Source organism: Providencia sp. PROV122 (assembly GCF_028482365.1).
Lineage (GTDB): Bacteria > Pseudomonadota > Gammaproteobacteria > Enterobacterales > Enterobacteriaceae > Providencia > Providencia stuartii.
On record NZ_JAMPQI010000013.1, the window covers coordinates 1 to 57,671 of the forward strand.

41 protein-coding genes and 2 pseudogenes (1 of these 43 running past the window's edge) are annotated in these 57,671 nt (G+C 42.2%); 19 read left to right on the forward strand and 24 right to left on the reverse strand.

All coding sequences use genetic code 11. From position 1 onward, the window contains the following. Positions 1-78: 78 nt before the first annotated feature. The 11 genes from PSE69_RS10865 to seqA all read right to left on the reverse strand — a co-directional run bounded on the left by PSE69_RS10865 (position 79) and on the right by seqA (position 14,497). Positions 79-294, reverse strand: a complete 216-nt coding sequence (locus tag PSE69_RS10865; RefSeq protein ID WP_004918147.1) for a cold-shock protein — start codon at positions 292-294, stop codon at positions 79-81. 390 nt (positions 295-684) lie between these two features. After that, the gene (gene lpxK / locus PSE69_RS10870; protein WP_272675226.1) at positions 685-1,683 is read right to left on the reverse strand and encodes a tetraacyldisaccharide 4'-kinase; all 999 of its coding nucleotides are present in this window, start codon (positions 1,681-1,683) and stop codon (positions 685-687) included. Continuing rightward, positions 1,680-3,425, reverse strand: coding sequence for a lipid A ABC transporter ATP-binding protein/permease MsbA (msbA, locus tag PSE69_RS10875; protein WP_004918144.1), 1,746 nt, complete (start codon positions 3,423-3,425; stop codon positions 1,680-1,682). Before msbA ends, lpxK begins: the two co-directional genes overlap by 4 nt. A gap of 35 nt (positions 3,426-3,460) precedes the next feature. After that, positions 3,461-5,794, reverse strand: coding sequence for a DNA internalization-related competence protein ComEC/Rec2 (locus tag PSE69_RS10880; RefSeq protein ID WP_272675227.1), 2,334 nt, complete (start codon positions 5,792-5,794; stop codon positions 3,461-3,463). Between the two features lie 612 nt (positions 5,795-6,406). Next, positions 6,407-6,694 carry an integration host factor subunit beta gene (gene ihfB / locus PSE69_RS10885; protein WP_004918141.1) on the reverse strand — a complete coding sequence of 96 codons (288 nt, stop codon included), beginning with the start codon at positions 6,692-6,694 and terminating at the stop codon, positions 6,407-6,409. A gap of 55 nt (positions 6,695-6,749) precedes the next feature. Next, complete coding sequence (gene rpsA / locus PSE69_RS10890; protein WP_272675228.1) at positions 6,750-8,423, reverse strand: 30S ribosomal protein S1; 1,674 nt, start codon at positions 8,421-8,423, stop codon at positions 6,750-6,752. A gap of 176 nt (positions 8,424-8,599) precedes the next feature. Further along, positions 8,600-9,283 carry a (d)CMP kinase gene (gene cmk, locus PSE69_RS10895; RefSeq protein WP_004918139.1) on the reverse strand — a complete coding sequence of 228 codons (684 nt, stop codon included), beginning with the start codon at positions 9,281-9,283 and terminating at the stop codon, positions 8,600-8,602. 202 nt (positions 9,284-9,485) lie between these two features. Further along, positions 9,486-10,760 (reverse strand): 3-phosphoshikimate 1-carboxyvinyltransferase, encoded by a 1,275-nt coding sequence (aroA, locus tag PSE69_RS10900; protein WP_272675229.1) that lies wholly within the window; start codon positions 10,758-10,760, stop codon positions 9,486-9,488. Between the two features lie 104 nt (positions 10,761-10,864). Beyond that, complete coding sequence (serC, locus tag PSE69_RS10905; RefSeq protein WP_004918137.1) at positions 10,865-11,953, reverse strand: 3-phosphoserine/phosphohydroxythreonine transaminase; 1,089 nt, start codon at positions 11,951-11,953, stop codon at positions 10,865-10,867. A gap of 299 nt (positions 11,954-12,252) precedes the next feature. After that, positions 12,253-13,887 carry a phosphoglucomutase (alpha-D-glucose-1,6-bisphosphate-dependent) gene (gene pgm / locus PSE69_RS10910; protein WP_004918135.1) on the reverse strand — a complete coding sequence of 545 codons (1,635 nt, stop codon included), beginning with the start codon at positions 13,885-13,887 and terminating at the stop codon, positions 12,253-12,255. A gap of 61 nt (positions 13,888-13,948) precedes the next feature. After that, a complete protein-coding gene (seqA, locus tag PSE69_RS10915; RefSeq protein WP_004918133.1) occupies positions 13,949-14,497 on the reverse strand; it encodes a replication initiation negative regulator SeqA in 549 nt (182 codons plus the stop codon). A gap of 310 nt (positions 14,498-14,807) precedes the next feature. Between seqA and ybfF the strand changes: the two genes are divergently transcribed. The 7 genes from ybfF (at position 14,808) to fur (ending at position 23,126) form a co-directional block, all read left to right on the forward strand. Then, positions 14,808-15,590 (forward strand): esterase, encoded by a 783-nt coding sequence (ybfF, locus tag PSE69_RS10920; RefSeq protein ID WP_072502949.1) that lies wholly within the window; start codon positions 14,808-14,810, stop codon positions 15,588-15,590. Between the two features lie 231 nt (positions 15,591-15,821). Further along, positions 15,822-17,909, forward strand: coding sequence for a peptidase domain-containing ABC transporter (locus PSE69_RS10925; RefSeq protein WP_040132961.1), 2,088 nt, complete (start codon positions 15,822-15,824; stop codon positions 17,907-17,909). Positions 17,910-17,926: 17 nt separating this feature from the next. After that, the gene (locus PSE69_RS10930) at positions 17,927-19,255 is read left to right on the forward strand and encodes an HlyD family type I secretion periplasmic adaptor subunit (protein WP_040132960.1); all 1,329 of its coding nucleotides are present in this window, start codon (positions 17,927-17,929) and stop codon (positions 19,253-19,255) included. Positions 19,256-19,258: 3 nt separating this feature from the next. Beyond that, complete coding sequence (locus PSE69_RS10935) at positions 19,259-21,367, forward strand: type I secretion system permease/ATPase (protein WP_272675230.1); 2,109 nt, start codon at positions 19,259-19,261, stop codon at positions 21,365-21,367. A 168-nt stretch (positions 21,368-21,535) separates the two neighbouring features. Beyond that, positions 21,536-21,829, forward strand: coding sequence for a LexA regulated protein (gene ybfE / locus PSE69_RS10940; protein WP_004918124.1), 294 nt, complete (start codon positions 21,536-21,538; stop codon positions 21,827-21,829). Positions 21,830-21,975: 146 nt separating this feature from the next. Beyond that, entirely contained in the window at positions 21,976-22,503 is a 528-nt protein-coding gene (fldA, locus tag PSE69_RS10945) for a flavodoxin FldA (protein ID WP_014657842.1), read from the forward strand. Positions 22,504-22,676: 173 nt separating this feature from the next. Beyond that, entirely contained in the window at positions 22,677-23,126 is a 450-nt protein-coding gene (gene fur / locus PSE69_RS10950) for a ferric iron uptake transcriptional regulator (RefSeq protein ID WP_004918120.1), read from the forward strand. Positions 23,127-23,429: 303 nt separating this feature from the next. On the opposite strand, the gene PSE69_RS10955 is transcribed toward fur, so the two are convergent. Together PSE69_RS10955 and chiP are read right to left on the reverse strand one after the other, a co-directional pair. Then, a complete protein-coding gene (locus PSE69_RS10955) occupies positions 23,430-26,108 on the reverse strand; it encodes a beta-N-acetylhexosaminidase (protein ID WP_196715524.1) in 2,679 nt (892 codons plus the stop codon). A gap of 68 nt (positions 26,109-26,176) precedes the next feature. After that, positions 26,177-27,574 (reverse strand): chitoporin ChiP, encoded by a 1,398-nt coding sequence (chiP, locus tag PSE69_RS10960; RefSeq protein ID WP_004918116.1) that lies wholly within the window; start codon positions 27,572-27,574, stop codon positions 26,177-26,179. 473 nt (positions 27,575-28,047) lie between these two features. Between chiP and PSE69_RS10965 the strand changes: the two genes are divergently transcribed. After that, positions 28,048-29,484 (forward strand): MFS transporter, encoded by a 1,437-nt coding sequence (locus PSE69_RS10965; protein ID WP_004918113.1) that lies wholly within the window; start codon positions 28,048-28,050, stop codon positions 29,482-29,484. A 36-nt stretch (positions 29,485-29,520) separates the two neighbouring features. Here PSE69_RS10965 and ansB read toward each other — a convergent pair whose 3' ends face one another. Continuing rightward, the gene (gene ansB, locus PSE69_RS10970) at positions 29,521-30,564 is read right to left on the reverse strand and encodes an L-asparaginase 2 (protein WP_014657840.1); all 1,044 of its coding nucleotides are present in this window, start codon (positions 30,562-30,564) and stop codon (positions 29,521-29,523) included. Positions 30,565-30,742: 178 nt separating this feature from the next. Here ansB and ycaO point away from each other — a divergent pair, with 178 nt between their 5' ends. The 4 genes from ycaO (at position 30,743) to pflA (ending at position 36,988) form a co-directional block, all read left to right on the forward strand. Next, positions 30,743-32,497, forward strand: coding sequence for a 30S ribosomal protein S12 methylthiotransferase accessory factor YcaO (gene ycaO, locus PSE69_RS10975; RefSeq protein ID WP_004918110.1), 1,755 nt, complete (start codon positions 30,743-30,745; stop codon positions 32,495-32,497). Positions 32,498-32,840: 343 nt separating this feature from the next. After that, on the forward strand, positions 32,841-33,698 hold the full coding sequence (gene focA / locus PSE69_RS10980) for a formate transporter FocA (RefSeq protein ID WP_004918108.1): 858 nt from the start codon (positions 32,841-32,843) through the stop codon (positions 33,696-33,698). A gap of 69 nt (positions 33,699-33,767) precedes the next feature. Continuing rightward, entirely contained in the window at positions 33,768-36,050 is a 2,283-nt protein-coding gene (gene pflB / locus PSE69_RS10985; protein WP_004918106.1) for a formate C-acetyltransferase, read from the forward strand. Between the two features lie 143 nt (positions 36,051-36,193). Further along, positions 36,194-36,988 carry a pyruvate formate lyase 1-activating protein gene (gene pflA, locus PSE69_RS10990; RefSeq protein WP_014657838.1) on the forward strand — a complete coding sequence of 265 codons (795 nt, stop codon included), beginning with the start codon at positions 36,194-36,196 and terminating at the stop codon, positions 36,986-36,988. A gap of 40 nt (positions 36,989-37,028) precedes the next feature. Here the strand turns inward: pflA and PSE69_RS10995 are convergent, their stop codons facing one another. Together PSE69_RS10995 and PSE69_RS11000 are read right to left on the reverse strand one after the other, a co-directional pair. Beyond that, positions 37,029-37,655 (reverse strand): LysE family translocator, encoded by a 627-nt coding sequence (locus tag PSE69_RS10995; protein ID WP_272675231.1) that lies wholly within the window; start codon positions 37,653-37,655, stop codon positions 37,029-37,031. A gap of 36 nt (positions 37,656-37,691) precedes the next feature. Then, positions 37,692-38,114 (reverse strand): DUF2000 domain-containing protein, encoded by a 423-nt coding sequence (locus PSE69_RS11000; protein ID WP_004918101.1) that lies wholly within the window; start codon positions 38,112-38,114, stop codon positions 37,692-37,694. 167 nt (positions 38,115-38,281) lie between these two features. Here PSE69_RS11000 and PSE69_RS11005 point away from each other — a divergent pair, with 167 nt between their 5' ends. Further along, positions 38,282-38,761, forward strand: coding sequence for an Lrp/AsnC family transcriptional regulator (locus PSE69_RS11005; RefSeq protein ID WP_004918098.1), 480 nt, complete (start codon positions 38,282-38,284; stop codon positions 38,759-38,761). Between the two features lie 79 nt (positions 38,762-38,840). Here the strand turns inward: PSE69_RS11005 and serS are convergent, their stop codons facing one another. The 6 genes and pseudogenes from serS to lrp all read right to left on the reverse strand — a co-directional run bounded on the left by serS (position 38,841) and on the right by lrp (position 46,835). Then, a complete protein-coding gene (serS, locus tag PSE69_RS11010) occupies positions 38,841-40,130 on the reverse strand; it encodes a serine--tRNA ligase (protein WP_004918096.1) in 1,290 nt (429 codons plus the stop codon). 150 nt (positions 40,131-40,280) lie between these two features. Beyond that, positions 40,281-41,624 (reverse strand): replication-associated recombination protein A, encoded by a 1,344-nt coding sequence (locus PSE69_RS11015; RefSeq protein ID WP_004918094.1) that lies wholly within the window; start codon positions 41,622-41,624, stop codon positions 40,281-40,283. A gap of 9 nt (positions 41,625-41,633) precedes the next feature. Then, positions 41,634-42,254 carry an outer membrane lipoprotein chaperone LolA gene (gene lolA, locus PSE69_RS11020; RefSeq protein ID WP_014657836.1) on the reverse strand — a complete coding sequence of 207 codons (621 nt, stop codon included), beginning with the start codon at positions 42,252-42,254 and terminating at the stop codon, positions 41,634-41,636. A gap of 77 nt (positions 42,255-42,331) precedes the next feature. After that, positions 42,332-45,031, reverse strand: a pseudogene (locus PSE69_RS11025) (DNA translocase FtsK); the annotation flags it as partial. Positions 45,032-45,373: 342 nt separating this feature from the next. After that, positions 45,374-45,886, reverse strand: a pseudogene (locus PSE69_RS19880) (DNA translocase FtsK 4TM domain-containing protein); the annotation flags it as partial. Positions 45,887-46,340: 454 nt separating this feature from the next. Beyond that, positions 46,341-46,835, reverse strand: coding sequence for a leucine-responsive transcriptional regulator Lrp (lrp, locus tag PSE69_RS11030; RefSeq protein ID WP_004918089.1), 495 nt, complete (start codon positions 46,833-46,835; stop codon positions 46,341-46,343). 543 nt (positions 46,836-47,378) lie between these two features. On the opposite strand from lrp, the gene trxB reads away from it, so the two are divergent. From trxB to infA, 6 genes are all read left to right on the forward strand, one after another. After that, complete coding sequence (gene trxB, locus PSE69_RS11035) at positions 47,379-48,341, forward strand: thioredoxin-disulfide reductase (RefSeq protein ID WP_004918087.1); 963 nt, start codon at positions 47,379-47,381, stop codon at positions 48,339-48,341. A gap of 177 nt (positions 48,342-48,518) precedes the next feature. Further along, positions 48,519-50,192 (forward strand): DUF7057 domain-containing protein, encoded by a 1,674-nt coding sequence (locus PSE69_RS11040; protein WP_004918084.1) that lies wholly within the window; start codon positions 48,519-48,521, stop codon positions 50,190-50,192. Between the two features lie 354 nt (positions 50,193-50,546). After that, complete coding sequence (cydD, locus tag PSE69_RS11045; protein ID WP_014657832.1) at positions 50,547-52,313, forward strand: heme ABC transporter permease/ATP-binding protein CydD; 1,767 nt, start codon at positions 50,547-50,549, stop codon at positions 52,311-52,313. A 2-nt stretch (positions 52,314-52,315) separates the two neighbouring features. Then, on the forward strand, positions 52,316-54,058 hold the full coding sequence (cydC, locus tag PSE69_RS11050) for a heme ABC transporter ATP-binding protein/permease CydC (protein WP_060560690.1): 1,743 nt from the start codon (positions 52,316-52,318) through the stop codon (positions 54,056-54,058). A gap of 8 nt (positions 54,059-54,066) precedes the next feature. Beyond that, complete coding sequence (aat, locus tag PSE69_RS11055) at positions 54,067-54,768, forward strand: leucyl/phenylalanyl-tRNA--protein transferase (protein ID WP_004918075.1); 702 nt, start codon at positions 54,067-54,069, stop codon at positions 54,766-54,768. Between the two features lie 140 nt (positions 54,769-54,908). Further along, the gene (gene infA / locus PSE69_RS11060) at positions 54,909-55,127 is read left to right on the forward strand and encodes a translation initiation factor IF-1 (protein WP_004244560.1); all 219 of its coding nucleotides are present in this window, start codon (positions 54,909-54,911) and stop codon (positions 55,125-55,127) included. A 66-nt stretch (positions 55,128-55,193) separates the two neighbouring features. Here the strand turns inward: infA and clpA are convergent, their stop codons facing one another. Together clpA and clpS are read right to left on the reverse strand one after the other, a co-directional pair. Continuing rightward, positions 55,194-57,479: an ATP-dependent Clp protease ATP-binding subunit ClpA gene (gene clpA, locus PSE69_RS11065; RefSeq protein WP_004918072.1), complete on the reverse strand. Its 2,286-nt coding sequence runs from the start codon at positions 57,477-57,479 to the stop codon at positions 55,194-55,196. A gap of 30 nt (positions 57,480-57,509) precedes the next feature. Then, positions 57,510-57,671, reverse strand: partial view of an ATP-dependent Clp protease adapter ClpS gene (gene clpS / locus PSE69_RS11070; RefSeq protein WP_004918070.1) — the 3' portion only. Its footprint extends 159 nt past the window's final position; the window shows 162 of its 321 coding nt (coding positions 160-321); its start codon lies beyond the right edge, outside the window; it ends in the stop codon at positions 57,510-57,512.

Consider the following 57,671-nt stretch of genomic DNA (forward strand, 5'->3'; position numbering starts at 1 on the left):
TAATCTTTTTGAATACGCTCTCCTGCGAGAAATTGAGAGGATAGAGGTGCAGGAGAAACGGTACTGTTAATGATTTAATTAATAAGCAATAACGTCAGCAGCCGTTATGCCATCTGAATTGCGAGTAACAGAAAACTCGACATTTTGACCTTCAAATAATGATTTGATTTTTTTATTTGCAATTGATTTACGTGTAACAAAGATATCATCACCGCCATTTATTGGTGAAATGAATCCATAACCCTTATTTGCATCAAACCATTTAACTCGACCCATATGTAATTGAAAATTCATATTAAAACTCCTTTTGTTCTGAGAACAATAATTCTATTTATTGTTGTACTATTACTCTTTACACGTTATACCCCATGATAAATTGCCGATTTATTAAAACGCTTTAAGAGCAAGTAAACGATTACTACCGGATGTACTGTTGTTATTAATCTGTACACACTATTAAATTAACGGTCTTTCGCATACCAATCATCCACTGTAACTTAACAGCCTATTTTGACATTGAGATGACAAAACTGATGAATAAACGTGGAAACTGCGAGGAAATAGAGACGAACTCAGTTGACCGTGAATAAATCAAATATAGATACTCATTATTAATGAATTACATTTATATACATAATAAAGAGATCTACATCACGTTGGAGATATTATTATCACAGTAAATGTTTAAAGACAAGTTTTTTTATAGCGTTCTACCGTGTTTTTGATCTCACTGAGGATTTTTGCTTCCCCTGACGCATCGAAAGAAGCGTCCACAGGCAGATACCACCAATTGACTTGGGCGAAAGATTGGCATTTTACTGCGTCTTTTTCGGTCATTAGCAGGGGTTCATTATTAGGTGTTAATGCTAACAGAGAGTGTTGTTGATACGGCTGATGATCTGCAAAAGCATGCGTTTGCACCAATTCTACCCCTTTTTTTTCTAAGGAGGCGAAAAAGCGAGGAGGATGACCTATGCCAGCCATAGCAACCACCGTTTTAAGTTCACTCACTGCACACTTTTCACCACTGAGTAAATTAACGGCAATATCCCCTTCTAATGCCATAGCGACTTCATTCGCGCTTGCTTGCCCACCATTAACGATGACGGCATTCACACTCGTTAAACGCCCCGCTCTTTCACGCATTGGCCCAGCGGGTAACCACCAGCCATTGCCAAAACGGCGTTGACCATCAATCACAACGATTTCGTAGTCTCTCGCTAACGCATAATGTTGCAAACCATCATCGGTGATGATCACGTCCAACTCATGGTTTTCCAGTAATGCTTTCACCGCCTCACTGCGTTTGGGGGCCACCGCGACAGGCGCTTTGGTTCGGTAGTGAATTAAAATAGGTTCATCACCGGCTTCAGCCGTTGTCGTCGTTGATGAAATCACTAGTGGATAGTGATCTGCTTTTCCACCATATCCCCGAGAAACCACACCAACGCGGTAACCTTCCCGAGTTAATGCTTCTACTAGCCAAATAACGACAGGCGTTTTACCATTCCCCCCTGCCGTTAAATTGCCAACAACGATTACTGGAACCGGTGCCTTCCAAGAACGGAATAACCCAGCTTGATAACTTATACGCCTAACTAGCGCGATCGCCCCATACAGCAGCGAGAACGGCAGTAGTAAGATATAAAGCCATGACTGACCAGCCCAGATTTTTTCTATCATTGGCTAAACTGTATTTTATGTAGTTGAGCATAGGCCCCCTCTAGCGCTAATAACGCTTTATGGTTGCCACGTTCGATAATGCGACCATCTTGAACAACTAAAATTTCATCCGCATTTTCAATAGTTGATAAACGGTGAGCAATCACAAGAGACGTTCTATTTTTTTGCAGTTCGTCCAGTGCTGCTTGAATAGCTCTTTCTGATTCAGTATCCAATGCAGACGTTGCTTCATCTAGGATCAAGATAGGGGCGTCACGCAACAGTGCGCGAGCAATGGCAATACGTTGGCGTTGCCCCCCCGAGAGCATCACACCATTTTCCCCAATCACCGTATCTAAACCTTTATCCAGTTTCGCGATAAAGTCCATCGCATAAGCCATTTCTGCGGCTTTCTCAATTTGCTCGCGGCTAAAACGCCCATCTGTTGCATAAGCAATATTGTTTGCAATGGTATCATTAAACAAATACACATGCTGTGAAACCAGAGCCACTTGGTTACGCAATGACTCAAGGGTATATTCCCTAATATCGTGCCCATCAATACGGATAGAGCCTTTATCGATGTCATAGAAACGTGTAATCAAATTGGCAATGGTTGATTTCCCTGAGCCTGAACGCCCAACCAAGGCCACCGATTTGCCTGCTGGTAAAGTAAATGAAATATCATCTAATGCAGGATGTTCTTTAGTTGCATAAGTAAACGTGACATTTTCAAATTCAATATCACCTTTCACATTAGATAATACTTTGGTTCCCTCGTCTTTTTCTTGTTCAGTATCGAGAATAGAGAATAGTGTTTGGCATGCTGCCATCCCACGTTGGAACTGAGAGTTAACGTTAGTGAGCGATTTCAATGGGCGCATTAAAGCAAACATAGAAGAGAAAACAACGGCGATTGTCCCCGGTGATAACTGTTCACGAATTTCAGGGAAACTTGCCGCATACAGAACGAACGCTAATGCAAAAGAAGCAATCAATTGAATAATCGGGTCTGAAATTGCCGAAGCAGTGACCATTTTCATTGATTGGCTACGCATATTATTGCTGACTTTATTAAAGCGCTCAGTTTCAACTTTTTGTCCGCCAAAAATTAAAACTTCTTTGTGCCCTTTTAACATTTGTTCAGCACTAGCCGTAACATGCCCCATCCCCGTTTGCATATTTTTACTGATCTTGCGAAAACGCTTAGAGACGATGCGGATTGTAATAGAGACGATTGGCGCGATAACAATCAAAATGAGGGAGAGTTGCCAGCTATAGTAGAACATCATCGCAAACAAACCGATGATATAGGCACCTTCACGAATAATGGTAATTAATGCACCTGACGATGATGCCGCCACTTGCTCTGAGTCATAAGTGATACGTGATAAGAGGGTTCCTGTAGATTGCTGATCAAAAAAGCTGACAGGCATTCCCATCATATGGCCAAATAGCTTACGGCGCATACTCATTACAACTTGCCCAGAAACCCACGAAACACAGTAGGTTGAAACAAAGCTAGATGCACCACGAACAATAATTAGACCTAACATAGCGAGAGGAAGCCATTTTAAAACGTCATTATCCGCTTTCTCAAACCCTTCATCGAGTAAAGGCTTTAATAAAGAAATCATAAACGCATCCCCTGCTGCGTTGATGACTAGAGCGATAGCTGCAACAAATAAGCCTGCTTTAAACGGCGAAATAGTAGGCCATAACCGGCGAAACGTTTGTCGTGTCGAAAGGTCTTTATCAATCATGTTTTTATTACCAAACTTAATGTAAGCGCACTATTCTACTCGGGAAATGGCGGATCACCAAACCAGAGATGATACCATCTAGGATACATTTCGATTCGATAGCGCAAAATATTTAACTTTTCTTTTTTAAACCAGATAGTTACCTGACCTGACTCCGCTGTATTAATCCATTTAATATTATTATTTTTGTACCGTAAGTACACTTTATCTGACGGTATTTTCCAAGGACTGTATCTTGCTGAAGAGACTAATACCGTTGTTGGTGAAGTTGTTCTAATGAATAGTGACGTTGATGACGTATTGCTGCCATGATGTGGCGCAAAAACAATGTCCGCATTTAATCGATGTTTATATAGTGCGGTAATTGCTTGCTCACCCTGCTTTTCGATATCACCTGTTAGTAAGATTTTATGGTAGCCATCGGTTAACATGATCACACAAGAATCATCATTATGAGACTTTTCAGCAAGCTTTTCAGGCCAAAGCACTTCAAAGTGCAGCTCTCCCCATTGCCAACGTTGACCTTTAGAGCAAGGAAGATGTTGCCCCCCTCCAAAACTGCTTCGCACATTTAACCAAGGGTATTGTTTTTTTAGAAATGGCACTCCGCCTATATGGTCAAGGTGCTTATGGCTTAGAATAAGGCCTATCGGGATAATCCCTTTTCGTTTTAAGTATGGAATGATCTGTTTTTGGGCGTTACTTCCTCCTTGCCAACGATTACCTGTATCATATAAATAGGAGACGCCTTTTTGCTGTATTACAACGGCTAAACCATGACCAACATCCAGAGTGGTTAAGCTCCATCCTTGCTCTACTGATTTATCAACCGCACTATCAGTGCCGATGCACAATGCACTAAAACAGCCTAATAACCCAATATAGGTTCGATGCCAGCCAAATGAAATAAATACCCCAATCAACCAGCAAAATATAGAAACCCACAATGAAACGGACTGTAGCTCCATCCAAAAATCACTGAGATACACTAATGGCTTTATTCCTATTGAAATAATGCTATCAATTAACTGCAAAATAAAATGATGGATTGCAGCACTTGGAAACAGATATAGCAGAAATGAGAGTAAGATAAGCGGTACAACCAACCAAGAAACAATAGGAACCAACCAGAGGTTTGCCCAAAAGCTCATAAAATTGATCCCTTGAAATAATCCCATTTGTATTGGTGCTAATAAGATCAATAAACCCGTTTGTAAATGCACAAAAGGAATTAACCAACCAAGGACTTTTGTATGCTGTGTAGAAGATGATACAGAAAATAACTTGAACCAATACAGTATCGCCAATACCGCAAAACTGGATAACCAAAAGCTGTCAGATAGCATAGCTAAAGGGTCTGCAAGCACAATCAAACCAATGCTCCATACCGCCCATTGCCATGAAAAATAGAGGCTCTTTTGCTGTTTGATATAGATCCACAACCCCAATGCAATTAAAGCACGTGTTGCTGGAATAGCGAAACCAGAGACCCATCCATACAGAAAAGCAAAAATGCCTCCAAATATAATAGGTATTTTGGGGCTAATAACGTAGCTGGGAAGCAAATACAGTAAGCACCGAGCAAGCCAATAGCCTAGTAAATAAGATAGCCCGATGTGCAAACCGGATATGGCGATAAGGTGGCTCACACCTGTACTTTGTAATAGTGCGGATAACTCAGGCGTTAATAATGTGCGCTCACCAAACATTAAAGCATAAGTAATCGCAGCATTTTTTAATGAAAGAATTTCTTCCTTATAAAAATCTATTACCCTCTGCCGCACAGAGCAGCGAGAGTCGATCATTGTTGTTTGGGTGTTTTTTAATTTACCAATAATACGTTGTGATAGGCTATAACGTTGTTGGTCAAAGCCCCCTTCATTTAAGGATGCATGTAACGGTTTTAATAGGCTATTAAGTTGCCAAGTTTGCCCCGCACAAATAGTAACACCTGACCGATGTTTCACTTGCCATACCGCATATAATGGCGGAAACACGGTGACTCCAGCAACTTTATTAATTCTGACTTTAATGTTTTCTTTTTCTTTATTAAATAGTGGTACACTGATAATAGTAACGTCTAATAATTGGTACTTTTTTGACAGTAGGTTTATTTTCTCAATAACATCATTAGCGTGCCAACATGCCCACAAAAATGCGATAGCTATTAATAGAAAAAACTTCAGATAACGATGTGCTTTTATAAATAACAAAAATAGAAACAAGATACCTGAAATAATGAATGAATTATTTATTGTGGGGATATGATGAATAAATAAAATCGGTAATGTGCCAATAAATATCGCGATCGCCGCTAAAGTATAGGAAAGTGATCCTCCCCGAAATAGTGTCAGTATACTGCCATACATTTTCTCACCTCTTAGCGCGCCACATGAATGAGCACCATAACGAGGCTTACCCTTTTTTGGAAAACATGAATATCAGCGATACGAGCTGCTTCCTAATACTTGATGATATCACTCAATCATATTTTTTTATTTAGGAGGGGCTTCACAAAACTATTTTGTTTTTATTGTTAATTTAAATAATTATTGAGAGAGAGTATCGCCGCTTGGATTAAATTAAAAGTGAGTGATATCGTTGTCTATATAGCTTCGTCTATCTCGATTTTAGCTAAGCTAAATATCAACAGCCTATATAATCTAATTACCTAAGTGAGTCATTCATGTTCAGGTAACTTGTGTCTGCATTCCAAGCCATTGCTATACCATAACCAGTTTTATTACGCTCCTAATCTATGGTGCTCTATTTTTTAGCCATTAGCAGATTGCTCCAGCCCTACGACAATACTTAAACGATTTCCTGCGAGTCAGATAAGCAATTAAGCAGCTCACGGTCCCCTTTACTGAGCGTGTCGTTTTAGCCAGAAACGCTATCAATACGTTAAAGACCCCCAATAAAAAAACGGTGCTGTGAAACACAAGCACCGTTTTGAACTAATAATTAAGATTTACAATCAATTATTGACCATAAATATTTACACGGTCACGTAATTCCTTACCTGGTTTAAAGTGAGGAACGTATTTACCTTCCAACTCCACTTTGTCTCCAGTTTTTGGGTTACGCCCAACACGCGGAGCACGGTAGTGAAGAGAAAAACTGCCGAATCCGCGGACTTCTATACGTTCACCACCAGCCAGAGTATCTGCCATATGTTCGAGAATTTCTTTAACAGCATCCTCGACCGTTTTTGCTGACAGATGAGATTGCTGGCTAGCCAGTCTTTCGATTAACTCAGACTTGGTCATAGTACCTCCCTAAACTACCGTTACGAAGGGGTAACGCCTGTTACCCCTACCTTAATTATTCGCCTTTAGCTGCTTTGAAAGCTTCAGCCATTGCGTTGTTACCGAAGCTAGTATCTTCTTGCTTGTTCACAGTAGCGATAGCGTCTTTTTCATCAGCTTCGTCTTTTGCACGAACAGACAGGTTGATTACACGGTTTTTACGGTCAACACCAGTGTATTTAGCTTCAACATCATCACCAACTTTCAGAACCTGTGTTGCATCTTCAACACGGTCACGAGAAGCTTCTGATGCACGTAGGTAACCTTCAACGCCCAGAGTCAGCTCAACAGTTGCACCTTTAGCATCAACTGCGATAACTTTACCAGTTACGATTGCGCCTTTCTTGGTTGCTGCTAAGTAGTTATTGAATGGATCTTCAGCTAACTGCTTAACGCCCAGAGAGATACGCTCACGTTCTGCGTCGACTTGCAGAACAACGGCTGCGATTTCGTCACCTTTTTTGTATTCACGAACTGCTTCTTCGCCTGCAACGTTCCAGGAGATGTCAGACAGGTGAACCAGGCCATCGATGCCGCCTTCCAGACCGATGAAGATACCGAAGTCAGTGATTGACTTGATTTTACCTTCAACACGGTCACCTTTGTTGTGAGTTTCTGCAAATTGCTGCCATGGGTTCGCTTTGCATTGTTTCAGGCCTAGAGAGATACGACGACGTTCTTCATCGATATCCAGAACCATAACTTCAACAACGTCACCAACGTTAACAACTTTAGATGGGTGGATGTTTTTGTTAGTCCAATCCATTTCTGAAACGTGAACCAGACCTTCAACGCCTTCTTCGATTTCGACGAAGCAACCATAGTCAGTCAGGTTAGTTACGCGACCAGTCAGTTTAGTACCTTCTGGATAACGTTTAGCGATTGCAACCCAAGGATCTTCGCCCAGTTGTTTCAGACCCAGAGAAACACGGGTACGCTCACGGTCGAATTTCAGAACTTTAACTGTGATTTCATCACCAACATTGACGATTTCGCTTGGGTGTTTAACACGTTTCCAAGCCATATCAGTGATGTGCAGCAGGCCATCAACACCGCCCAGATCAACGAATGCACCGTAGTCAGTAAGGTTCTTAACGATACCTTTAACTTCCATGCCTTCTTGCAGATTTTCGAGCAGTTGATCGCGTTCTGCGCTGCTTTCAGATTCAATTACAGCACGGCGAGAAACAACAACGTTGTTGCGTTTCTGATCCAGCTTAATAACTTTGAACTCTAGCTCTTTGCCTTCCAAGTGGGTTGTGTCACGAACTGGACGAACGTCAACCAGTGAACCTGGTAAGAACGCACGGATACCGTTCAGTTCTACAGTGAAACCACCTTTTACTTTACCGTTGATAACACCGGTTACAGTCTCAGCTTCTTCGTAAGCTTTTTCCAGCATCAGCCATGCTTCGTGGCGTTTCGCTTTCTCACGAGAAAGGATAGTTTCATCGAAACCATCTTCAACTGCATCCAGAGCTACGTCGATTTCGTCGCCAACTTGGATTTCTAGCTCACCCTGAGCATTTTTGAATTGTTCTACTGGGATAGCAGATTCAGATTTCAGACCTGCGTCAACCAGAACAACGTCTTTATCGATGGCAACAACAGTACCACGGACGATAGAACCAGGACGGGTTTCAATATTCTGCAGGGATTCTTCAAAGAGTTGAGCAAAAGATTCTGTCATATTAATGATCTTCAAGAGTTTTAAATTAACGTCCATTCAGCTTCCGGCCAAATGGGGTTGTTTTACATACCCCACAACTTTCCTTGTCATAAGGTGATTACCATGTTAAGCGAAAAAATCAACATAGTATTAGATGCGTATACTATCTACATTATAAGCTAAAATACAGCCAATTATTAAGATAATTGCAGAATTTTTTTCGCGTAGGCTTGTGCTTTTTCAATGACTTCCTCAATTGACATACTTGTGGAGTCCAAAATCAAAGCATCCTTCGCGGCAACTAAAGGTGCAACCGAACGGTTACGATCACGATAGTCGCGTTCTTGTATTTCGGTTAAAAGTCGTTCAAAGTTAACATCAAACCCTTTTTCCTGCAACTGCTTCATGCGCCGATGAGCGCGCTCTTCGGCGGAAGCGTCAAGAAAAATTTTGACGGGAGCGTCAGGAAAAACAACGGTTCCCATATCACGGCCATCTGCAATCAAACCAGGCATCGCTCTAAATGCGCGTTGCCGGCGTAATAGCGCTTCCCTTACACGCGGAAAAGCCGCTATTTGCGAGGCGGTTTTACCCACATCTTCCGTGCGAATTTGATTTGAAACATCTTCGCCTTCTAAAATCACTTTTAACTGGTTTTCTTCTGGCACAAAGCGTACATCTAGGTTTGCCGCTAAAGGTACTAACGCATCTTCAGACTGAATGTCTACATGATGATGTAAAGCCGCTAATGCGAGAACACGATAAATCGCACCAGAATCTAAGAGTTGCCATCCAAACTGGTTTGCCAGCGCTTGGCATAATGTACCTTTACCAGCACCACTTGGTCCATCAACGGTTATTACAGGGGCAATTGCCACCATAAAAGGTCTCCTTCTCTGCACGTGGTTTCACCACCTGCAATTAAAATCTGTAGTGGTATTATACCTACTCGACGATTTTGTGAAATAAGCAGGTTCTGATGAGTCGCAGAAAAATGGTTATGCAGATATATAAATGGCGGCTAATTATGGATACTGACTGACATTGCCTCAATGCAAAGTCAGTCAGTCGAATGATTAAAATTTAGCTCAGACGGGCTAATTGTTGGAAGTAATCTGGGAATGTTTTTGCCGTGCACCCTGGATCTAAAATCGTAACAGGGGTATCAGACAAGGCAACGAGCGAAAAACACATAGCAATTCGGTGATCGTTATAGGTTTCAATTTCAGCATGCTGTAATTGCGCTGGCGGAACAATACGGATGAAATCGTGCCCCTCTTCGACTTCAGCACCGACCTTACGCAGTTCAGTCGCCATAGCATACAGTCTATCCGTCTCTTTCACGCGCCAATTATAGATATTACGGATCACCGTTTCCCCTTGCGCAAACAGTGCCACAGTACCAATGGTCATCGCCGCATCTGGGATAGCGTTCATGTCCATATCGATTCCGTTTAACGTACCTCGTTGGCATTCAATAAAGTCATCCCCCCAACGAATTGTTGCCCCCATTTTCTCCAGTACATTGGCAAACTTGGTATCGCCTTGGAGACTATTACGACCAATACCTGTCACTCTGACAGTACCACCTTTAATAGCTGCCGCGGCAAGAAAATAGGATGCTGATGACGCATCACCTTCGACTAAGTATTCACCGGGTGATTGATACTGCTGTTGCCCTTTAATAACAAAGCGTTGATATTGGTGATTATCCACTTCAACGCCAAACGTGGCCATCAAGGCTAAGGTGATATCGATATAAGGTTTTGAAACCAATTCACCTGAGATAGTAATGATTGTCTCTTTCTCAGCCAACGGCGCGGCCATCAAAAGTGCGGTCAAAAATTGGCTAGAGACAGAGCCATCAACCGATATTTCACCACCAGAAAAACCACCACGTAAGCGAAGGGGCGGATAATTTTCTTGTTCTAGGTAATCAATCGTAGCGCCACCTTCACGTAAAGCATCAACTAAATGCCCTATTGGGCGCTCTTTCATGCGAGGCTCGCCTGTTAACACAATATTGTTATTCGCTAACGACAATGCTGCGGTCAATGGGCGCATTGCCGTACCCGCATTACCCAGAAAAATTTCCAGTTCGTCAGTATGGCATAACCGCCCACCGACTCCTTGAACACGGCAATGTGTTTTATCTTCAGACAATTGGTAATTAACACCAAGCTGGCTTAATGCATTCAGCATATGGCGAATATCATCACTATCCAGTAAGTTTGTCAGTAACGTTGTGCCATTAGCCATAGCCGCTAATAACAGCGCTCGGTTCGATACACTTTTAGACCCTGGCAGGTTGATCGTTCCGTTAATTGAAGAGATAGGTTGTAATGTCAGGGATTGCATAAAGCGCAGGTTCTCCAGTACTGTTTGCCTAATTATTTATTATCGTTTTCAAAAATGAAGATAGTTAAACCCGACCCAATGCGCGGATTAGGTCGGGAAGATGATTATGCGTGGCGACGTTCAAAGTCTGCCATGAAATCAACAAGTGCTTGGACACCGGCTAATGGCATCGCATTGTATATTGATGCACGCATCCCACCTGAAACGCGGTGACCTTTTAGTGACAATAGCCCTTGTGCTTTCGCTTCTTCAAGGAATTTGTCATCCAACGCAGGATTTTGCATTTGGAAAGGTACGTTCATCCAAGAACGGTTTTCGACCGCAACGCGGTTAATATAAAATTCACTATCATCGATTGCGTTATACAACAATTGTGATTTTTCATAGTTGCGTTTTGCCATTTCCTGCAAGCCGCCCTGCTCTTTCAACCACTTAAAGACCATGCCTGATAAATACCAAGCAAAAGTCGGCGGTGTATTAAACATCGAGTCATATTTTGCTAAGGTTGTATAATCAAATATTGAGGGTGTCTGCTTTGAAGCTTTGCCCAAGAGATCTTCACGGATAATAACAATGGTAAGACCCGCTGGACCAATATTCTTTTGTGCTCCTGCATAAATCACGCCATAACGGCTAATATCAATAGGTTTAGACAGAATCGAAGATGAATAGTCCGCAATGATCACTTTGTCTTTCGGGAAATCAGGTTCTTCATGGATAGCTAGGCCATCAATAGTTTCATTAGGGCAATAGTGAACATAAGCCGCATCTGAGCTTAATTGCCATTCGCTCATCGGTTTCACACCCACAACACCGTCTTTTTCTTGTTTGACTTGGATAATGTTAGGAGTGCAATATTTTTGTGCTTCTTCTGCCGCAGATTCCGCCCAATAGCCACCAACAATATAGTCTGCCGTGGTTTTATCGCCCAACAGGTTCAGCGGTAATGCAGCGAAATGACCGCGAGCACCACCATGGCAAAATAGTACTTTATAATTTTGCGGAATATTTAATAAATCACGTAAATTTTGCTCTGCTTCCTCCGCTATCGCAATAAAATCCTTGCCGCGATGGCTAACTTCCATAACAGAAACGCCTAAGCCTTTCCAGTTACAAAATTCCTGTTCAGCACGACGCATGACTTCAACAGGTAGCATGGCAGGACCCGCACTGAAATTATAAACCTGACTCATTGATTTCACCCTATCTTCAATTTCAACAATGTTTGTTAAATTAACTCAGTAACTATGGTTGTATCATCACCTGTCACTTGCTGCAACGGTTATTGTCGAGTTGATGGGAAATACGATAAGTTGAATTTATTGATAAAAAAGAGAGGAATTTTGTTAATCCCGTCACAACAAATACCACCACAATATTATGAAGCGATAGTGGACGAATAAAAAATATAATCCCGATTATGGCCTGTTTTGCATAATCGGGATTTGAAAATATTTTGCTCTAGCCAGTTAGGCAATAATGATACGGCTGATTAAGCAATAACCTTATTCACAATCTCTATTGCTTCTTGTTCAATTTGGCGTAAATGCTCTTCGCCACGGAAACTTTCACAATAGATTTTGTACGCTTCTTCCGTGCCGGATGGACGAGCGGCAAACCAACCATAATCGGTCATGATTTTTAGCCCACCAATAGAAGCGCCATTACCCGGTGCCGTCGTTAAACGTTGAGTGATCTTATCGCCCGCTAAAGAGTCCGCAGTGACCATCTCTGGCGACAACTTACTGAGTTTCGCTTTTTGCTCATGGGTGGCTTTGGCTTGAATACGACTATAAATAGGCGCACCAAATTTTTCGGCGAGTTTGTTATAACGTTGCTGAGGGTTTTCCCCTGTCACCGCAGTAATTTCCGCCGCTAGCAAACATAAAATGATACCGTCTTTATCTGTCGACCAAGGTGTGCCATCAAATTTAAGGAAAGACGCTCCGGCACTCTCTTCGCCGCCGAAACCCAATTTTCCGTTAAACAAGCCATCGACGAACCATTTAAAACCAACGGGTACTTCGACAAGTTCACGTCCAATATCGGCAACAACACGGTCAATCATGGCACTTGAAACGAGTGTTTTCCCGACAGCGACCTCTTTCCCCCATTGTGGGCGATGCTGGAATAGGTAATCGATCGCGACCGCAAGGTAGTGGTTTGGATTCATTAACCCTGCTGGGGTGACGATACCATGACGGTCATAATCAGGGTCGTTGGCGAATGCTAAGTCAAACTTTTCTTTCATCCCTAATAGGCCAGCCATCGCCCAACGCGATGAGCAATCCATGCGGATCACACCATCATGATCAAGCGGCATAAAACGAAATGTTTGATCTAATTGATCATTCACCAGTTCAAGATCTAATTGATAATATTCAGCAATCTTGCGCCAATATTCGATGCCAGAACCACCGAGTGGGTCGACACCTAATTTTAAACCTGCTTTTTGAATCGCCTTCATATCCACCACTTCACCCAGTGCGGCGACATAAGGCATGACTAAATCTTGTTCGGTGACATAACCACTGACCAGCGCATCTTCAAAAGAAATACGCTTAACACCCGTAAGGCCGTTTGCGAGTAATTGATTTGCTTGCTTTTCGATAACCGATGTTAAATCGGTATCAGCAGGGCCACCATTCGAGGGATTATATTTTATACCGCCATCTTCTGGTGGGTTATGAGAAGGTGTAATGACAATTCCATCCGCAACATCTTGATGGGATTGATTATAACTGATAATCGCATGGGATATGGCAGGCGTCGGAGTAAACCCGTTATCGGCTTGGATAACCACATTGACTTGGTTTGCAGCTAACACCTCAATAACCGTAATAAATGCCGCTTCAGACAACGCGTGGGTGTCTTTGCCGACAAAGCATGGCCCTGTTAGCCCTTGCTTTTTACGTAAATCAGCAACCGCTTGAGCAATAGCAAGAATATGATTTTCGTTGAAATTTTTCCTACTTGCACTGCCTCGATGCCCCGATGTTCCAAACTTCACTGCATGTTCAGGGTTACCGACTTGTGGTTTTAGTTGATAATATTGAGCGGTTAGTTGTGCAACATTAATCAAATCTTTCTGAAACGGAAGCTGCCCTGCGCGTTCATGTATTGTCACTTGTTATCTCCCAATGCACTGGTGCCTTATTTGTGACACCAGCGATGCCTCAATTTTTCGATTAGATAGTATTACAAACTTTCTCAATCACATTGGCAGGGAACTGCATTTCCTGCATGATTGCTTCAACCATGCTGCGTTTGCGATTGGTATTTGTGTTGGTGATCACCCAAAATGGCGTTCCCGGAATATGCCGAGGTTTTGACTGCTTACCTGCGGCTAACAGTGTTTGCTCATCGCCAGCAAAATAGACACGCGTACGACCATGCATTGACTCTGTCGCATTAGCAAAAACAGTGGCGTCTAAGCTATAGAGTGTCGATAAAATTAGCATAAAGCGGTCGATGGCTTTGCTTTTTTCTGCATAAGCATCAGAGAGTAAAAGCTCCCTCATCACCCTAACTGGATTTTGCGGCGTAATGGCTGTTTTTTTTGTCTCGACCGCCTGCTGCGGCGGCTGTTCGTTGCCGAGTTCTTTAACGACTTGTACTGGCTGACCGGACTTTAAATTTAACATACGGCGCAAAATATCCGATGCACTTTCACCGATATGCAGTGTGTGGCTGGCAATATAGCGGTAAAGCTCTTCATCAACTTCTATCGTTTTCATTTTTTCCCAGTACTTTTTTAACTAAAATTTGCGTTGGGATTATAAGATAGATTTCAAGAAAACAAAACAATTAAAATTTCAATAACTTAAAGTAAACAGCACACTAAGTTCAACGATATTTCAGTAAGTTATCATCTGATTGGTGGTTTTATGTTTAATCAGAAAAAAATACAATAATGAGAAGAATGAGACCTTAATATTCCATTTATTCTTTTATTGATAGCATTGAATAATTAATCGACCCGTTTGGATTTTGCTAATGTACATGCCATCATATCGTTAAAGAAGATAAATAAGCTGAAAATGAACTATGACAAACCTGCTAAACCATACTATTCATAAACCTGAAACTCCGGTATCGTCTACCCCTGTCGTGCTGATCCACGGATTATTTGGTGATCTCAATAATCTCGGTGTATTAGCCCGCGATTTACAAAAATATTTTGTCACCATCCAAATTGATGTCAGAAACCATGGCGACTCATTCCGTGCCACGACAATGGAATATCGCCAAATGGCACAAGATGTCATGACACTCTTACAATCCCTTGGATATGAAAACGCCATTTTGATTGGTCACTCCATGGGCGGGAAAATTGCGATGGCAGCAACCGAAATTGCCCCTCATTTCGTAGAAAAAGTTGTGGCTATTGATATGGCGCCTGTCGCTTATCAAGTTCGCCGCCACGATACCATTATTGCGGCTCTCGAAGCGGTGACCCACGCTGGCGTCAAAAGCCGCCAAGACGCGACGGTCGTCATGCGCGAATACCTTGATGAAGAGAGTGTCATTCAGTTTTTACTCAAATCATTCCGCCAAGGCGAGTGGAAATTTAACCTGCCTGCCATCAAAGAAAACTATGAGTCTATTATTGGCTGGGAAACCGTTCCGGCTTGGGATAAACCTGTTCTATTAATCCCCGGCGGTAACTCCCCTTATGTGCAAGCCGAATATAGAGAAGAGATTGCCGCACAGTTCCCAAATGCGAAAGCATGGGTCGTCGCGGATGCAGGGCATTGGGTTCATGCAGAGAAACCAGATCATGTACTTAGAGCCATACACCGTTTCTTAGACTTGCCCGAATACCAATAAATTCAAGCTTTATTTATAATGAAGGGAATATATAACCCTTCATTATAAACCAAATAAGAACCAATAATATATAAGACAAACTTCAATACACTGATAACTATTATTTCTGTATTATCTCTGTGAAAACTATCCATGCTATTTCATCTATTATTGCTAACATTATTTTATCAGCAATAAATATCAACCATCCTATATGATAAGCAATAACCCAAAGGAATATTCACAGAAAAAATGGAAAGTGAAAATACTCAGTCAACACTCTACTTTATTGGCATCATCATTAAGTTAACAAATGATATTAGTCAAGACGAGTTTAATACCATCACCGCAGAGAAAGAAAGTTTCCGTGATACATTAAAAGCGCTTCAAAACAAGCTTAATATAAAGTGTAAATATAAAAATCAAACCAATAAAAACATTAGTAAGATAGATTCTCCTTCTATTATTTATGATAATGATAACGTAGCTTATCTATTAGCTAATTTTAATCATGAGCAAGTTCTTATTCAGCGATTTGGTAACCATCCTCCAGAATTATGGAGTATGGATAAGTTTATCCAAATGTGGAGTGGTAAATGGCTACAGGTTAAAACCAAACAAAGCCAATTTGATATTACTTGGTTTAAAACAGAATTTTTGAAATATAAATATATTATCGCTAGCGTTTTATTATTTTCATTTATTTTGCAAATACTCGCATTAGTGACACCAATTATTATCCAAGTCATTATGGATAAAGTGTTAGTGCATAATAGTATGATGACATTGGATCTGCTGATCTTTGGTCTTATTATTGCCGCCATCCTTGAAGTGACGCTTAAAGGGCTGCGTGAGTATGTTTATAACCATACTGTTAACCGTATCGATATGACTTTAGGGTTAAAGCTGGTCAATCATTTACTGCATCTGCCCCTTTCGTTTTTTAAAACTCGGCAAATTGGTGCAATCGTTACACGCGTTAAAGAGCTAGAGACTATTCGCGAATTTTTGACAGGAAGTTTTTTTACACTCTGTGTTGATGTGCTCTTTTTATTTGTTTTTCTTTATGTCATGAGCCTATTATCCTCAACCTTAATGTTGGTTTTTTTATGCTCAATTCCCTTCTATTTATTAGTTGCTTGGTGGCTGACGCCTAAAATTGAGGCCGCGGCCCATAAGCAATTTGCAAATATTGCCATCAACACCTCATTTTTAACCGAAAGTATTAATGGTATTGAAACAGCCAAAAGCCTCTCAATAGAGCCCAATTTTACTCGCCGCTGGGATCAGCAAACTTCTGATATGAGTCATACGACATTTGCGGCAGGCCAAATCAACTCCCGCTCTGAACATATTGTGATGGTGATTGAGAAATTAACCAGCGCCGTTATTTTGTGGATTGGTGCCTCTGAAGTCTTAGCCTTACAGCTTACTATTGGTCAATTTATTGCATTTCATATGATGGTCAATCATGCAAGCCAGCCTCTTGTTAAGTTGGTTAAGCTCTGGGGGGATTATATTAGAACCAAAGTTGCCATCGAAAAATTAGCGCAAATTATCAATTTGCCGACAGAGCAAACAAAACAAGCGGATAATAATACCTTAAAAGGCCATATCCATTTGCGTAATATCTCTTTTCGCTATCAACCTGACATGCCTTATATTCTCGATAATTTTAATTTATCGATTCAGGCTGGTGAAACATTAGGCATTGTTGGTACATCTGGCTCAGGGAAAAGTACTCTTGCACGTTTATTACTCCGATTATATACCCCTGAGAAAGGAACGATCCTATTAGATGGCACTCCTCTTTCATCGATGAATATTCATTCGCTCAGAAGGCAAATTGGCATCGTATTACAAGAAAACTTTCTTTTTAACCAAACCGTTTTCGATAATATTGCGCAAACTTATCCCAATGCGTCAATGGATGAAGTCATACATGCCGCCAAAATGGCGGGGGCCCATGATTTTATCTTAAAATTACCGATGGGTTATGACACCATATTATCCGAAGGAGGCGCATCACTGTCTGGGGGACAACGCCAAAGAATTGCTATTGCACGTACACTGCTCGCCGACCCTAAAATTATTATTTTTGACGAAGCCACCAGCGCATTAGATGATGAGTCTCAAGCTATCATTCAAAAAAATATGCAGCTTATTGCTCAGGGCAGAACGGTAATTACGATTGCTCATCGCCTTTCTACTATTCGTCATCACCAACGTATTATCGTGATGCAACAAGGCAAAATTGTTGAACAAGGAAGCCATCAACAATTACTTGAGCAAGGCCAGTTTTATCAACATTTATGGGCGTTACAGCAATCTTTTAAATAATGACACGGATGTTAGTTATGAAACAAACAGCAGCAACGACACGGTATAACCATTTTTTACCGTCACATTTAGCACTATTAAAAAGCCCGCCATCTTACCTAGCCTTAACAACGGCCATCATTATCAGTATTGGCATTTTATTTGCGATTATTTGGTCATATATCGGTAAATTAGATATTCAAGCGACGACACAAGGCCGATTGGTCGTTTCCGGGCGAACACAAGTTATTCAAGCCTTTGAGCTTAGCCGCTTACAACATATTTATGTGGCTGATGGACAACACGTCAAACAAGGCGACCCATTATTAAGTGTTAATGTCTTAGGGATCAATCAAGATATTCATAATCTTAATTATCAAATTCATTTTCAACAAATTGAAAAATGGGTACATCATGCGTTATTAAATCAAATTTCCCCTGAGCTCACTCCGGAGTTTGCTAAATTATTACCTACAGAGCAGCAACGCCTTTTAGAAAGCTATCAAAGCTTAAAAAATGAATATGATGCGTTACTCAATGAGATTGATAATGAAATAACATTGAATAGAACTCATTATTCGGCAAGAGAGCGTGAATTAAAAGACGTTAATACTTTGATCATCAATATACAAAAACGCCTTGATGCCCATCGGGTATTAAATAATCAGCAACTGATTAGCCAAAAAGAGTTTTTGGAGCAAGAGCGTGAACTGTTAATGGCGAAAAAAGAGAAAACCTCAAAATTATCCGAGCTAGCGATCCTCAATAGTCAACATTCCGCACTACATGAAAAACGTCACCGACTACAGACACAGAAAACCCAAGAGTGGTATGAAAAATATCGCCAAGCTGAATTTAAATTAGTTTCAGCGGAGCAGGAATTACTAAAAAACCAAGAAAGAGAGCAGTTAAAAATTATTCGTTCCCCTGTAGATGGTACAGTACAACAACTCGCGACCTATACTTTAGGTGCCGTATTACAGCCAGCTCAACAATTGATGGTGGTTGTGCCCAATAATGACGTGCAATTAGCCGAAGTCAAAATTCTCAATAAAGACATTGGATTTATTCGTGAAGGGCAATTAGCAACGGTCAAAATAGATGCTTTCCCCTACACACGCTATGGCACTATCGATGGTGAAGTCATTTCGATTTCTAGAGATAGCACCCAAGACGAGCAATTAGGTTTGGTTTTTTTAGGACAAATAGGTTTAAAGAAAAAGAGCCTATTGGTTGAAGGCAATCACATCGAATTAACCCCCGGTCTATCGGTCACTGCCGAAATTAAAACCGAAAAACGTCGCGTCATCGATTATTTACTTAGCCCTATTCAAGAATATACCACCACCGCCATGAGGGAAAAATAATCCATGACTGTGACTGAAACAAATTATGGTTTAGAGGCTTTAGTGTGGGTGGCAAACCATTATCAAAAAAATGTCACTAAAGACCAATTAATGCATGCTATTGGCATGAGCTCTGATTCACCGACCGACTGGGAGCTTAGAGAATGTGCCCACATTATAGGCTATGAAAGTGAGCTTGATGATTTAGACAAACGGCAAATCGCTAACCTTCCCCTTCCTGCACTAATTCGTATTCACGATGTTTGGTGGGTGCTGGCAAACAATCATGAGGGGGTATTAGTGTTAATTCACCCCACACAAGGTGAGCTTTGTCTGTGGCATGAACATAATACAGAGGTAAATAGCCGCTTTGCCGTGTTATTAATCAAAGAACAATTTGAAGCCGAGCAAAAAAGAAAGTTTGGTATTAGCTGGTTTATCCCTTCAATATTACGTCAGCGCACCCAATTAAAGAATGTCTTTATCCTTGCAGCTGTCGTGCAACTTTTTGCCTTAGTTAGCCCATTATTATTTCAAAATGTCATTGATAAGGTACTTGTTGGACGTAGTTTAAATAGCCTTCATGTCTTGGCAATAGGCATTATTAGTATTGCCTTTGCAGAGCCGCTTTATAGTTTTCTTCGGAATAAAATTTTTAGCCATACCAGTACACAAATTGGCGCTGAATTATCAGGAAAACTCTATCGGCACCTAATGGCACTACCATTGGGCTATTTTAAGCGGCGCCCTACAGGGAAAATTATCGCTCGAATTCGTGAAATGGCCCATATCCGCCAGTTTTTAACTGGCTCTACCTTGATGCTATTTATCGATTTACTCTTTGTTAGCCTTTTTATTGCCATTTTGTTTACCTATAGCGCCATTATGTCATGGCTTCTCATTGGCTCTTTGGTCATCTTTTTTATTTTATGGATGATACTCGGCCCCATTATTCGGCAACAAACAGAGAAGTCCTATCAAGCCGATGAAAATGGGCTAACCTTCTTAACAGAGGCTGTCACAGGGATTGAAACGATTAAAACGACAGCAACTGAAACCTATTTTTATCGTCGCTGGCAAAAGTTACTCAGTAAACAACTTATTCAAGGTTTTAAAGTCACCTTGCGTAGTGAGGTCGCCTCACAGCTAATGGCTCTCGTCAGTAAAATTACCACAGCGCTGTTGCTTTGGGTGGGTGTCAAAGAGGTGATGAATGGGGGGATCACCCCCGGTGAATTGGTTGCCTACAATATGTTAAGCGCTCATGTCACTCAACCTGTACTTCGATTAGCGCAAATATGGCAAGATTTTCAGCATACCATTATCTCTCTTCGCCGTGTGGGGGATATTTTGGATGAGCCTATTGAAAATGAACGAAAAGGCATTGTCAGTTCGGCATCTATTCAAGGCCGTATTGAGTTCCAAAATATTCGTTTTCGTTATCAACCCGAAGCCCCAGAAGTGCTGAGCCATCTTTCATTATCCGTTAAAGCGGGAGAGTTTATCGGTATTACTGGGCCTTCAGGCTCTGGAAAAAGTACCTTAACGAAACTACTGCAACGGTTATATATTCCACAACATGGTCAAGTGATTGTCGATGGGATGGATCTTGCGGTTAGCGATACGGTTGCTCTGCGTCGCCGCATGAGTGTCGTACTTCAAGAAAGTATGTTGTTTGTCGGTACTATTGAAGAAAACATTCGTTTGAGTAAACCACAAGCCAATCATGATGACGTTGTGGAAGCGGCTAAACTTGCAGGCGCCTATGACTTTATTATGTCACTTCCTGAGCAGTTTAACTCCCCTCTGTCAGAGCGTGGACTGAATCTTTCGGGAGGGCAGCGCCAGCGTATCGCACTCGCTAGAGCGTTACTGACAAAACCGGATATTTTGATTTTGGATGAAGCTACCTCGGCATTAGACTATGAATCCGAAGCCGCCATCATGGCGAATATGCCTTTAATCACACAAGGACGGACAGTGATCAGTATTGCGCACCGTTTGAATACTATCATGCATGCGGATCGCATTTGTGTGATTTGCGACGGTAAGGTGGCTGAAATGGATAACCATCAAAATTTGCTTCAGCAAAATGGGTTATATGCACATTTATGGCGGCAGCAAACTCAATAATAGTACTGTCAAAGCACCAGCTGCGCTCGGCTGGTGCTTTTTCCAACAAACAGCTCTTTTTTTTACTATCAATAACTTTCGCTCGACATGCGCTATGGTACAAGGGAGTCAGCTAGGGTATTATTGCGCGCTGGATTATTGGTATACGCCCTTTAGCAGTAAAAATATATGGCAAAAGAACAAACTGATCGCACCACCCTTGATTTGTTCGCTGAGGAACGCAGGCCTGGGCGACCTAAAACAAGTCCGCTGTCGCGGGATGAACAATTAAGAATCAACAAACGTAATCAACTTAAGCGTGATAAGGTCAAAGGACTACGCCGCGTTGAATTAAAACTTAATGAAGATGCTGTCACGATATTGAATCAATTGGCGAATGAAAAAAACATGAGCCGTAGTGAGTTGATAGAAGAGATGTTAATGTCACAGCTAGCGCTAGTCTATGAGCCTTCTGGTCAATAGTTTCGTCTTCATAAACCACACAAATTCGACAGATTTATTCACGCTTTTTCGCCAAAATAGGGTCAAAATTCTAGGTACTTTAGTTCAAATTTAGCCCTATCTGGCTTTAGTAAACCAGATTGGAAAAACAAGAGGTTATTCACTTTATGGCAGTCATAGGCATTTTCTTCGGTAGTGACACTGGTAATACAGAAAATATTGCCAAGATGATCCAAAAGAGATTAGGCAACGAGAACGCGGAAGTTCATGATATTGCAAAGTGCAGTAAAGAAGATATTGAAGCATTCGATATTCTGCTTCTCGGTATCCCAACTTGGTACTATGGTGAAGCCCAATGTGATTGGGATGACTTCTTCCCAACACTCGAAGAAATTGACTTTGAAGGTAAACTTGTTGCTTTATTCGGCTGTGGCGACCAAGAAGACTATGCGGAGTACTTCTGTGATGCGATGGGAACCATTCGCGATATTATCGAGCCACGCGGTGCAGTGATCGTCGGTCATTGGCCAACTGATGGCTACCATTTTGAAGCATCTAAAGGAATGGCGGATGATAACCACTTTATCGGCCTTGCTATTGATGAAGATCGCCAGCCGGAACTCACCGAAGAACGTGTTGATGCATGGGTACAGCAAATTTCAGAAGAGATGTCTTTGTCTGAAATTTTAGGCTAATCGACTAATTAGAAATAGGCTTATTAATACTATTATAATAATGCGACAAAGCATGGTTTCTATTTTTTATTTCCATGCCTATAATTGTAAATCAGTTTAGAAGACAACTGAATTTATGTTAAAAACGTCTCATTATTGTTAAATTTATGATTTAAGATACAGGACAAACCCGCATGACAGACAACAATAAAGCATTGAAGAATGCTGGACTCAAAGTCACTCTTCCAAGATTAAAAATATTGGAAGTACTTCAGGAGCCTGAGTGCCATCACGTCAGTGCGGAAGATCTCTACAAAAAGCTGATTGATATGGGCGAAGAGATCGGTCTGGCTACAGTTTACCGCGTATTAAACCAGTTTGATGATGCAGGTATCGTGACACGTCATAACTTTGAAGGCGGTAAATCCGTTTTTGAGCTGACTCAACAGCACCATCATGACCACTTAATCTGCCTAGACTGTGGAAAAGTCATCGAGTTCTCTGACAAATCCATCGAAGAGCGCCAGACCAATATCGCTGCACGCCACGGTATTAAACTATCTAACCACAGTTTGTATCTTTATGGTCACTGTGCTGATGGCGATTGCCGTGAAAATGCGGATGCACACGATCCAAAAGAGTAATTACCGTAAATCTTTGCCTTTAACTGACTATAGATAGTTTTTAAAAAGGCTGTGGGATTTGAGTCCAGTACTCACTGGGCTCTAGCCTTCCCCACTTCATATTAATGCCTTACTTATCCTGTTTTGAGATCTTTCAAGAACCTAACGAGTCCCCTTCAATCCTTTGTCAGCTGAGTAAAGATTAAGTCGTATGGTTGATAGGGTTCTGATACCCAAGCTCGGCGGGTAATAGAACGTGATTATTGTATGGTGACGATAAAACCGTGAGGGAGCCTCTTCATTCGCTCCCTCACCACATACCCGTTATTTTTGAGTCACGATTTCTACACGACTCGCCCTCGCACCGTCTGGACTTTTCGCTCTTATTTTGACGTTCCCATTGACTTTGGGTGGGTTATCCGCCGAATAAACCTGCCAGTTATCGCTATCTGCCAATGCATACTCGATAATTAAGCTAGGGTAACTGATATTCGCCAGTAGCACACCGTTTTCAATTTTTGCACCAGGAACAGGGATACGGTAGGCAACTCCGGCTCTATCTAAGCGGCGAAGCTCTTTTTGCCCTACGATAGTCGCAAAACGGTTCCAATCATCTGCTAATTTTTGCTGTGAAACATATTGGGTTTTACCACCAATATATTCACGCCCTGATTGATAATCATTTTCCCATTGCGCCTTATGCCACGCTCTTTCTGCCAGCGGCAAAATGCGAGGGAATAACATGTATTCGACCTTATCATCCGTTCTGACGGCTTCACTCCACAATTGCCCTGAAAGACCATATACGCCCGGCCAAGGCTTGTCGCTTTTCGCACTGAAAGGATTCCCATCTCTATCCACTGAGGTTTCAGCATTTTGAGGGAGGTTATTCGGAGCAAAAGCAAAGACTTTTTGTTCATCACTCGCGCGTGTTGCCCAGTAGTAACCACTTTCACTTGGGTTAACTTCATAAGGCATATCAAAATAGACATAGTCTGGGTTGGAGATAACCACTTGGTAGCCTTTGTTTGCCCAATCATTTGCCGAGTCAAAGCCTCCCCAATAGAGAGTATCCCAGAAATTAACGCGAACATTGTCAGTGGCGAAATCTTTCGCACTCGAAGCGTCTTTTAAACCATCCTGCCATGCTTGCATTGTTGTAACGCCTTTTTGTTGCAAACTTTTACTCACCTGTTTAGCAAAATGGCTGGAAAGATGGTCAAAATCGCTGACATCCCCTTGCTGAATTAAAGCCTGACATGCTTTCGATTTTGCCCATGGCTTATCTTCTCGCTGTTTATCAATAATACCTTTGCCCGGCTCAATAGGGCCGCGTTTATCTTGGAAGCCTGCACCTAAGCGAATATTTTTCGCCTCATCACCACCAAAATGCCATGTTTTCAGTGGAACACCTGCTTCATCGTGCATCTGCATCACTTCACTGACGACTTTATTGACAAAGTTCTGTGATGAATCTAAGCAAGGGTTTAAATAACTGCGCTTATCATAAAACTGTACCGATGTGGTTATTGAAGTATCTGATGGGTCAACTAAGCGGTACTCATTTGCCCCTTGTTCATCGCCCGCCGCGCTTAACTTATTATAACGCGCCTCCATAGCAACAACGGCTGCACGTGCATGGGCTGGCATATCAATTTCAGGGATCACCTCAATGTTGCGATCTTTGGCATAACGTAAAATTTCAATATAGTCATCACGCGTGAAATAGCCGCTCCCCATATTATTATTGTCAGCCCCCGACCCGAGTTGCGGCAATAAACATTTTTGCTCAGTTAAATCATGGCAACGCTGACTTCCCACTTCCGTTAATTCAGGTAAACCGGGGATCTCTATCCGCCAGCCTTCATCGTCTGTTAAATGAAAATGGAATTTATTTAATTTATAGCGTGACATCTGGTCAATTAATCGCATCACCACCTGTTTACTGTGGAAATTTCGTCCAACGTCTAAAAAGACCCCACGATATTCCATACGTGGTTTATCATTCACGACCATTGCTGCCACTTTCGGTGTGTCACCTTCAGTTACCGCTGACAATAATGAACCTACACCATAAAATAACCCTACACGGTCATAACCAATAATTTCGGCTCGTTGCGGTGTGATCACTAATTTGTAAGCACCACTCACTTGATCTTCAGTAGAAAATTGCTTAGGTGCGATTTTCCCTTCAATGGGGAACCCGTGACTATTTTGTTTTAGCTTGCTCAGTTGTAAGTGTTGTTCAATAACAGCTAACTCACCTTTCGTTAGCCCATTTAGTTGTAATTTAACGCCTTTACTCAGATCAACATCCTCTGACTGCAAACTGATATCAAATGGAGTAGGTAAGATTTGCCCTCGCAATTGCTGCTCAGATAACGGTTTCATCGCTAAGTTTTTTTGATAGCGGTTTTCTGGTGTCATTAATAGATTGTTATCGGCGTCGGTTCGTTTCCAATTTTTCAGTTCAAAGGGGGTAACAAAGGTTGTTGGATCTTGAGTATCAGTGCTCTTAAGGTTGCGTGGGGATGCATCTCCCGATGTCGCGTACCACCTAGGCATAAAGTCTGAATAACTAACCTGCCAATATTCTCCCGTTAGCGGTAATACCACTTTTTCGTGGGCTTTAATCCCTTTAAATTGCTCTGTTGGTGTAATTTTATGAAGGTCGCCTGTAATATGTGTGATCTTAAATTGCGGGTTATCTTGTTTTAGAATCTGTCTAATACTATGAAAATAAAGCGCCCAATCGTTGGATTCAATCGCAGTATCGCCATTTGTTAAGGTAATATCGACACGGTTACATGCAGCCCAATCGGCACCCAGTGCAGCACAGTGAGTACCATGCTCACCAGCTTGGTTATCAAGCACATTTATTTTCACATCTATATCACTTAATGCATCGACGACTTGAGCCGATGATTGTTCAGCATTTACTGCGGTAGAAAAAAGTGTTGCTGATATGAATAATGCTAAAGGACTTAAATAATTCTTTTTCATTGTGACCTCAATATTAAATTCAAAATCAACCACTGCTATTTTATTTTTTAATAGCAGTGACCGCGCTATTAAAAAATAGTAAATGGCATCATGACCATAAACTTAATATCTTTTTCATCTTGAAATATATTGCCGAACCCACCACCATAGCTTGGAATATCTGTATGGTTGTCATATTTAGTAAAATGTAATTTAAATAAGGTATCTTTCGCCTTACCTGTCTGAACGGTATATAAAATATCAACGTTCCAAGCCGTTTCTTTTAATTTTACATCTTGAGCATATTGTGTATTCGTGCTGGGTTTAGCATCCCATCCATAAATATATGATGTTCCTACTTTCCAACCAGCAAGATCCCATTTAGCTAAATCGTACATCACCCCCGCAAAGAGCGCTTTTTCATTATTCGCGTTATAATCGGAGCGCCCATCCCACCAAATATCTAATCGCCCATTTGATGTCGCATACCCCGGGGTCATACGCTGTAAAAAATAGCCCTGATTCCCCTTTGCCTTCACATAAGTGCCTTCTAATCGAAAATCAAACTGATCATAGGTATAGCCAAACGTCACGGCTTGCAAGAACGCCAATCCATCGTAAACATCATTAATGCCACCATTGGTTACCTTATCTTTTGCTCCATAAAATTGATAAGACATCCGCAGGTCACGTGTGGCCACAGGAACAGCATAAGAGGCCTTCGCAAAGTACTGGTCCATATAGCCTTTTGCTTGCCCATAAGCCGCCTCTAAAACAAGGTTATTTTTAAAATCATATTTAAAACCAAGGGATTGCAAATAACTGATCCCTGTTTGACCATCCGCTTCACGGAAGTTATACATATCGCGATACCAAGGCGCTTTATAACGGTCTGTCCACATATATGACAGGCTCAAGGCCCCTTGTTGTGCGAAATCAAATACCCCACCGATTTCGAAACCCCGATAAGTTCCGGGCATATAGCTCCAGTGAGAAGCTAATAGTGTTTGTCCTGTTGGTTGGATATAACCGCCTCTGCCCCAAAACGGACCATATTGCATTTTAGCCGCTGCTTTATAAACGCTGACACCACTTCGATCACCGGTCCATTTTTCATCCCAACGCGTTTTTGCATCACTAAAACCAATTTCATTAGGCGCCGCTGGGCCACTATTGGATAATTCTATGGCTGTAAATGCGGCTAAATCTAAACCGATGACATCCTGAAAATAACCTGAAGAATAATCAAGGCTGGCATTCACGGTTGAATGTTTAAGGTTGTCGACATATTTCTTATATTTATCGCTTTCTGGATTTAACTCTTTCCTCGAACGGTCACGTTGCCAATAATACAAACCACCTTTAAGGGTTGAATCATCTAAAAATTGCTCAGAAAAACTTATTGGTTGATAACTAATAGGAAGGAGTGCTATTCCTATTTTAAGCACGAGTATTCCCCTGCCACGATTGACATTTTTATTAACCATTCGATGTTTCCTCAGTTTTTTATATTATTTTTCAGTGATAAATTTCAGTAGCCGCCCGTTAAGTAATGATTAGTTTTGATAAACAAAATACGAGTACCTACTTAGCCTATTTTTCGCAACGCGAATTATCAAGGCTAAAAATATATTTATTCCTAAAATATGAGCCAAGACACATTAATTTTTCTATTCATTCACAGTACTAATTATTCGAGTTTATGGTGTTTCTCGAATTAATATCCTGAATTTAGGATAAAATGCAGGCAAAACACTATGGACAGAATGGGCATTTTGGACTTATTTCAACATAAAAAATAACTACATTTGAATGTAATCGTTTCATTCAAACTTGCTAAGTTGATTCATAACTGCTTTAGTTGATGAATAGTTTTTCACTCATAAACAGATCAAGTGAATGATTTTAGTGAGGGAAAATAAGGCGATTCAATAAGAGAAATAAGAGGGATCCGTCACACGTGAATATAGAGAAAAGTCAGCAGGAAGGTTGGCGTACACTACTCACCGGTAAGAATCTCTGTTTAACACTTGCCTTATCGGGGGGAATTTGCCTCCATGCGATTAATGTTTATATCACCATTACCACATTACCTTCCGTTGTACGGGATATCGGCGGCATTAACTTCTATGCTTGGAATACCACACTGTTTATTCTGTCTTCGATTATTTTGTCCGCCCTTACCTCACGGATCCTCAATTATTTTGGCCCCAAAAAAAGTTATGGGCTGGCGACGTTGATTTTTCTTGTAGGATCCGTTATCTGCGCTATCACCCCCTCAATGCCAGTGATGCTCCTTGGCAGAGTGATCCAAGGGGCTGGTGGCGGGATTTTACTCACCTTATCTTACTCAATGGTACACATTGTATTTCCTCAACATTTATGGTCGAGAGTGTTAGCGATGATGTCGAGTATGTGGGGAATGGCAACATTACTAGGGCCAGCACTGGGTGGCGTATTTGCAGAGTACGATATATGGCGAGGAGCATTTTGGTGTCTGGTCGTAGTCGGTATCCCTTATTTATGGCTGACTTGGCGGATTTTGCCGGCAAAAAATCCCCATGAAAACTGCCCTCAACAGCCGATTCCATTACAGGCCCTTTTACTGCTTTCTTGCGCCGTGCTCGCCATCTCTCTAGGCAGTTTAAGTCAAGACAAATTTATCCCTATTGGAGGGATGTTTATTGCCGTTTTACTGTGTGCTCGATTAATGGTTATTGAGCGTCGTGGTCATAATACGCTTTTCCCTTCGGGAACATTTCGCTTTTCTGCACAATTAGCGCCTATTTACCTCACGATGGCATTGTTGGGTCTAAGTGTACAAACAGAGGTTTTTGTTCCCTATTTTTTACAGATATTGCATGGTGTGGCTCCCTTGTTATCAGGCTATTTAGCGGCCCTAGTCGGTGCAGGTTGGTCAAGTGCCGCCATTGCTTCCTCATCACTAAAGCCGACGGTTGCCGTGCGAATTATTCGTTTCGCTCCACTATTCACACTGGTAGGCCTAACCACTCTTGCATTGTTCATAACAAAAATTATTGCTATTGAAGCATTTCAGGTATGGATTATTTGTATTGGTCTATTTATCACTGGCGCAAGTATTGGTGCAGCATGGCCACATTTGCTCACGCGAGTATTGCAAGTTTCGGCTGGAAGTGAATCTCAAAAAGCGTCGTCGGCAATTACGACCTTACAACTATTTTCCACTGCTTTTGGTGCCTCTTTGGCAGGTATGATCGCTAACCTTGCAGGGCTTTCTTCACCTGGAGGGATTGAAGGTGCGCAATCGGCATCAATATGGCTCTTTATACTCTTTTCCTTAGTACCTTGCTTTGCGCTAATTACCGCTAATATTGTCGCCAATAGGGTGGATTTATCTGCGAAAAGCTGCGAATAGAGGGTCATTCCCCCTATTCGCTAATTTTAGTGTGGGTTAGTATTTTTCAAAAAGTGCCTGAATACGTTTAGGATCTTTGGTTTCAGTCAAGGCTAATTGAAGTAAAACACGTGCTTTTTGCGGGTTTAAGCGCTCTGAAGCTACAAAGCCATATAAGTTATCATCCACTTCAGCGTTACGAGTCGTGTAGCCTGTTGGTACACGGCTGGCACGAACGACAACCACATCCTCTTTAGCGGCAGTGGCTAATGCATCAAAAACCGTTTTATACATGTTGCCATTCCCAACCCCCGCACTCACTATTCCCTCAACTCCCTCATCACGTAACGCTTTCACTGGGGCAGCAGAGGCATTAGCATAGTTATAGACAATGCCAACTTGAGGTAATTTGTCTAATTTACTGACATCAAAGGCTGCTTTATTATCTCTAGGCTCTGCTGGTTTATAAAAAGTCACTTTGCCATCATGGATAAAACCTTGTGGGCCTGCATTTACTGCCTCAAACGCTTGCACTTCGGTTGTGTTCATCTTAACGACATCACGCCCTTGGATCACTTTATCATTCATTGCCATTAAGACACCGCGATCCCCCGCTGATTTATCCGTCGCTACCACCACCGCATTATATAGGTTGAGAGGGCCATCAGCCCCCAGTGCAGTCGATGGTCTCATTGCGCCAACCAATACAATAGGTTTTTGACATGATGTTGTTAAATCGAGGAAAAAGGCAGTTTCTTCTAACGTGTCTGTACCATGAGTGATCACAAATCCATCTGTTTTATCACACTCTTGGTTGATTTTTTTCGCTAACGTTAACCAGACTTGGTCATTCATATCTTGGGAGCCAATATTGACGACTTGCTCGCCATTAAGATTCGCTATTTTTTTGATTTCAGGCACTGCATTGATGAGTGCATCAATACCGACCTTTCCGGCTTGGTAGCTTGAAGATGTTGCTGATTCACCACCTCCTGCTATCGTTCCTCCGGTGGCTAATACGGTAATATTTGGTAGTGCAAAAACGGATGTACTTGCCAATGAGAGCGCTGTCGCCAGTAATATTTTATGACTCTGTTTCATCCTATAACCTCTCTTTAAATAAACTACCGTTATTATGTAGATTTGAAACTGCATTTCCGTGATACCGATAATTATTTTAGGCAAAATAGTGGGGATTAGGATAATTTTGCGTGAGGTGTGTAACAAAAATCCGTATCATAGCCCCCTATAATTCTCCCTATTGATAAGTAACAAAATCATGAGCCAAACATTTATTCCTGGCAAAGATGCCGCCCTTGAAGTTTCCATCGACGCATTTCAAACAAAATTGAAAAAGCTCGGTTTTGATATTGAAGAAGCCTCATGGCTGAATCCTGTTCCTAATGTTTGGTCAGTCCATATTCGAGACAAAGCATGCCCTCTGTGCTTTACGAACGGCAAAGGCGCGAGCAAAAAGGCCGCTTTAGCTTCTGCGCTCGGTGAATATTTCGAGCGTTTATCAACTAACTATTTCTTTGCCGATTTCTATTTAGGAAAATCGATCGCTGAAGGTGATTTTGTTCATTATCCCAATGAAAAATGGTTTCCTCTTACCGAAGACGATAGCTTACCGGAAGGTATTTTAGACACTCGCTTACGTGAATTTTACGATCCTGATAATGCCTTGGCAGGCAGTCAGTTGATCGATTTACAATCGGGTAATGAAGAGCGTGGTATCTGTGCACTGCCTTTTACTCGCCAATCCGATAACCAAACGGTTTATATTCCTATGAATATTGTCGGCAACTTATATGTCTCTAATGGTATGTCGGCAGGCAACACGGCAAATGAAGCGCGTGTTCAAGGCTTATCTGAAGTCTTTGAACGTTTTGTGAAAAACCGCATTATTGCTGAACGAATCAGCTTGCCTACCATCCCAAATGAGATCATGGCTCGCTATCCTAATGTGGTTGAAGCCGTTGCCACACTTGAAAAAGAAGGCTTCCCTATTTTCTGTTATGACGCCTCTCTTGGTGGTCAATTCCCAGTCATTTGCGTGGTGCTATTTAACCCACAAAATGGAACCTGTTTTGCCTCTTTTGGTGCCCACCCTGATTTTGGTGTTGCTTTAGAGCGTACCGTAACAGAACTCTTGCAAGGCCGTAGCCTTAAAGATCTTGATGTGTTTAATGCACCGACATTCGATGATGAGGAAGTGGCTGAGCAGACTAACCTAGAGACCCATTTTATCGACTCTAGTGGTCTTATTAGCTGGGATCTCTTTAAAGACGATGCCGATTACCCTTTCGTCGATTGGAATTTTAAAGGCACAACACAAGAAGAATTTGCAACACTTATGGGTATTTTTAATCAGCTCGGCGCCGAGGTTTATATTGCTGATTATCACCACTTAGGGGTTTATGCCTGCCGTATTTTAGTGCCGGGTATGTCTGATATTTATCCTGTCGAAGACTTGCATATTGCCAACAATGCGATGGGGGCACATTTACGTCATACCATTATCACGCTGCCTGATAGCCAATGGGAAAAGCAAGATTATCTGGCATTAATAGCGCAATTGGACGATGAAGGCCTCGATGATTTCACGCGTGTACGAGAGCTACTTGGCCTTGCCGTAGGTAAAGATAATGGCTGGAGTAACTTGCGTATTGGTGAGTTAAAATCCATGCTGGCGCTAGCAGGTGGTGACCTAGATCAGGCATTAGCCTGGGTAGAATGGACACAAGACTTTAATAGCTCCGTTTTTACCGCTGAACGAGCTAACTATTATCGTTGTTTGCATACCCTGCTACTACTGAGCCAAGAAGAACAACGTGATGCGTCACAATATTATAGCGCTTTTGTCCGTATGTATGGGCAAGAGACCGTCGATGCGGCATCCGCTGCTATTGCTGGCGAATCTTGTTTCTATGGTTTGTGGTCCATCGATGATGAATTAACTGCGCTTCCAGCTCACCAAGCGCTACTTGCAGCCTATGAAAAACTGCAAAAAGCAAAACGTGAACATGCCTAATTGTTTTCTAACTCATCATTTTTAGATAGTGGCCTTCGGGCCATTATCTTTATATAAGTTAAATTAATTAAAATCACCGCTCATTTTGCAATATTTAAATAACAAATCACCGGTTTTATTTACCTATATTCCCTGAGCAAAGTCAGAATATAAAAATTTTTAATAAAATTTAAAAAATATTTAATTTATAAAAATCAATTAGATAAATCGAAATTTAACCATTTTTCAACAATTTACGTCGATTTCTTACGATGGTTCATGATCCATATCAAATTTCTTAGTTATGCCGTTTGTTACTATGATTGCGTGCTATAATTAATCAACTTAGTAAGAGAGTGTTAGTATGAAAGCTGACAACCCTTTTAATCTTTTGCCTCCCGCTGTAATGGCTCAAGTTGCAGATGACTCTGGTGTTTACAAAGCCAATAAACATCCAGCAATAACATACTTGTCAGCATTCACTGCCGGTATCTTTATCTCAATCGCATTCGTTTTTTATATTACTGCGACCACTGGCGCACAAGCCGCTCCTTTTGGTTTTACGAAACTTATCGGTGGTGTCTGTTTCTCTCTTGGGTTGATGCTCGTGGTTATTTGCGGTGCAGATCTATTTACATCCACGGTGTTGACCATTGTGTCAAAAGCTACAGGGCGGATCACTTGGGGGCAAATGTTCCTAAATTGGTTTAACGTCTATGTTGGCAACCTTATCGGCGCGCTCTTCTTTGTTGCTTTGATTTGGTTTGCTGGTCAATATACCGCGGCAAATGGTCAATGGGGGCTTAATGTCCTACAAACCGCAGACCATAAACTGCACCATACATTTATTGAGGCTGTTTGTTTAGGTATTTTAGCTAACTTAATGGTTTGTCTCGCTGTTTGGATGAGCTATTCAGGTCGTAGCCTAGCCGATAAGCTTTTGGTGCTTGTGCTCCCTGTCGCCATGTTCGTTGCGAGTGGCTTTGAACATAGCATTGCAAACATGTTTATGATCCCATTAGGTATCATGATCAAAGAGTTTGCTCCAGCTGAATTCTGGACTCAAATTGGCGTTTCACCAGAACACTTTTCTCAACTCAGTGTTAGCAACTTTGTTACAGACAACCTAATACCCGTTACTATCGGCAATATCATTGGCGGCGCACTTTTAGTCGGCCTAATTTACTGGTTCATGCATTTACGTGGTGGTCAAAAACATTAATAGCCACTACTTTCACGAAAAGATTTATTAAGATCCTTAAAAGATCCATTGTTAAAAGGTAAAAGTATCATGTCAGAATTAAATGAAAAATTCGCTTTAGCATGGCAAGGTTTTAACCAAGGTAACTGGAAAGAAAACGTTGATGTGCGTGACTTCATCCAGAAAAACTACACTCCATATGAAGGTGATGAATCTTTCTTAGCAGGCTCTACCCCAGCAACAGATGCGCTGTGGGAAAAAGTCATGGAAGGAATCAAAATCGAAAACCGTACTCATGCCCCCGTTGATTTTGACACTGATGTTGCATCAACGATCACTTCCCATGATGCGGGTTACATCGCCAAAGATTTAGAACAAATCGTTGGCCTGCAAACTGATGCACCTCTAAAACGTGGACTTATCCCATTCGGTGGGATCAAAATGGTGGAAAATTCATGTAAAGCCTATGATCGCACTTTAGATCCTAGCCTGAAAAAAATCTTTACTGAATACCGCAAAACCCATAACCAAGGCGTTTTCGATGTTTACACTCCAGACATCCTAAAATGCCGTAAATCAGGTATCTTAACCGGTCTGCCTGACGCATATGGTCGTGGTCGTATCATCGGTGACTACCGTCGTGTTGCTCTGTACGGTATTGATTTCCTGATGAAAGACAAATTTAATCAGTTCACTTCACTGCAAGAAAGATTAGAGAACGGTGAAGACCTGCAAATGACCATTCAATTGCGCGAAGAAATTGCTGAACAGCACCGTGCATTAGGCCAAATCAAAGAAATGGCTGCAAAATATGGTTATGACATTTCAGGTCCTGCGACTAACGCTAAAGAAGCGGTTCAGTGGACTTACTTCGCTTACCTAGCGGCAGTGAAATCACAAAACGGCGCAGCAATGTCATTTGGTCGTGTTTCAACCTTCTTAGACATTTATATCCAACGTGACCTTGAAGCTGGTAAACTGACAGAGCAAGAAGCACAAGAGCTGATTGACCACTTAGTCATGAAGCTACGTATGGTTCGTTTCCTACGTACTCCTGAATACGATGAGCTGTTCTCTGGTGACCCAATTTGGGCAACAGAATCTCTGGCAGGTATGGGTCTTGATGGCCGTACACTGGTGACTAAAAACACCTTCCGTTTCTTAAATACACTGTATACCATGGGCCCTTCTCCAGAGCCTAACATGACTATCCTGTGGTCAGAGAAACTGCCAATTAGCTTCAAAAAATTCGCTGCAAAAGTCTCTATCGATACTTCATCAGTTCAGTATGAAAACGATGACTTAATGCGCCCAGATTTCAACAACGATGACTATGCTATCGCATGTTGCGTCAGCCCAATGGTAGTTGGTAAACAAATGCAGTTCTTTGGTGCTCGCGCTAACTTAGCGAAAACCATGCTGTATACCATCAATGGTGGTATTGATGAAAAACTGAAAATGCAAGTAGGTCCTAAACACGCTCCTATCATGGACGAAGTACTTGACTTCGATACTGTGATGGATCGTATGGATCACTTTATGGATTGGTTAGCAACTCAGTATGTCACTGCATTGAATATCATTCACTATATGCATGACAAATACAGCTATGAAGCGGCTCTGATGGCACTGCATGACCGTGACGTTTACCGCACAATGGCTTGTGGTATCGCAGGTCTATCTGTCGCTGCTGACTCACTGTCTGCAATTAAATATGCGAAAGTAAAACCAATTCGTGACGAAGACGGCATTGCAATTGACTTTGAAATCGAAGGTGAATACCCACAATTTGGTAACAACGACCCTCGCGTCGATGATATTGCTTGTGACTTAGTTGAACGTTTCATGAAGAAAATTCAGAAACTGCCGACTTACCGCAATGCAGTACCAACTCAATCTATCCTGACAATCACTTCTAACGTGGTTTATGGTAAGAAAACAGGTAACACACCAGATGGTCGTCGTGCTGGCGCACCATTCGGACCAGGTGCAAACCCAATGCACGGACGTGACCAAAAAGGTGCTGTGGCTTCACTGACTTCTGTCGCTAAACTGCCATTTGCTTACGCGAAAGATGGTATCTCTTATACCTTCTCTATCGTACCAAATGCATTAGGTAAAGATGATGAGGTTCGTAAAGCGAACTTAGCCGGTCTAATGGATGGTTACTTCCACCATGAAGCTTCTATCGAAGGCGGTCAGCACCTGAACGTCAACGTAATGAACCGTGAAATGCTGTTGGATGCGATGGAAAACCCAGAGAAGTATCCTCAGTTAACTATCCGTGTTTCTGGTTATGCAGTGCGCTTTAACTCACTGACTAAAGAACAACAGCAAGACGTTATTACTCGTACTTTCACAAGTTCAATGTAATAATTAGGTTAATAAGTCAATTAAAATAACTAAAAAGCCCCAGCCTTATGGGGCTTTTTTAGAACTAAACCTGAATACTTTAAGTCAATTACCCACTAATAACGATATATTTAAGTATAACAGGTATTTTTGGAGTTCCTGCTATGTCGACAACAACCAATATTATCCCAACCGCTGATTTAAGCACCACTGCGCCTCCTGCGACGCTGGGACGTATCCATTCCTTTGAATCTTGTGGTACTGTTGATGGCCCTGGTATTCGCTTTATTGTCTTTTTTCAAGGCTGCTTAATGCGCTGCTTATATTGTCATAACCGTGATACTTGGGACACCCATACCGGTAAGATGGTTACCGTCGAAGAGTTAATGAAAGAAGCTGTTACTTATCGGCACTTTATGAATGCCACAGGTGGTGGCGTAACAGCATCGGGCGGCGAAGCGATTTTACAAGCTGAATTTGTTCGTGATTGGTTCCGTGCATGTAAAGCGCAAAATATCCATACTTGCCTTGATACAAACGGCTTTGTACGTCGCTATGATCCCGTGATTGATGAGCTAATGGAGGTGACCGATCTTGTTATGCTCGATTTAAAACAGCTCAACGATGATATTCACCAAACATTGGTCGGCGTTTCTAATCACCGGACACTCGAGTTCGCTCGTTATCTTGCCAAACGTAACCAAAAAACTTGGGTGCGTTATGTCGTTGTTCCCGGCTGGAGTGATGATGACCACTCTGTTCATCTGCTCGGCGAATTTACCAAGGATATGAAAAACATCGAGAAAATCGAATTGCTCCCCTACCATGAGTTAGGCAAACATAAATGGGAAACCATGGGCGAGGAGTATAAACTCGATGGCGTTAAGCCCCCTTCAAAAGAGATCATGGAACGTGTCAAAAGCATCCTTGAAAGCTACGGCCACAAGGTCATGTATTAAACACCCTAATGGCTCTACACTCATGTAGAGCCATTATCATTTATTGTGTTTTAAACAGCATACCAATAGCTGAGGCAAACATGATCAAAGCGGTTCCTCGAAAAATCACTCTCTGCGATTTCGTACTCGATAAAAATTTACTTGCCTTCTTTGCACTAAAGATAAATATCATGCCAACTAAAAGTAATATTAATAACGTAGTTGGAACTAATACTGTGCTCCAAATCGTTATAGTCATTTCATTTAAAGAAATGACTAACGGTAATATTGCCATATAAAAAGCGATTGTTTTTGGATTACTTAATGTAATGGCAAGACCGGAAACACTCACAATAGCTAACTGCTTTTTTGATATAGCACCTACAGTATTTAATGGTTGGGCATCGTGGCGCCAAAAGACATAAGCTAACCAAAATAAATACAGTGCAGCAAACCAATAAATTAAATTAAAGATCGCGGCTAAGTGGTCAGCAACGAATACTAGGCCGAATATCGCAAAAGAGAGATAAATAATATCCCCTAAAATTAATCCACTCAGTAGTGCAAACCCCATTGTTACGCCACCCTTCAAGGTACGTGCGACGACTGCGGTCATTCCGGGCCCTGGAATAACGGCAGCAATCGCCAATGCACTCGCATAAGAGAGCAATTGTGTTATGCTTATCATATGATTAACCTACAGTAGAATGGCGAGATATAACGCTTATTTAAATAATGATAAATTACCGGTTAATTTATTGATGCTATTTTTATTCCCTACTAAACCAATAGCTGCTAATTGAATTTCTTGATCTAGAGTGTTAGTTAATTTTTGAGTGTAGTCATCATAACTTTTACAAGACTGAGCAATTAAACTAAAAGGTAATATATAAATATCTTCATGCTCTGCTATTTCTTTTTGAATTTGCTTTATTCGCTCAGGCGAGCTTTTTAATATAGGTAATGATGCACTGATTACCCCAGGATAATAAATATTATCTGCACTCATTAAATCATTCCCTATTAATTGGGTAATTTTGTTGCCTATCCCTACACCAATGATACTTGCAGCATTCATAGCAAGCCCTAATGCTAGATCTTGATTGACGATGATGGCACAACGATGAATAGATGCATCAAATTGCATAAAATCCCCTTTTCATAATTTTTGATAACATAAGGTTCTTCTGGTCGTGAACTGTAACAATTATGTCATCAATAAATAGAAATTTGCTGCCTATCTTATCTGTAGTAAAGTAGCTAAAAGAAGAAAATTACCTATTTATAAATATATTCCGAAAGGAAATACCCGCTATGGCAATAGATAAGACAGAAATCAAGATTCTTAAACTCCTTCAAGACGATGCACGTATTACAAATCAAGTACTCGCTGATAAAGTCGGTATGTCAGCATCCCCTTGCTGGCGACGCGTCCGTAAATTAGAAGACGATGATGTGATCCAAGGCTATCGAGCTATTCTTAACCGCAAAAAAATTGGTTTAGGTGTTATGGTTTTTGTGCGTGTCACTATCGACAGCCATAGTGAAACGGAAGCAAAGAAATTTGAACAAGAAGTCAGTGAGTTAGAAAATGTTGTTTCATGCTACAGCATCGGGGGAGATGCCGACTTTTTATTACAAGTGGTTTCCCATGATTTAGATTCCTATGCCGATTTCGCGATGTCTGTGATCCGACGGCTTCCTGGTATTAAAGAAATGCAAAGTATGTTCGTGCTTAAAGAGATCAAACCCTTAGTTTCTTATCCTGTAACAACCGTTAATAGTGAAGCATAATAACCAGCAACGTATCAGTGGGTTGTAAAAAAAACGCCACTAATAAGTGGCGTTTTCTGTTTTAGTTAATTTAACTTGATTAACCGATGTACTCTAGGCCTTTCATATATGGGCGCAATACTTCTGGTACTTCAATACGACCATCTGCTAATTGGTAATTCTCCAATACAGCAACCAACGTACGACCAACAGCAAGACCAGAACCATTCAGTGTATGCACCAACTGTGTTTTCTTGTCACCTTTACTGCGGAAACGTGCTTGCATACGGCGAGCTTGGAAATCCCACATATTTGAGCACGAAGAAATCTCACGGTAGGTATTCTGAGCTGGTAACCAAACTTCCAAGTCATAGGTTTTACGTGAACCAAAACCAATATCACCAGTGCAAAGGATCACTTTACGATAGGGTAATTTCAGTAATTGCAGCACTTTCTCCGCGTGACCGGTTAGCTCTTCCAATGCTTCCATCGATTTCTCAGGATGCACTATTTGTACCAATTCGACTTTATCAAATTGGTGCATACGGATAAGCCCACGCGTGTCACGGCCATAAGAACCCGCTTCTGAACGGAAGCATGGTGTATGCGCTGTCATTTTTAGTGGTAATGCATCTTCATCAAGGATTTCATCACGTACTAAGTTGGTGACCGGCACTTCTGCTGTTGGGATCAATGCATAAGTACTTTCCGCTTCTTCTTCAAGCGGCTTAGTATGGAACAGATCTTCACCAAATTTAGGTAATTGACCAGTGCCATAAAGCGTATCATGGTTAACCAAATACGGTACATACAGCTCTTGATAGCCATGCTGTTCAGTATGCAAATCCAGCATAAACTGAGCCAGTGCACGGTGTAGACGAGCAATTTGCCCTTTCATCACCACAAAACGCGCGCCTGTCAGTTTAACGGCCGCGGGGAAATCTAGACCACCAGCGAGTTCGCCAAGGCTAACATGATCTTTAATTTCAAAGTCATATTGGCGTGGTTCACCCCAACGAGCAACCTCAACGTTATCTGAATCATCTTTCCCATCAGGAACAGCATCATCAGGCATATTCGGGATACTTAATGCAATATCACGGATCTCTTGTTGCAGCTTATCTAATGCTAACTTAGCAGCATCTAATTTTTCGCCTAACTGGTTCACTTCCTGACGTAAAGGCTCGATATCTTCACCACGCGCCTTAGCTGCACCAATGGATTTCGATCGCGAATTACGCTCTGCCTGCAGGGATTCAGTTTCAACTTGCAAAACTTTGCGGCGTTCTTCTAATTCACGCAGCTTTTCCACATCAAGGGTAAAACCCCTGCGAGCCAGTTTTTCAGCAACCGCGTCTAGCTCCGTACGCAGTAAATTGGGATCGAGCATGCTTATCCTGTGATTATTGTTAGTCAATATTGAAAGGGAGTATAACACATTCCGGCATTATACTCGTTACACCATCAAGCCGCCTATTGCGAAGGCGACCTAAATAATTTTATAAAAAATATTTCTTATAACCTTACCGCATTGCCCACATTAGCGATAGCGTTTTGTTGGGCTATTTTGATCCTGTTGCGCTAACCAGTTTAATTTTTCTGCTATTTTCGCTTCTAAACCACGATTCGTTGGGTGGTAATATTGGGTATGTTGCATTTCAGGTGGGAAATAAACCTCACCGGCTGCATAAGCATTTTCTTCGTCATGAGCATAGCGATACTCTTTCCCCGCCCCTAATTCTTTCAACAGTTTTGTCGGTGCATTACGTAAATGGGCAGGTACATCATAATCAGGCTGCATTTGCGCATCCGCTAACGCGGCTTTATAAGCCGTGTAAACTGCATTACTTTTTGGTGCACATGCCAAGTAAACAATAGCTTGAGCAATCGCACGCTCACCTTCCGCAGGACCAACCCGAGTGAAGCAATCCCATGCGGAAATAGCGACCTGCATTGCTCGCGGGTCGGCATTCCCTACATCTTCAGATGCGATAGCCAGCAAGCGCCGAGCCACATAAAGTGGATCACCACCTGCGGTAATAATCCGCGCATACCAATATAAAGCGGCATCGGGAGCCGAGCCTCGTACTGATTTATGCAAGGCAGAGATTAAATCGTAATAACGATCACCTTTATTATCAAAGCGCGCTGTACGTTCACCGCTGACTTCTTTTAGTAATTCAGCCGTTAAAATACGCTGACCATGGCTATCGGTTTCCGCCATATCCGCCATCATCTCTAAAAGATTGAGGGAGCGACGGGCATCACCATTAACCAACTCGGCAATTAATTGACGAGTGGTATCGGGTAAAATCACATTTTGCCCGCCTAAGCCTCGCTTGGGATCCTCCATGGCTTGCTGCAACACATCTTCAATATCGCTTACCGTTAAAGATTTCAGTAGATAGACCCGTGCACGCGACAATAATGCGGAATTGAGTTCAAACGAAGGATTTTCTGTGGTTGCGCCGATAAAAGTAATGGTGCCATCTTCAATGTGTGGTAAAAACGCATCTTGCTGACTTTTATTAAAACGATGCACTTCATCAACAAATAAAATAGTCCTACGACCCGCATCTCGATTTTGGCGAGCTTTCTCTATCGCTTCACGGATCTCTTTAATACCGGACGTAACGGCAGAAATACGTTCAATATCTGCCTGTGCATAGTGACCAATAATTTCGGCTAATGTGGTTTTGCCTGTTCCTGGTGGCCCCCACAAAATCATTGAATGTAAATGACCTGCTTTTATTGCCCTGGGTAATGGTTTACCTTCAGCAAGCAAATGTTTTTGACCTATATACTGTTCAAGAACCTCTGGGCGCATACGCGCTGCCAGAGGTTGAAATTCATTTTGTGAAAAATCGAGTGATAGGTTGCCCACTATTTCCTCTTATTTACCACCTGAGCGTTGGTCATCCAATGTGACCCCTTCCGGCACAGTGAATGTAAACTTACGCTTATCGACATTACCATTTTTTTGTTCTTTCAATTGGTAAGCACTTGTTTGCCCATCTTGCTCAACGGCTGAAAACTTCTCAATGGTGCCTTCTGGAGAAACCGTAATTGAAAAACGTTTTAATGTGCCATTACTCAACTTGGGTTTTAAGTCGAATGTATTACCTTGCTGAATAATAGAATACTGTTTCCAATCTCTTGGGTTATTACGTGTAATCAATAAAAATGGGGTATCTTGAGTCGCATCCGCTAAGTTAGTGACAGTGACTTGCTCAACAAACGGGTTATAAAACCATAAATTTTTGCCATCAGACACTAAAACACTTTCATCAGGTGACGTCATATTCCAATTGAATAAATTAGGGCGCTGAAGCCATAATTCCCCCACACCTTCTTGTACGAGGTCACCTTCTGGGCTGGTGACTTTTTGAGAGAAGCTAGCGTGGAAGCTATTGACCTTATTCAGGCGATCCTGAAGGTCTTGGCTGGCATCTGCCAGTACTGAGCCGATATGTAAACTTAGGGCCAACGCCCCCAATAACATCATTTTTTTCATCGAACAAAGACCTTTTATTGATACCTTAATAGGCGCTATGCCTTTATTATTGCTCTTGCAACTCATCGACAACAAGGTTAGTAATCAGCTTGCCGTGGGGAAAGCACTTCGCGATTTCCATTATGTCCCGGCTCACTGACAATCCCTTGCGTTTCCATTTGCTCAACAATTCGCGCAGCGCGGTTATAACCAATGCGGAACTGACGTTGAACACCTGAAATAGAAACGCGTTGTTTCTCTACAACAAACTCGACGGCTTGATCAAACAGAGGATCCAACTCTTCCTCTGCGCTATCATAACCGCCCCCTTCATTTTCATCGCTGCATTTGGTAATGCTATCAATATATTCTGGGCGACCGCGGGCTTTCCAATCATTCACCACCGCGTGCACTTCTTGGTCACGGACAAATGCCCCATGGACACGAACAGGAATCGATGAGTTAGGTGGTAAATACAGCATATCCCCCATTCCCAATAATGACTCTGCGCCACCTTGATCGAGGATAGTCCGAGAGTCAATTTTACTTGATACTGTAAAGGCAATACGCGTAGGTATGTTTGCTTTAATTAAACCTGTAATGATATCCACTGACGGGCGCTGAGTTGCCAATACTAGGTGGATACCTGCTGCACGTGCTTTTTGCGCTAGGCGAGCAATCAACTCTTCAACTTTTTTCCCTGCCGTCATCATCAAGTCAGCAAATTCATCAACCATGACGACAATATAGGGTTCTTTTTTCAGCATTGGATGCTCAGTTTCCATGCTGTCACTCGGTTTCCAGTGTGGGTCAGGAATAGGTCGCCCCATCTCTTCGGCAGCTTTAATTTTATCGTTGTAGCCAGCAAGGTTACGTACGCCAAGCGCCGACATTAAGCGATAGCGACGTTCCATTTCATTGACGCACCAACGCAATGCGTTAGCAGCATCTTTCATGTCAGTCACGACTTCTGTCAGCAAATGTGGAATGCCTTCATAAATAGACAGTTCCAACATTTTCGGGTCGATCATAATAAAACGGACATCTTCAGGTTTCGATTTATACAAAATACTGAGGATCATCGCGTTGACCCCTACCGATTTACCTGAGCCTGTTGTCCCCGCAACGAGTAAGTGTGGCATTTTCGCCAAATCCGCAATAACCGGATCGCCTTCGATATCTTTACCCAACACCATTGTTAACGGTGATGCACTATGCCTAAATTCGTCACAGTCCAGTACTTCTCTTAAATAGACTGTTTGGCGTTTTTCGTTCGGTAATTCAAGCCCCACATATGGCTTGCCGGGGATCACTTCAACAACCCTCACCGCCGTGGTAGAAAGTGAACGGGCAAGGTCTCTCGATAAAGTGGAGATCCGCGCCGCTTTTACCCCCGGTGCCAAATCTAGCTCGAATCGAGTGATCACCGGCCCCGGAGAGAAGCCGACCACTTCCGCTTTCACCCGATAGTCATTTAAGCGAGCTTCAATCAACCGTGCTGTCTGCTCTAATTTAAACATGTCAACAGGCTCTTCTTGCGTTGGTGGCGTAGTTAACAAATCCAAAGAAGGCATAGGCGTCGTTGGTTTTGGCAATGGTTGATCATTGCGTACCAAGAACGGATGGAACAGGCTGTCTTGCTGCGGCTCCGGTTGTTGTGGCTGCGGTTGTGGTTGTTGCAGCGGAGCAAAAGTGTGCGACTGATTAGCAGAGATATCCGGTGTTGGAGCGACATGTTTTGTCACCTCATTCACTTGAGGTGTATTGTTTGTATTCTCCACGCTCGTTGCACTAAATGACGGCATAAATAAAGGATCTGCAGGCTCTTCATTAACCAAATCATTAACTGGCGAAAATTCATCTAATACCGAAATATGTTCACTCAGATCGAATTTAGGTTCAACTTTATAACCCGCATTCTCATCATCATCTTGCGCTGAGAAGGTATTTTTAGACTGGCTAAAGTGATGAGTATTTTGCTCAGTTTGTTCAACAGAAGCGGGCGCAGAAGACCAACGATGCTCTATTTCAGGTTGAGTATAATGAACCACTTTTTCTGGCGTTGGCGTCACTTCAGCCTGATGAGATATTGGTGACTCAGTCTCATCATGATGCTCAATATCACTGCCGTACCGTTCGCGCTGTTGCTGCAAAAATTGCTCACGGAGCCTATTTTCTTGTTCTTCATCTTGTTGTGGTTCATTCTCTGACGCAGCAGACCATTGTTGATATATCTGCTCACGTTGCAAAGCTTCTTCTTTACGGCGCTGAAGTTCAGCATCACGTTGAGAAGGAATGCGAATGCCATATAGCTCCCGACGGGTTGGTAACCGAACAGGATTTGGGCGAGGCAATTCAGGCTCCATATTTTGTTTAACCTGGGCGTGGCGCTCAAGAGCCGCAACGGAAATACCAGCGGCTGCCAATGCAGCGGGATCGGCTAGCCTATCTGTTACTGATCGCCCACTTGCCTGTGAAACCGCCTCACTGATAGAAGAAGCTGGCATCGATACATTTTGCTGCCCTGTTAGGTTTGCTAATGATGGATTATCAGTATGTTCTGTCGGTGTCGTTGCAGCAGGTTGTGCCTCTGCCCCCCAACGCTCATGTGTATGATGATTGGCAGGTTGGTTAACCACACCATTCTCTGGAGATACATTATGGCTTTCAGGTTGGTAGCCTGTTGGCTCCGCGACTTGTGCCTGAGGCTCACTGGTTTTGAATTGGAAATCCCTATCATACACAACAGGTTGATAATCATCCGGCACTTCAAAATGATAAGCTTCTTGCGGCTCAGAAGCTGAAAACGCAAGGGGTTCTTCAACTTCATCAATAGGTTGATTGGCAGCCAAAGGAGCCGCTTCTTCTGTGGGTTGAACCTCTTCGGTTTCTACTGCGGCTAATTCACTAATTGAGGGAGCGGAGAACAAAACATCGTCACTGTCTACATTATCAATCGCTTGGCGCTCTGCCTCCTGCGCCCGCTGTAACGCATCTTCTGTTTCTTCAACATCATACGCATCATAATCATCGCCGCGCGCACGATTAGTCATTAATGTGATAGGAATTAATACCGCCGCACCAATTTTTTCGGCAATCGTCAACCATGACCAGCCCGTAAACAGTGTAAAGCTAATTGCCCATAAAAAGAGCAATGCCAGTGTTGCACCTAAAGAATTAAACCATGGCATGATCGCATTACTAAACACACTGCCAATCACCCCACCGGACGCGAAATTCGGTAAGTCGTCAAAGTTAAGTGCAGCAAGACCGCATGATGAGAGGATCAGCGCTAACCCACCAATTAAGCGCAATGACAACGAAAAGAAGTCAATATAACGACGTTGGCTTTCATAATGGTAAATCGCCCAACAACCGAGTAGCAGTAGAGGTGGAATTGCAAATGCTAAAATCCCAAAAGCCGAAAAGAGAATATCCGCACTCCAAGAGCCAACACTTCCCCCCAAATTTTTAACCGGTGCATTCCATGTGGTTTGCGACCAGCTTGGATCTGAAGGATTGAAACTCATTAATGCCACCATTAAGAAAATGGCACTTAAACAAATGGCAAGCAAAATGGCTTCGAGTAGCCGTCTTCCACTACTGAGTTTTTTTAATCGAACGTGTTTGTCTTCTGTATATTCTTGGCTCATTACTGTTTCTTTACTGACTGATGATGTCACCCATGCCGAAACGAACTCACTTGAATTCGCAATGATGATAAGCACATATTGAAAGCCATTCTAACACCAATCACCTTCTTGTGCGTGACTTGTTGCCTCTCAGGCAAACTAAACGACTGTAGACACAGCAAGATGCAGTATTTCATCTTACAGTTGAGGATTCAATTTCTATTTTACGTTAAAAATCTTAATTATTTATGGCTTTAATATCAATAGATTAAAACGAAGAGTTACAGCTATTTAGCCTATTTTCAGAAAAAATCATATCGACGCTGTGCCTTTAATCGGAAACAGAGTCAAAAAAGCGCTAAGAGAGATAAAATATTGGCCTCTAAAACGGAACAACGCTGAGTAAACTCAGCGTTGAAACTGCAGTGCGACAACCATAAATGATGTTGTGCAGAAATGAGACTATACAAGCCTATTAGCGTGTTTTAATAACCAAGCGGTTACTTTGCTTCACTTCTTCCATAACGACGTACGTACGAGTATCGTTCACACCCGGTAGACGTAGAAGAGTCTCACCAAGCAGTTTACGGTAAGCGGACATATCTGGCACACGCGTTTTCAACAGATAATCGAAATCACCAGAAACTAAGTGACATTCTTGGATCTCTTCAAGCTTTTGAACCGCTGTGTTGAATTGCTCAAACACATCTGGTGCGCCACGGTTTAGTGTAATTTCAACGAACACCAAGAGTGAAGCATCTAAGTAGTGAGGATTCAAAAGTGCTGTATAGCCAGAAATAAACCCTTGTCTTTCCAGACGACGCACACGCTCCAAACATGGCGTTGGTGACAAACCAACACGCTTAGACAGTTCTACGTTTGAGATACGCCCATCTTTCTGTAGTTCGTTAAGTATATTCCTATCAATACGGTCAAGGTCTTTTCCTGGACGCTTTTTATTATCAATCATCTCTTTATCTCTCTTTCTCTAATTGTTATTTTCCACACCTATAAAACAGCACCATCCTCGCTCATACTTTATTTATTTAGGTATTCGTGTTCAGGAGCAAATTTTATGCGCAATGCTGAAATCGACGTGAACAGAACCCCTGTTCACAATGATCACCTGTTTGTTAAGTTATAAGTGCTGTAAAGTTAACTTTCCGGCAAGAACAAAAACACACCATTTGCATTGGTCTACTAGATAATTAACTCTTACATAGATGTTTTCGCAAATGCACAGCCGATTGTCAAAGCAAATGAATAAAAATCAGTACAAGATTTCGATTTTTTTTCTATTTAAACGTTTCGCTGTCCGGATTCAGGAATATTCCTAAAAATCCTACCACGTGACATAAGCATACTTGCCATACTAAATTTTCACTTTAATCACTATTATCTATCGCAAAAATAGCTCAGCTATAATTTACTTAGTATTTAAATCACTTTTTTTAGCTTGCCAATTCTCCTACAATCCCATTATCGCTATTTTTATACTGAAAATGAGGTATTCATGAGCACAGCCATACATCGCAAGCTAATCATTTTGGGTTCTGGCCCAGCAGGATACACAGCGGCAGTTTATGCTGCACGCGCAAACTTAAGTCCAGCTCTGATTACTGGCGTGGAAAAAGGCGGTCAGTTAACCACTACGACTGAGGTTGAGAACTGGCCGGGTGACCCTGAAGGCTTGACTGGTCCAGGTTTGATGGATCGCATGTATGAACACGCGACCAAATTCCAAACAGAAATTATCTCAGATCATATTAATAAGGTTGATCTTAAGCAGCGCCCTTTCCGTCTTTTTGGCGATGAAAACGAATATACCTGTGATGCCCTGATTATTGCGACAGGTGCATCGGCGCGTTATATCGGCTTACCTTCTGAAGAAGCCTTTAAAGGCCGTGGCGTTTCTGCTTGTGCAACTTGTGACGGCTTCTTCTATCGTAATCAAAAAGTGGTTGTTGTCGGCGGAGGTAATACTGCGGTTGAAGAAGCCCTTTATCTATCCAACATTGCCTCAGAAGTCCATTTGGTTCACCGTCGTGATAGCTTCCGCGCAGAAAAAATCCTAGTTGATCGCCTAATGGATAAAGTGAAGAACGGCAATATTACGCTGCATACCGACCGTACACTTGATGAAGTACTCGGTGACGATATGGGCGTGACAGGCGTCCGTTTGCGTAATACCAAAACCGATGAAACTGAAGAATTAGAGGTGATGGGGGCATTTATCGCGATTGGTCACAGCCCAAATACCGCTATCTTTGATGGCCAGCTAGATTTAGAAAATGGCTATATCAAAGTGCAATCCGGTACACATGGTAATGCAACGCAAACCTCTATCCCAGGAGTCTTTGCCGCAGGTGATGTAATGGATCATATTTATCGTCAAGCAATTACATCAGCAGGTACAGGCTGTATGGCTGCCCTAGACGCAGAACGCTACTTAGATGGTTTAGCGGATAAAAAATAGTATAACCACATCCATCCTGATCATTTTAGGCACCTCAAATAGGTGCCTTTTTTGCCCCCTCTTTATAGGATAAGTTCCTTTTTTTTCAGAGTAAGTTCATAGGGGAGTTTCCTCCATCAATCTACAATAATCAAATTATTGATACATTATTTTTGACAATTCGCGCTAGGAAATATTATGGGTCAACAAATACAACGAGAAGCTATCAGCCGCTATGCCTACCTTTTTGTCGCTCTACTTGCTATTATCCAATCGACCTTGATTGTATTGTCAACGGACTCTTCATTCTCGTTCATCTATAATTTAAGCGCCCCATATACCTATCTTCCTTTTATGGTCGCAATTTTTGTACCTTCTGCTGTCAGTTACTTAATTACGAATGCCAAATCAGCTATTTTCTATACTAATATCTTGATCATTGCTGTATTAACAGTCTGGATCACGCTATGGGATGCAAAGAACTTAGAATTAAGTTACAGTCAACCTCAATTTACTGCCTTTGCTACCTTAATTGTTCTTTTTTTCTTTTTGCTACCTTGGTTGCAGACACGTCAGTTAGTGGGTAGATGGCATATTGATTATAGCCACTTACTCGATTTTTATATTAAAAATACGCTATTAATGATTATTGCCACCGTCATTGGTGGGCTTCTGGTTATTTTACTTTATCTCGCCAGTTTTTTATTTACGATTGTCAATCTCTCTACTCTTAGTCAGCTTATTGATAACAATTTTACTTTATATTCAGGTTTCACTTTAGGATTTAATATTGGGCTGGTTTTTTTACGCTCAATATTTGAGTTTCGCTTTAGCCAATTTATCCATTATATCGCCCGCTTTTTCCTGATAATACTCCATCTTATTGCTGCCATATTTGTCGGTGGTTTTTTATTTTCATTTGTGATGAAGCTATCGATATTAGAGGTGGGGGCTAGCGCAATACTGTGGTTCTTGGCTTTAAATATCATTTTAATTAATTTGACCTATGGGAATGGACACCACCAATATCAACGTGTTACATGGCTAAACACCTTAACGCTGTCTAGTATCATTTTATTGAATTTTTTCTCACTTTTTTCACTTTACGGCATTTTAGTGCGTGTCAACCAATACAGTTGGAGTGTCTCTCGCCTCTATGCCTTTAGCATCGCACTCTTTTTCACCGTCATTATTTTCGCCTACAGCTTTGCTATTATTCGCCGAAGAACGCTTTGGGCAAAATCTTTAGGTACCATAAACAAAGTAGGGATTGTAGGGCTAATGGCTGCCATCCTTATGATTAATAGTCCGATTGCTGATTTTAACCGTATTACCGCAAACAGCATATTAGCCAGTATCGAAAATGGTAAAATTGACGTTAACCCTCGGCTCGCTTTTGCCTTAAAAGAACTCGGGCCCAAAGGCCAACAAGCTATCGAAAGGCTCAAATTAAATCCCAATTACACCGCTCTACTCTATACAGATATCGATATTGGTAATGAAAAAATGAGTAAATCCCCCAAAGAGGCCATAATTATCGCAAAAAATAGTGCCGAATTGCCGGAAAGTTGGTGGTCCCAAACACGTGAATCGAGCTGCATCAATAATTATCATCCACCTCATTGCCTAGGTTTTATGGCAGATATCAATCAAGATGGACAAAACGAGGTTATCATATGCCGTGCTTCCCCTAAGAGTGATTCTTTAGCCTGTACTATTTGGCAATATCAAATAACTGATTGGAAGTTTATTGATCACCAAATCAGTCATTATGATTCGGTGGCACAGCGAGATAACGCATGGGATAAATTATTAAATGGTCAATTTAAATTAGTGCCTAAAGAATGGCTACAAGTGGTACCAGAGCAATAATATTTATGCGTGATGAATGGCTTTACTCATTTATGTAAAGCCATTCGTTGTTATGAACCTACAGCTTATCCCTTGTATGCTAAATGCCATACATCTTGTAAACTCACCGACATCGCTCTAACAGGTTTAACTACCTTATTGATTTTAGTTTTGCATGGATGACAATTATCATTTACCTTTATAAAACATATTGATAACAATCATCTGTGCTATTTTAATAACACACTTTTATTATGCAACATATCGCGAATAAGCTGCTATGATAGGTAAAAACTCCGTTAAGCTTTAATCCATTGGCTTATTTTAGCTAGCGGCACACTCTCAATATAAAACTATACCTGCACACTGATCATTATGGATAAAACAAGACAGACTGAATTGGTACGTTGGTTGAAACAGCATAGTACATCCGCAAAACGTTGGCTGCGTATATCTATGCTATTAGGCGTTGTTAGTGGTCTGCTGATTATCGCACAAGCGTGGTTCTTGGCGGTAATATTGCAAGCTCTGATTATGGAACACACTCCACGAGAGCAACTTCTGACCCCTTTTATCCTACTCCTTGCCGTATTTGTGCTACGCGCACTCCTAACGGTTATTAGAGAGCGAGTGGGCTTTCGTTGTGGTCAAGTTGTACGCCAAGAAGTACGCAACATGGTCTTAAATAAGCTACAAGCGCTAGGCCCTGTATGGGTAAAAGGTAAACCAGCCGGTAGCTGGGCGACTATCGTTCTAGAGCAGATAGAAGATATGCAAGAGTACTATTCGCGCTATCTACCACAAATGTATCTTGCTGGCATCATCCCTATTATGATCTTGATTGCCATCTTCCCATTTAACTGGGCCGCCGCCTTAATCTTGTTTGCAACCGCCCCGTTGATCCCCATTTTTATGGCCTTAGTGGGACTCGGTGCCGCAGATGCTAACCGACGTAACTTTGTTGCTTTAGGTCGCCTCAGCGGTAGTTTTCTCGACCGGTTACGCGGCTTAGATACATTACGACTGTTTTTCCGTGAAAAAGCAGAAGTGCAACAAATTCGTGAATCTACCGAAGACTTTCGCTCAAGAACCATGGAAGTCCTTAGAATGGCTTTCCTCTCCTCTGGTGTGCTTGAGTTTTTCGCCTCAATTTCAATCGCTATCGTAGCCGTCTATTTCGGTTTTTCCTATCTTGGCGAATTAAATTTTGGAAGCTATGGGTTACCAGTCACCATGTTTGCCGGTTTTCTGGCATTAATTTTATCGCCTGAGTTTTTCCAACCTCTACGTGATTTAGGCACCTATTATCATGCCAAAGCTCAAGCGGTAGGCGCAGCAGAAAGTTTGGTGACATTATTAGAAAGCGATGGCGAACAAAAAACAGAAACTGGGGATAAGACACCGCAAGATAAACCCATTCAAATTGAAGCAAATAAGTTAGAAATCTATTCCCACGACGGTCAACGTCTTGTCGGTCCTCTCGATTTTACTATCGAGCCACAACAGCGTATCGCTGTTGTCGGGCAAAGTGGTGCCGGGAAAAGCTCTTTACTCAATCTTTTGTTAGGTTTTCTTCCCTATAAAGGCTCGATTAAAATTAATGGGGATGAGCTAAAAGAGCTTTGCCCAGATAAATGGCGTGCATTAATTGGCTGGGTGGGTCAAAACCCTCATTTACCAGAACAAACGCTTATCGAGAATATCTGCTTAGGTAAACCGACTGCTTCAGAAGCTGAAATACAACAAGCCATTGATGATGCCTATGTTTCCGAGTTTCTCCCTATGCTACCTGATGGCTTAAATACACGCCTTGGCGACTATGCTGCCAGGCTATCCGTTGGGCAAGCTCAACGTGTTGCTGTCGCGCGTACACTCTTAAAGCCATCGCGTATTTTATTACTGGATGAACCAGCTGCTAGCCTTGATGCGCACAGTGAAAAACGGGTCATGCATACTCTTAATCAACTAGCTCAACAGCAAACGACAATTATGGTCACCCACTTACTCGAAGAAACGGTTAATTACGACCAAATTTGGGTGATGGCAAATGGTCAAATCATTCAGCGTGGTCATTATGCACAATTGAGCCAATCGGAAGGGCCATTTGCCCGCTTGTTGGCTCACCGTAGTGAGGAGCTTTGATAATGCGAGTTCTATTACCTTTTTTGGCTCTCTATCGCCGACACTGGTTTTTGATCCTGCTCGGCATGATCTTAGCCATCGTGACTTTACTTGCCAGTATTGGGCTACTTACTCTATCAGGGTGGTTCCTCGCTGGGGCGGCAATTGCAGGTTTTCCGGGGCTTTATTATTTTAATTATATGCTGCCTGCTGCTGGTGTCCGTGGTGCCGCTATTTTCCGGACCGCAGGTCGCTACGCCGAACGACTGGTTAGCCATGATGCCACATTCCGAGTTTTGGCCCATTTACGTGTGTTCGCCTTTAGTAAAATATTACCGCTCTCACCGGGGGGGATCAGCCGCTTCCGCCAAGGGGAAATTCTTAACCGCCTTGTGGCGGATGTCGAAACCCTCGATCACCTATATTTACGTGTTTTATCGCCGATTTTTGCTGCTTTTGTCGTGATATTTGTCCTGATTTTTGGGTTGAGCTTCCTTGACCCTCGCCTAGCGTGGACACTCGGTTGTATTATGCTGTTTTTATTATTTACCTTACCGTTTGTCTTTTATCGTGCAGGTAAGCCCATCGGACAAGAGCTGACTTACTTACGTGCCCATTACCGCACTGTCCTGACATCCGCTTTACAAGGGCAAGCGGAACTGACTTTGTTTGGAGCGCTTCCCCGTTTTCGCCAAACATTGGCAAATATTGAAAGCCAATGGCAAGGGCGCCAACAACAGCAAGCCAATCTAACAGGGGTATCTCAAGCCATTATTCTATTTGCCTCTGGTTTTACTGCTACTTTGTTGTTGTGGATGGCGGCAGATCATGTGGGGGGGAATACTAACCCAGGAGCACTCATTGCTTTATTTGTCTTCTGTGCACTGGCCGCTTTTGAAGCCTTAGGCCCTGTCGCCGTTGCCTTTCAGCATATGGGGCAAGTGATTGCTTCTGCTGAACGTGTTTCTCAGCTAATTGATGCCAAACCAGAGGTAACATTCCCTGACAACGGTTTATCCCTTCCCCAATTGGAAAGCCTTGTTGTCGACAATATTTCATTTACTTACCCCGAGCAACCTTTCGCAGTTTTAAAACAGGTTTCGCTTTCACTGCTACCGGGGCAACACATCGCCTTATTAGGTAAAACAGGTTGTGGGAAATCAACACTTTTGCAATTACTCACTCGAGCATGGGATGTTGATAGTGGTATGATCAAAATTAATGGTCAAAATATTAGTGACTATAGTGAACAAGCACTGCGTTCGCTCATGTCAGTCGTTCCACAACGGGTACACATTTTTAGTGATACCTTGCGTAATAATCTACTGCTCGCTAACGATAAGGCAACCGACAAACAGCTCATTGAGGTGTTAGACCAAGTTGGTCTTGGTAATTTGCTGGAAAATGAGCAAAAACTTAACGCTTGGATGGGTGAAGGTGGTCGACAATTATCGGGTGGAGAGCAGCGCCGCTTAGGGATCGCTCGAGCGCTATTACATAATACGCCATTAATTTTAATGGATGAGCCAACCGAAGGGCTTGATGCACAAACAGAGCAGCAGATCCTTGCCCTGTTAAAAGAGAAATGTGCCGATAAGGCACTAATTGTGATCACCCATCGCATGCAAGGTATCGAGCAGATGGATACTATTTGCGTGATGGATAACGGTGAAATTGTTGAGCAAGGCTCACATCAGGCGCTTTTAGATTTAAAAGGCCGCTATTTTCAGTTTCGCCAGCGCCATTTACAACAGCAGGCCCTGTGAGGCACATCATGTACCAGCTCGATGATGACTCCTATCTGTTCCCGCCCGTCCATGAAGCGATGCGGGAACCTAATGGCCTGTTAGCTATTGGTGGCGATTTAGCGCCAGATCGGCTGAAGGCTGCCTACTATGATGGCATTTTCCCTTGGTTTAACCCGGGCGAAATGCCATTATGGTGGTCACCCGATCCTAGAGCGGTTTTAATGGTTGGCGAATTGCACATTAGCCGTTCGATGAAAAAGTTATTGAGAAAGCAAAAGTATCGCGTCACTGTCAACCATGCCTTCAAAGATGTCATCGCAGCTTGTGCGATACGTGACGAAGGAACATGGATTTTACCTGAGGTGCGTGAGGGGTATCAGGCACTTCATGAGCAGGGGATCGCTCATTCTATTGAGGCGTGGTATGGTGAAGAACTGGTTGGCGGCCTGTATGGCGTGAACATGGGGCACCTATTTTGTGGGGAATCTATGTTCAGTCGGATGAATGATGCCTCCAAATTTGCTTTTATTACATTTTATTTTCATTTTTTGCGCTATAATGGGCAGCTTTTTGATTGTCAGGTACTTAACCACCATACCGCCTCATTAGGCGCAAAAGAAATATCCCGTCGGGATTTTTTACATATTCTTTATCGGTGGCGTAACAAAGCGATTGATCCCGCCTGCTGGTTACCGCAATCGATTGAAATACCGCCATTATTCGAATAGCGAATTTTGGCTTTACGTTATTTTATGCCCATACTGTTCAAGAAAAATCGCTTTAAAATGCAACATTTCTTTACTTAGTGAGGGTTTTTGGGCATTATCTTGCCCGTTAAAAATCATGGTTATTAGACTTAGAGGATTAGATGGCCAAAGAAGACAATATTGAAATGCAGGGCACAGTACTGGATACCCTGCCAAACACAATGTTTCGTGTTGAACTGGAAAATGGTCACGTTGTGACTGCCCATATTTCTGGAAAAATGCGTAAAAACTATATCCGCATCCTGACAGGCGACAAGGTAACTGTAGAGTTAACTCCGTACGACCTGAGCAAAGGCCGTATCATTTTCCGTAGCCGCTGATTCTATCTCTTCAGGCAAGGCCTGATACAGCCACAGGTGCACAAGACACCTGTGGTCTATTTGTTGTCAGAATACCGCATCCTCCGGAGAGGCCTTGTGCACGCTACTGAAGCTATATGTCAGTGTGTTACTTTTATTATCAAGCCCGATACGTACTGAGCCGCCATTAGTTAACGAACCAAACAGTAGCTCATTTGCTAATGGTTTTTTCAGGTTATCCTGGATCACACGTGCCATAGGTCGGGCTCCCATCGCCTTATCATAGCCTTTTTCACACAACCAGCGGCGAGCCTCTTGGCTAACTTCAATCGAAACACCTTTCTCATCAAGTTGCGCTTGTAGCTCGACAATGAATTTATCCACCACCTGTATGATGATATCCATGGATAATGAATTAAACCAAATAATGCCATCAAGACGGTTACGGAACTCAGGCGAGAAGACTTTCTTAATTTCAGACATCGCATCCGTACTGTTGTCTTGCTCTGCAAAGCCAATTGAGCGGCGCTGTGTTTCTTGAACCCCTGCATTGGTTGTCATGACAACAATCACATTACGGAAATCAGCTTTGCGCCCATTATTGTCTGTCAGTGTGCCGTGATCCATAACTTGTAGAAGGATATTAAACACATCGGGATGCGCCTTTTCAATTTCATCAAGCAGCACAACAGAATGTGGATGTTTAATCACCGCATCCGTCAAAAGCCCGCCTTGATCAAACCCTACATACCCAGGAGGTGCACCAATTAAGCGGCTCACGGTATGCCGTTCCATATATTCAGACATATCAAAGCGCAATAATTTTATATCCAATGCCTTAGCGAGTTGGACTGTGACTTCCGTTTTACCTACCCCAGTAGGGCCTGCAAATAAGAAGGAGCCTACCGGTTTATGATCTTGGCCTAACCCCGCTCGACTCATTTTAATAGCTTCTGTTAATGCGGTGATCGCATCATCTTGCCCAAACACTAGCATTTTCAGGCGCGAATCTAACGTTTTTAAGCGCTCTTTATCGCTCGAAGAGACGGTTTTTTCTGGGATACGTGCGATACGCGCAACCACAGATTCAATCTCAGGCACACCAATGGTTTTCCGACGTTTGCTAGGCGCAACCAAACGTGTCCGAGCGCCTGCTTCATCGATAACATCAATCGCTTTGTCTGGCAGATGCCTATCCGTGATGTATTTAACCGACAAATCAACCGCGGCTTGAATGGCTTTTGCCGTATAACGAACATCATGGTGTGATTCGTATTTCGGTTTTAATCCATTAATGATACGTACCGTTTCTTCGGTTGTTGGCTCTACAATATCAATTTTCTGGAAGCGGCGTGCCAACGCCCTATCTTTTTCGAAAATATTACTAAACTCTTGATAAGTCGTTGAACCAATAACACGGATACGGCCACCTGATAACAATGGCTTAATTAAATTTGCCGCATCAACTTGACCACCAGACGCTGCACCAGCCCCAATAATCGTGTGAATTTCATCGATAAATAGAATGCTTTTACTGTCTTTTTCCAGCATTTTTAGCAGTGATTTAAACCGTTTTTCGAAATCACCTCGGTATTTAGTGCCTGCTAATAAAGAACCAATATCTAATGAATAGATAGTGCAGCCGTTCATGACCTCGGGAACATCCCCTTGCTCAATGCGCCATGCTAGCCCTTCCGCTATCGCTGTTTTACCAACGCCAGATTCTCCCACCAGCAATGGGTTGTTTTTGCGACGGCGGCAAAGAACTTGGATCGTTCTCTCTAGCTCTGCCTGACGCCCTACCAGCGGGTCAATTTTGCCTTGTTTAGCCAGTTGATTCAGATTGGTTGTGAAATTATCCATATGATCATCAGAAACAGGCTGTTCTTCATGATTGACGTTGCTGTTTGGCGTATCTTGCTCGGATGATGCCGAAGCTTCCCCTTTAATCGTGCCGTGGGAGATAAAATTGACAACATCTAAACGGCTTACATCATGTTTACGCAATAAATAAGCTGCCTGTGACTCCTGCTCACTGAATATTGCGACCAGTACATTCGCGCCACTTACTTCATTACGACCCGATGACTGAACATGGAAGACCGCACGTTGCAGAACGCGTTGAAAACTTAATGTTGGCTGAGTATCGCGATTATCATTTTCAGGCAACAGTGGCGTCGTTTGCGCAATAAAGTGCTCAAGCTCTTGTCGCAGAACAACAAGGTCAACTTTACAGGCATCCAATGCTTCACGTGCTGACGCATTACTCAATAATGCCAGCAACAGGTGCTCCACTGTCATAAATTCATGTCGATTATCTTTCGCTTTTGCAAATGCGACGTTTAGACTCAGCTCCAGTTCTTGATTGAGCATAAGCACCTCCCAAAATTGATATTAGCGAGTTCACACTTTTTCTATTGTGCACAACAAAGGGTACTCATGTTCGCGCGCATAGCTGTTAACTTGTGCCGCTTTTGTTTCCGCAACCTCTGCCGTAAAGATACCGCAAACCCCTTTCCCCTGAAAATGGACATCTAACATTATCTGTGTAGCGCGTTCTTCATC

What these genes read in the sequence shown, in the direction of transcription:
- PSE69_RS10865 (WP_004918147.1), bottom strand. Translation starts at nt 294, where the DNA reads ATGAATTTTCAATTACATATGGGTCGAGTTAAATGGTTTGATGCAAAT.
- lpxK (WP_272675226.1), bottom strand. Translation starts at nt 1,683, where the DNA reads ATGATAGAAAAAATCTGGGCTGGTCAGTCATGGCTTTATATCTTACTA.
- msbA (WP_004918144.1), bottom strand. Translation starts at nt 3,425, where the DNA reads ATGATTGATAAAGACCTTTCGACACGACAAACGTTTCGCCGGTTATGG.
- PSE69_RS10880 (WP_272675227.1), bottom strand. Translation starts at nt 5,794, where the DNA reads ATGTATGGCAGTATACTGACACTATTTCGGGGAGGATCACTTTCCTAT.
- ihfB (WP_004918141.1), bottom strand. Translation starts at nt 6,694, where the DNA reads ATGACCAAGTCTGAGTTAATCGAAAGACTGGCTAGCCAGCAATCTCAT.
- rpsA (WP_272675228.1), bottom strand. Translation starts at nt 8,423, where the DNA reads ATGACAGAATCTTTTGCTCAACTCTTTGAAGAATCCCTGCAGAATATT.
- cmk (WP_004918139.1), bottom strand. Translation starts at nt 9,283, where the DNA reads ATGGTGGCAATTGCCCCTGTAATAACCGTTGATGGACCAAGTGGTGCT.
- aroA (WP_272675229.1), bottom strand. Translation starts at nt 10,760, where the DNA reads ATGCAATCCCTGACATTACAACCTATCTCTTCAATTAACGGAACGATC.
- serC (WP_004918137.1), bottom strand. Translation starts at nt 11,953, where the DNA reads ATGAGTCAGGTTTATAATTTCAGTGCGGGTCCTGCCATGCTACCTGTT.
- seqA (WP_004918133.1), bottom strand. Translation starts at nt 14,497, where the DNA reads ATGAAAACGATAGAAGTTGATGAAGAGCTTTACCGCTATATTGCCAGC.
- ybfF (WP_072502949.1), top strand. Translation starts at nt 14,808, where the DNA reads ATGACAAACCTGCTAAACCATACTATTCATAAACCTGAAACTCCGGTA.
- PSE69_RS10925 (WP_040132961.1), top strand. Translation starts at nt 15,822, where the DNA reads ATGGAAAGTGAAAATACTCAGTCAACACTCTACTTTATTGGCATCATC.
- PSE69_RS10930 (WP_040132960.1), top strand. Translation starts at nt 17,927, where the DNA reads ATGAAACAAACAGCAGCAACGACACGGTATAACCATTTTTTACCGTCA.
- PSE69_RS10935 (WP_272675230.1), top strand. Translation starts at nt 19,259, where the DNA reads ATGACTGTGACTGAAACAAATTATGGTTTAGAGGCTTTAGTGTGGGTG.
- ybfE (WP_004918124.1), top strand. Translation starts at nt 21,536, where the DNA reads ATGGCAAAAGAACAAACTGATCGCACCACCCTTGATTTGTTCGCTGAG.
- fldA (WP_014657842.1), top strand. Translation starts at nt 21,976, where the DNA reads ATGGCAGTCATAGGCATTTTCTTCGGTAGTGACACTGGTAATACAGAA.
- fur (WP_004918120.1), top strand. Translation starts at nt 22,677, where the DNA reads ATGACAGACAACAATAAAGCATTGAAGAATGCTGGACTCAAAGTCACT.
- PSE69_RS10955 (WP_196715524.1), bottom strand. Translation starts at nt 26,108, where the DNA reads ATGAAAAAGAATTATTTAAGTCCTTTAGCATTATTCATATCAGCAACA.
- chiP (WP_004918116.1), bottom strand. Translation starts at nt 27,574, where the DNA reads ATGGTTAATAAAAATGTCAATCGTGGCAGGGGAATACTCGTGCTTAAA.
- ansB (WP_014657840.1), bottom strand. Translation starts at nt 30,564, where the DNA reads ATGAAACAGAGTCATAAAATATTACTGGCGACAGCGCTCTCATTGGCA.
- ycaO (WP_004918110.1), top strand. Translation starts at nt 30,743, where the DNA reads ATGAGCCAAACATTTATTCCTGGCAAAGATGCCGCCCTTGAAGTTTCC.
- focA (WP_004918108.1), top strand. Translation starts at nt 32,841, where the DNA reads ATGAAAGCTGACAACCCTTTTAATCTTTTGCCTCCCGCTGTAATGGCT.
- pflB (WP_004918106.1), top strand. Translation starts at nt 33,768, where the DNA reads ATGTCAGAATTAAATGAAAAATTCGCTTTAGCATGGCAAGGTTTTAAC.
- pflA (WP_014657838.1), top strand. Translation starts at nt 36,194, where the DNA reads ATGTCGACAACAACCAATATTATCCCAACCGCTGATTTAAGCACCACT.
- PSE69_RS10995 (WP_272675231.1), bottom strand. Translation starts at nt 37,655, where the DNA reads ATGATAAGCATAACACAATTGCTCTCTTATGCGAGTGCATTGGCGATT.
- PSE69_RS11000 (WP_004918101.1), bottom strand. Translation starts at nt 38,114, where the DNA reads ATGCAATTTGATGCATCTATTCATCGTTGTGCCATCATCGTCAATCAA.
- PSE69_RS11005 (WP_004918098.1), top strand. Translation starts at nt 38,282, where the DNA reads ATGGCAATAGATAAGACAGAAATCAAGATTCTTAAACTCCTTCAAGAC.
- serS (WP_004918096.1), bottom strand. Translation starts at nt 40,130, where the DNA reads ATGCTCGATCCCAATTTACTGCGTACGGAGCTAGACGCGGTTGCTGAA.
- lolA (WP_014657836.1), bottom strand. Translation starts at nt 42,254, where the DNA reads ATGAAAAAAATGATGTTATTGGGGGCGTTGGCCCTAAGTTTACATATC.
- lrp (WP_004918089.1), bottom strand. Translation starts at nt 46,835, where the DNA reads ATGATTGATAATAAAAAGCGTCCAGGAAAAGACCTTGACCGTATTGAT.
- trxB (WP_004918087.1), top strand. Translation starts at nt 47,379, where the DNA reads ATGAGCACAGCCATACATCGCAAGCTAATCATTTTGGGTTCTGGCCCA.
- PSE69_RS11040 (WP_004918084.1), top strand. Translation starts at nt 48,519, where the DNA reads ATGGGTCAACAAATACAACGAGAAGCTATCAGCCGCTATGCCTACCTT.
- cydD (WP_014657832.1), top strand. Translation starts at nt 50,547, where the DNA reads ATGGATAAAACAAGACAGACTGAATTGGTACGTTGGTTGAAACAGCAT.
- cydC (WP_060560690.1), top strand. Translation starts at nt 52,316, where the DNA reads ATGCGAGTTCTATTACCTTTTTTGGCTCTCTATCGCCGACACTGGTTT.
- aat (WP_004918075.1), top strand. Translation starts at nt 54,067, where the DNA reads ATGTACCAGCTCGATGATGACTCCTATCTGTTCCCGCCCGTCCATGAA.
- infA (WP_004244560.1), top strand. Translation starts at nt 54,909, where the DNA reads ATGGCCAAAGAAGACAATATTGAAATGCAGGGCACAGTACTGGATACC.
- clpA (WP_004918072.1), bottom strand. Translation starts at nt 57,479, where the DNA reads ATGCTCAATCAAGAACTGGAGCTGAGTCTAAACGTCGCATTTGCAAAA.